The organism is Streptomyces sp. NBC_00038, assembly GCF_026343635.1.
Lineage (GTDB): Bacteria > Actinomycetota > Actinomycetes > Streptomycetales > Streptomycetaceae > Streptomyces.
This window is the reverse complement of the sequence record NZ_JAPELQ010000001.1, coordinates 2,176,465-2,234,135: the sequence shown is the minus strand read 5'-3', so window position 1 is coordinate 2,234,135 and position 57,671 is coordinate 2,176,465. Positions and strand designations below refer to the sequence as shown.

General features: G+C 69.5%; 50 protein-coding genes (2 of these 50 only partly in view). 26 read left to right on the top strand and 24 right to left on the bottom strand.

The window, feature by feature from the left end:
- Both OG219_RS10360 and OG219_RS10355 read right to left on the bottom strand, forming a co-directional pair.
- Positions 1-260 carry the start of a helix-hairpin-helix domain-containing protein gene (locus OG219_RS10360; RefSeq protein WP_266825137.1) on the bottom strand. Its footprint begins 1,969 nt before the window's first position, so only the first 260 of its 2,229 coding nucleotides appear in the window; the start codon lies at positions 258-260; the stop codon falls past the left edge of the window.
- Positions 257-1,240: an aldo/keto reductase gene (locus OG219_RS10355; protein WP_266825135.1), complete on the bottom strand. Its 984-nt coding sequence runs from the start codon at positions 1,238-1,240 to the stop codon at positions 257-259. Before OG219_RS10355 ends, OG219_RS10360 begins: the two co-directional genes overlap by 4 nt.
- A gap of 330 nt (positions 1,241-1,570) precedes the next feature.
- On the opposite strand from OG219_RS10355, the gene OG219_RS10350 reads away from it, so the two are divergent.
- Positions 1,571-2,626 carry an LLM class F420-dependent oxidoreductase gene (locus OG219_RS10350; RefSeq protein WP_266825133.1) on the top strand — a complete coding sequence of 352 codons (1,056 nt, stop codon included), beginning with the start codon at positions 1,571-1,573 and terminating at the stop codon, positions 2,624-2,626.
- A 226-nt stretch (positions 2,627-2,852) separates the two neighbouring features.
- Positions 2,853-3,641 (top strand): ferritin-like domain-containing protein, encoded by a 789-nt coding sequence (locus OG219_RS10345; protein ID WP_266825131.1) that lies wholly within the window; start codon positions 2,853-2,855, stop codon positions 3,639-3,641.
- A 28-nt stretch (positions 3,642-3,669) separates the two neighbouring features.
- Here OG219_RS10345 and corA read toward each other — a convergent pair whose 3' ends face one another.
- Positions 3,670-4,668, bottom strand: a complete 999-nt coding sequence (corA, locus tag OG219_RS10340) for a magnesium/cobalt transporter CorA (protein WP_266825129.1) — start codon at positions 4,666-4,668, stop codon at positions 3,670-3,672.
- A gap of 98 nt (positions 4,669-4,766) precedes the next feature.
- On the opposite strand from corA, the gene OG219_RS10335 reads away from it, so the two are divergent.
- From OG219_RS10335 to mshC, 4 genes are all read left to right on the top strand, one after another.
- The gene (locus OG219_RS10335) at positions 4,767-5,453 is read left to right on the top strand and encodes a histidine phosphatase family protein (RefSeq protein ID WP_266825127.1); all 687 of its coding nucleotides are present in this window, start codon (positions 4,767-4,769) and stop codon (positions 5,451-5,453) included.
- Between the two features lie 147 nt (positions 5,454-5,600).
- On the top strand, positions 5,601-6,191 hold the full coding sequence (locus OG219_RS10330; protein ID WP_266466919.1) for a DUF3090 domain-containing protein: 591 nt from the start codon (positions 5,601-5,603) through the stop codon (positions 6,189-6,191).
- On the top strand, positions 6,155-6,973 hold the full coding sequence (locus OG219_RS10325; RefSeq protein ID WP_266825125.1) for an SCO1664 family protein: 819 nt from the start codon (positions 6,155-6,157) through the stop codon (positions 6,971-6,973). Before OG219_RS10330 ends, OG219_RS10325 begins: the two co-directional genes overlap by 37 nt.
- Positions 6,974-7,197: 224 nt before the next feature.
- Positions 7,198-8,427, top strand: a complete 1,230-nt coding sequence (gene mshC, locus OG219_RS10320; RefSeq protein WP_266825123.1) for a cysteine--1-D-myo-inosityl 2-amino-2-deoxy-alpha-D-glucopyranoside ligase — start codon at positions 7,198-7,200, stop codon at positions 8,425-8,427.
- A gap of 109 nt (positions 8,428-8,536) precedes the next feature.
- Here the strand turns inward: mshC and OG219_RS10315 are convergent, their stop codons facing one another.
- The 10 genes from OG219_RS10315 to OG219_RS10270 form a co-directional block, all read right to left on the bottom strand.
- Positions 8,537-9,181 carry a hypothetical protein gene (locus OG219_RS10315; RefSeq protein WP_266825121.1) on the bottom strand — a complete coding sequence of 215 codons (645 nt, stop codon included), beginning with the start codon at positions 9,179-9,181 and terminating at the stop codon, positions 8,537-8,539.
- 60 nt (positions 9,182-9,241) lie between these two features.
- Positions 9,242-10,981 (bottom strand): S8 family peptidase, encoded by a 1,740-nt coding sequence (locus OG219_RS10310; RefSeq protein WP_266825119.1) that lies wholly within the window; start codon positions 10,979-10,981, stop codon positions 9,242-9,244.
- Between the two features lie 373 nt (positions 10,982-11,354).
- Entirely contained in the window at positions 11,355-12,440 is a 1,086-nt protein-coding gene (locus OG219_RS10305; RefSeq protein ID WP_266825117.1) for a PAC2 family protein, read from the bottom strand.
- 241 nt (positions 12,441-12,681) lie between these two features.
- Positions 12,682-13,353 carry a FadR/GntR family transcriptional regulator gene (locus OG219_RS10300; protein ID WP_266825115.1) on the bottom strand — a complete coding sequence of 224 codons (672 nt, stop codon included), beginning with the start codon at positions 13,351-13,353 and terminating at the stop codon, positions 12,682-12,684.
- Positions 13,354-13,476: 123 nt separating this feature from the next.
- Entirely contained in the window at positions 13,477-14,793 is a 1,317-nt protein-coding gene (locus OG219_RS10295; RefSeq protein ID WP_266825113.1) for an amidohydrolase, read from the bottom strand.
- Positions 14,790-15,560 (bottom strand): purine-nucleoside phosphorylase, encoded by a 771-nt coding sequence (locus tag OG219_RS10290; RefSeq protein ID WP_266825111.1) that lies wholly within the window; start codon positions 15,558-15,560, stop codon positions 14,790-14,792. Before OG219_RS10290 ends, OG219_RS10295 begins: the two co-directional genes overlap by 4 nt.
- Entirely contained in the window at positions 15,557-16,423 is an 867-nt protein-coding gene (locus tag OG219_RS10285) for an ABC transporter permease (protein ID WP_266825109.1), read from the bottom strand. The genes OG219_RS10290 and OG219_RS10285 overlap by 4 nt, the downstream gene beginning before the upstream one ends.
- Positions 16,423-17,484 carry an ABC transporter permease gene (locus tag OG219_RS10280; RefSeq protein ID WP_266825107.1) on the bottom strand — a complete coding sequence of 354 codons (1,062 nt, stop codon included), beginning with the start codon at positions 17,482-17,484 and terminating at the stop codon, positions 16,423-16,425. Before OG219_RS10280 ends, OG219_RS10285 begins: the two co-directional genes overlap by 1 nt.
- Before the next feature lies 1 nt (position 17,485).
- Positions 17,486-19,039 carry an ABC transporter ATP-binding protein gene (locus tag OG219_RS10275; protein WP_266825105.1) on the bottom strand — a complete coding sequence of 518 codons (1,554 nt, stop codon included), beginning with the start codon at positions 19,037-19,039 and terminating at the stop codon, positions 17,486-17,488.
- Complete coding sequence (locus OG219_RS10270) at positions 19,020-20,069, bottom strand: BMP family ABC transporter substrate-binding protein (protein ID WP_266825103.1); 1,050 nt, start codon at positions 20,067-20,069, stop codon at positions 19,020-19,022. Before OG219_RS10270 ends, OG219_RS10275 begins: the two co-directional genes overlap by 20 nt.
- A 318-nt stretch (positions 20,070-20,387) precedes the next feature.
- On the opposite strand from OG219_RS10270, the gene mtnA reads away from it, so the two are divergent.
- Entirely contained in the window at positions 20,388-21,419 is a 1,032-nt protein-coding gene (mtnA, locus tag OG219_RS10265; RefSeq protein ID WP_266825101.1) for an S-methyl-5-thioribose-1-phosphate isomerase, read from the top strand.
- 142 nt (positions 21,420-21,561) lie between these two features.
- Here mtnA and mtnB read toward each other — a convergent pair whose 3' ends face one another.
- The 3 genes from mtnB to OG219_RS10250 are packed head-to-tail and all read right to left on the bottom strand — an operon-like array spanning position 21,562 to position 23,482.
- Positions 21,562-22,170 (bottom strand): methylthioribulose 1-phosphate dehydratase, encoded by a 609-nt coding sequence (gene mtnB, locus OG219_RS10260; protein WP_266825099.1) that lies wholly within the window; start codon positions 22,168-22,170, stop codon positions 21,562-21,564.
- Positions 22,167-22,886, bottom strand: a complete 720-nt coding sequence (gene mtnC / locus OG219_RS10255; RefSeq protein ID WP_266825097.1) for an acireductone synthase — start codon at positions 22,884-22,886, stop codon at positions 22,167-22,169. The genes mtnB and mtnC overlap by 4 nt, the downstream gene beginning before the upstream one ends.
- Positions 22,883-23,482 (bottom strand): acireductone dioxygenase, encoded by a 600-nt coding sequence (locus tag OG219_RS10250; protein ID WP_266825095.1) that lies wholly within the window; start codon positions 23,480-23,482, stop codon positions 22,883-22,885. The genes mtnC and OG219_RS10250 overlap by 4 nt, the downstream gene beginning before the upstream one ends.
- 539 nt (positions 23,483-24,021) lie before the next feature.
- On the opposite strand from OG219_RS10250, the gene OG219_RS10245 reads away from it, so the two are divergent.
- The 4 genes from OG219_RS10245 (at position 24,022) to mtnK (ending at position 28,981) form a co-directional block, all read left to right on the top strand.
- Positions 24,022-25,119, top strand: coding sequence for a substrate-binding domain-containing protein (locus tag OG219_RS10245; protein ID WP_266825093.1), 1,098 nt, complete (start codon positions 24,022-24,024; stop codon positions 25,117-25,119).
- Entirely contained in the window at positions 25,106-26,653 is a 1,548-nt protein-coding gene (locus OG219_RS10240; protein WP_266825091.1) for a sugar ABC transporter ATP-binding protein, read from the top strand. Before OG219_RS10245 ends, OG219_RS10240 begins: the two co-directional genes overlap by 14 nt.
- Positions 26,654-26,759: 106 nt before the next feature.
- Entirely contained in the window at positions 26,760-27,800 is a 1,041-nt protein-coding gene (locus OG219_RS10235) for an ABC transporter permease (protein WP_266825089.1), read from the top strand.
- Positions 27,801-27,811: 11 nt separating this feature from the next.
- Positions 27,812-28,981, top strand: a complete 1,170-nt coding sequence (gene mtnK, locus OG219_RS10230) for an S-methyl-5-thioribose kinase (protein ID WP_266825087.1) — start codon at positions 27,812-27,814, stop codon at positions 28,979-28,981.
- 304 nt (positions 28,982-29,285) lie between these two features.
- On the opposite strand, the gene OG219_RS10225 is transcribed toward mtnK, so the two are convergent.
- The 4 genes from OG219_RS10225 to OG219_RS10210 all read right to left on the bottom strand — a co-directional run bounded on the left by OG219_RS10225 (position 29,286) and on the right by OG219_RS10210 (position 34,465).
- Positions 29,286-30,917, bottom strand: a complete 1,632-nt coding sequence (locus tag OG219_RS10225) for a glycerol-3-phosphate dehydrogenase/oxidase (RefSeq protein ID WP_266825085.1) — start codon at positions 30,915-30,917, stop codon at positions 29,286-29,288.
- A gap of 8 nt (positions 30,918-30,925) precedes the next feature.
- Positions 30,926-32,494 carry a glycerol kinase GlpK gene (gene glpK / locus OG219_RS10220; protein WP_266825083.1) on the bottom strand — a complete coding sequence of 523 codons (1,569 nt, stop codon included), beginning with the start codon at positions 32,492-32,494 and terminating at the stop codon, positions 30,926-30,928.
- Positions 32,495-32,598: 104 nt separating this feature from the next.
- Positions 32,599-33,384 (bottom strand): MIP/aquaporin family protein, encoded by a 786-nt coding sequence (locus tag OG219_RS10215; protein WP_266825081.1) that lies wholly within the window; start codon positions 33,382-33,384, stop codon positions 32,599-32,601.
- A 316-nt stretch (positions 33,385-33,700) separates the two neighbouring features.
- The gene (locus OG219_RS10210) at positions 33,701-34,465 is read right to left on the bottom strand and encodes an IclR family transcriptional regulator (RefSeq protein ID WP_266825079.1); all 765 of its coding nucleotides are present in this window, start codon (positions 34,463-34,465) and stop codon (positions 33,701-33,703) included.
- A 269-nt stretch (positions 34,466-34,734) separates the two neighbouring features.
- Between OG219_RS10210 and metH the strand changes: the two genes are divergently transcribed.
- The 4 genes from metH to OG219_RS10190 all read left to right on the top strand — a co-directional run bounded on the left by metH (position 34,735) and on the right by OG219_RS10190 (position 42,825).
- Positions 34,735-38,265 (top strand): methionine synthase, encoded by a 3,531-nt coding sequence (metH, locus tag OG219_RS10205; protein WP_266825077.1) that lies wholly within the window; start codon positions 34,735-34,737, stop codon positions 38,263-38,265.
- A 98-nt stretch (positions 38,266-38,363) separates the two neighbouring features.
- Positions 38,364-39,065, top strand: coding sequence for an HAD family phosphatase (locus OG219_RS10200; protein ID WP_266825075.1), 702 nt, complete (start codon positions 38,364-38,366; stop codon positions 39,063-39,065).
- 455 nt (positions 39,066-39,520) lie between these two features.
- Positions 39,521-41,125, top strand: a complete 1,605-nt coding sequence (locus OG219_RS10195; protein ID WP_266825073.1) for an ABC transporter substrate-binding protein — start codon at positions 39,521-39,523, stop codon at positions 41,123-41,125.
- 116 nt (positions 41,126-41,241) lie between these two features.
- A complete protein-coding gene (locus OG219_RS10190; protein WP_266825071.1) occupies positions 41,242-42,825 on the top strand; it encodes an ABC transporter substrate-binding protein in 1,584 nt (527 codons plus the stop codon).
- A 75-nt stretch (positions 42,826-42,900) separates the two neighbouring features.
- On the opposite strand, the gene OG219_RS10185 is transcribed toward OG219_RS10190, so the two are convergent.
- On the bottom strand, positions 42,901-43,572 hold the full coding sequence (locus tag OG219_RS10185; protein ID WP_266825069.1) for a response regulator transcription factor: 672 nt from the start codon (positions 43,570-43,572) through the stop codon (positions 42,901-42,903).
- 14 nt (positions 43,573-43,586) lie between these two features.
- Positions 43,587-44,537: a PD-(D/E)XK nuclease family protein gene (locus OG219_RS10180; RefSeq protein ID WP_266825067.1), complete on the bottom strand. Its 951-nt coding sequence runs from the start codon at positions 44,535-44,537 to the stop codon at positions 43,587-43,589.
- 175 nt (positions 44,538-44,712) lie between these two features.
- Between OG219_RS10180 and OG219_RS10175 the strand changes: the two genes are divergently transcribed.
- The 3 genes from OG219_RS10175 (at position 44,713) to OG219_RS10165 (ending at position 47,940) form a co-directional block, all read left to right on the top strand.
- Positions 44,713-46,230, top strand: coding sequence for a site-2 protease family protein (locus OG219_RS10175; protein ID WP_266836053.1), 1,518 nt, complete (start codon positions 44,713-44,715; stop codon positions 46,228-46,230).
- Positions 46,231-46,271: 41 nt separating this feature from the next.
- Positions 46,272-47,174 carry a tRNA (adenine-N1)-methyltransferase gene (locus OG219_RS10170; RefSeq protein ID WP_266825065.1) on the top strand — a complete coding sequence of 301 codons (903 nt, stop codon included), beginning with the start codon at positions 46,272-46,274 and terminating at the stop codon, positions 47,172-47,174.
- 187 nt (positions 47,175-47,361) lie between these two features.
- Positions 47,362-47,940, top strand: a complete 579-nt coding sequence (locus tag OG219_RS10165; RefSeq protein WP_266825063.1) for a hypothetical protein — start codon at positions 47,362-47,364, stop codon at positions 47,938-47,940.
- 92 nt (positions 47,941-48,032) lie between these two features.
- Here OG219_RS10165 and OG219_RS10160 read toward each other — a convergent pair whose 3' ends face one another.
- Positions 48,033-48,338 (bottom strand): ferredoxin, encoded by a 306-nt coding sequence (locus OG219_RS10160; protein ID WP_266825061.1) that lies wholly within the window; start codon positions 48,336-48,338, stop codon positions 48,033-48,035.
- A 254-nt stretch (positions 48,339-48,592) separates the two neighbouring features.
- On the opposite strand from OG219_RS10160, the gene arc reads away from it, so the two are divergent.
- The 6 genes from arc (at position 48,593) to prcA (ending at position 54,648) form a co-directional block, all read left to right on the top strand.
- A complete protein-coding gene (arc, locus tag OG219_RS10155) occupies positions 48,593-50,359 on the top strand; it encodes a proteasome ATPase (protein WP_266825059.1) in 1,767 nt (588 codons plus the stop codon).
- Positions 50,360-50,593: 234 nt separating this feature from the next.
- Positions 50,594-52,105 carry a depupylase/deamidase Dop gene (dop, locus tag OG219_RS10150; protein WP_353962405.1) on the top strand — a complete coding sequence of 504 codons (1,512 nt, stop codon included), beginning with the start codon at positions 50,594-50,596 and terminating at the stop codon, positions 52,103-52,105.
- A gap of 168 nt (positions 52,106-52,273) precedes the next feature.
- Positions 52,274-52,492: a ubiquitin-like protein Pup gene (locus tag OG219_RS10145; protein ID WP_266825057.1), complete on the top strand. Its 219-nt coding sequence runs from the start codon at positions 52,274-52,276 to the stop codon at positions 52,490-52,492.
- A gap of 315 nt (positions 52,493-52,807) precedes the next feature.
- A complete protein-coding gene (locus OG219_RS10140) occupies positions 52,808-53,014 on the top strand; it encodes an endonuclease VII domain-containing protein (RefSeq protein ID WP_323183271.1) in 207 nt (68 codons plus the stop codon).
- The gene (prcB, locus tag OG219_RS10135) at positions 52,966-53,811 is read left to right on the top strand and encodes a proteasome subunit beta (RefSeq protein WP_266825055.1); all 846 of its coding nucleotides are present in this window, start codon (positions 52,966-52,968) and stop codon (positions 53,809-53,811) included. Before OG219_RS10140 ends, prcB begins: the two co-directional genes overlap by 49 nt.
- A gap of 90 nt (positions 53,812-53,901) precedes the next feature.
- Complete coding sequence (gene prcA / locus OG219_RS10130) at positions 53,902-54,648, top strand: proteasome subunit alpha (protein WP_266825053.1); 747 nt, start codon at positions 53,902-53,904, stop codon at positions 54,646-54,648.
- Positions 54,649-54,901: 253 nt separating this feature from the next.
- On the opposite strand, the gene OG219_RS10125 is transcribed toward prcA, so the two are convergent.
- Complete coding sequence (locus tag OG219_RS10125) at positions 54,902-55,924, bottom strand: LacI family DNA-binding transcriptional regulator (RefSeq protein ID WP_266825051.1); 1,023 nt, start codon at positions 55,922-55,924, stop codon at positions 54,902-54,904.
- A 110-nt stretch (positions 55,925-56,034) separates the two neighbouring features.
- Here OG219_RS10125 and OG219_RS10120 point away from each other — a divergent pair, with 110 nt between their 5' ends.
- On the top strand, positions 56,035-57,294 hold the full coding sequence (locus tag OG219_RS10120) for an MFS transporter (protein ID WP_266825049.1): 1,260 nt from the start codon (positions 56,035-56,037) through the stop codon (positions 57,292-57,294).
- Positions 57,295-57,303: 9 nt separating this feature from the next.
- Positions 57,304-57,671 carry the start of a Pup--protein ligase gene (gene pafA, locus OG219_RS10115; protein ID WP_266467065.1) on the top strand. Its footprint extends 994 nt past the window's final position, so 368 of the gene's 1,362 nt are visible here — the first part of the coding sequence; its start codon is at positions 57,304-57,306; its stop codon lies off the right edge, out of view.

Below are 57,671 nucleotides of genomic sequence, written 5' to 3'. Positions count from 1 at the left end.
ACCGGCCCCTGCTTCTCCGCCTTCCGCCGTGCGATCCGCTCGCGCTCCAGACGCTGGGCCGCCAACTCGGCCGCGGCCTCGGACAGCTTGGCGGCGGCTTCGGAACCCTCGGCCGGGGTGGCCTCGGTCCCTTCCGCGGCTTCCGCTCCCGCGTCACCGCCCTGGGGTGCGGTCCCGTCCGCGGTCTGCGGACCGTCGGCCGCACCCGCGCCCGGCGCCCCCGGCTCGGCGTCCTCCGTGGTCTCGGGCTCCGTGCTCACAGCGTGCTCCAGTCGTGATCGGGATAGTGGTGCACCGGTGCTGACACGTCGTCGAGCGCCCGGCAGATCTCGTCAGGAAGACTAAGGGTCTCCACTGACAACGCTGCCGTGAGCTGCTGCGCGTTGCGCGCGCCGATGATCGGGGCGGCGACGCCCGGCCGGTCGCGGACCCAGGCGAGAGCCACCTGCAGGGGTGTCACCGCGAGGCCGTCCGCCGCGGTCGTCACGGCGTCCACGATGCTGCTCGCCGCGTCGTCCAGGTACGGCGCGACGAAGGGCGCGAGATGTTCGGAGCCGCCCCGGGAGTCGGCGGGCGTCCCCTGCCGGTACTTGCCCGTGAGCACGCCCCGCCCGAGCGGCGAGGAGGGCAGCAGGCCGACGCCCAGGTCGAGGGCGGCCGGCAGCACCTCCCGTTCGACGCCGCGCTGGAGCAGGGAGTACTCCATCTGCGTACTGGCCAGCCGGGTCCGCACCCCGGGCGCCGCCAGCTGCCAGGTCGCCGCCTTGGCGAGCTGCCAGCCGCAGAAGTTGGACACCCCCGCGTACCGCGCGCGGCCGCTGCTGACGGCCAGGTCGAGCGCCTGGAGGGTCTCGTCCAGGGGTGTCCCCGGGTCGAAGGCGTGGACGTGCCACAGGTCCACGTAGTCGGTGCCGAGGCGGGTGAGCGAGGCGTCGAGGGCCGACAGCAGATGTCCGCGCGAGCCGTCGAAGCGGCGGTCCGGGTCGGGCACGCTCCCCGCCTTCGTCGAGATGACCAGGTCCCGGCGCGGCACGAGCCCTTCTATGAGCTGTCCGAGCAGATACTCGGCCTCCCCGTCCCCGTACACGTCCGCGGTGTCGACGAGGGTCCCGCCCGCTTCCCAGAACGCCTTCAACAGGTGCGCCGCGTCATGCTCATCGGTGTCCCGGCCCCAAGTCAGGGTGCCGAGTCCGATCCGGGACACACGCAGGCCTGTACGGCCGAGATGCCTCTGCTCCATGGACGCCGAGATTACTGGCCACAACTCCCTGCGTGGGGCCCTGTGGACAACCTGAATCGCCGGAGGGCTTGTGGGTCCTGTCGCCAAACTCCCGCCTGCCCCGCGGCGGCTGGCACGCACGCTCGCTGCGTTGCCGAAAAATCCTAGTAGCTCCGCTACGAGGACATTCCGGCGCCTTGCGATCGCACGCACCAGACGCCGCGGGGCCCGCCCTCCGGGCGAACGACGGGAGTTTGGCGACAGGACCCAGCCCGTCCCTGCCGCAGCGCCCACCAGCGCGCTAGTGTCTCGGAGACAAGGGACGTTACTGATCGGTAAGGGGAATCGGCCATGCAGCTCGGGATCAACCTCGGCTACTGGGGCGCCGGAATGGACGCGGACAATCTCGCCGTCGCCCAGGAGGCCGACCGGCTCGGATACTCCGTCTGCTGGGCCGCGGAGGCCTACGGCTCGGACGCGGCGACCGTACTCAGCTGGGTCGCCGCCAAGACCGAGCGCATCGACGTCGGCTCGGCCATCTTCCAGATCCCGGCCCGGCAGCCCACGATGACCGCGATGACGGCCGCCACCCTGGACTCGCTGTCGGGCGGCCGCTTCCGCCTCGGCCTCGGCGTCTCCGGGCCGCAGGTCTCCGAGGGCTGGTACGGCGTCAAGTTCGACAAGCCGCTGGCCCGCACCCGCGAGTACGTGGAGATCGTACGGAAGGCCATGACGCGCGAGCGGCTCTCCTACGAGGGTCAGCACTGGACGCTGCCCCTGCCGGGTGGCCCGGGCAAGCCGCTCAAGCTGACCGTGCACCCGGAGCGCGAGCACATCCCGCTCTACATCGCCGCGATCGGCCCGAAGAACCTGGAGCAGACCGGTGAGATCGCCGACGGCGCCCTGCTGATCTTCCCCTCGGCCGAGCACCTGGAGGACACCGCGATCACGTACCTGCGCGCGGGTCGCGAGAAGGCCGGCAAGACGCTGGACGGCTTCGACATCTGCCCGACGCTGCCGATCGCGCTCGGTGACGACAAGGACGTGACCACGCTGGCCGACATGTTCCGGCCGTACACCGCGCTGTACGTGGGCGGCATGGGCAGCCGCAAGCAGAACTTCTACAACCAGCTCGCCCAGCGCATGGGGTACGAGAAGGAGGCCGCCGAGGTCCAGGACAAGTACCTGTCCGGCGACAAGGAGGGCGCCGCGGCGGCCATTCCGCACTCGCTGATCGACCAGACCACGCTGCTCGGTTCGGTCGACCGCATCGCCGACCGGATGAAGGCCTACGCGGCCGCCGGGGTCACCACGCTCACGCTGGCCCCCGCGGGCCTCACTCTGGAGGACCGGATCGCCTCGCTCCGGGCCGGTTGCGACGCCCTGGAGCGCGCCGGTCTGGCGTAACGCGGCGGATGTCCCGGAGAAAAGTTCTGCGGCCGTGGTGGGGGCTCGGGGGTCTTCCCCGCCACGGCCGTCACCGGGAACAACGCGCCAGGGGCCCCTTGGGTTACGCCCCTGAGCGTCCCACTCCGTCCTTCGTTTGGCGGAGTTGTCCGACATATCGGTTGCCGGGCTCCTGCCAACCCATTTGACTCGGTTTCTGCGGAAACCCTGCATGGAGGTGGCAGTGATGCTTTCGGCCAAGAGTCTGTTCCAGGAGATCCTCGACAACGACGAGTCGTTCCGTCTCTTCTGCTCCATCGCTGCCAGCGGCGAGTCGCAAGGGGGCTGGGAGAACGCGCGGATCGCCGCGCTCGTCCCGCCGAGTGAGCACGAACTCGTACCCAAGATCACCCGCCATGGCGCGGACGAGGACAAGCACGGGCGGATTTTCAACGCCCTCATGAAGAAGCGCGGCCTGACCCCCGTCGAGGTCCCTTCCGACACCGACTACACCATGCTCCTGGAGCGGCACGGGATCGGCCTCGCGCACGACAAGCTCAAGAGCGACGAGCCGCTGAGCGTCCAGGACATCGTCACGTATCTCGCCCACAGCAGGGTCACCGAACAGCGCGCCTCCGAGCAGATGGAGCTGCTGCGCAGGCACTTCGCCGACGACCCCGACATCGGCCGCGCGGTGAAGATGATCTCCAACGACGAGGACAACCACCTCGCGTACTGCCACGAGGAACTGCTGCGCTTCGCCTACGCAGGACACGGCCGCGACATCCAGCGGACGCTGCGCGAGTGCGCGCTCGCCGAGATCCGGATCTACCGGGACGTCAGCCTCGCCGTGATGGCCCACATGGGGCGCATTCTCGACTGGCCGAGGGCCAAGTCGGCGACGCTCGCCGCGGGCATCCACGCCGTCTACGCCTACGAGCGGGCCGGGGGGTGGCGCCGGATGGTCTCCCTCAGGACGCCCGAGCGGCGCGACGCGATGGGCGGTCCCGCGGCGGCGGCACCCGAGTTCGCGTGAACGCGTGGCCCACGCGCGCGTGGCCCGATCACAGCCATCCCCGCTGCTTGAAGAGCCGGTACAGGAGGATCTCCAGGGTCACCATCAGCAGGATCACCGCCGGGTACGACCACAGCCAGTGCAGCTCGGGCATGTGGTCGAAGTTCATGCCGTAGATGCCCGCGATCAGCGTGGGGACCGCGGCCATGGCCGCGAACGCGGAGATCTTCCGCATGTCGTCGTTCTGGCGCACGCTCATCTGCGCGAGATGGGCCGAGAGGATGTCCGAGACCAGCCGGTCCAGGCTCTCCACGGACTCGTTCACCCGCATCAGATGGTCGTTCACGTCACGGAAGAACGGCTGCGCCTTCTCGTCCACGAAGGGCACGGCAGTGCCGTAGGGGCCCGTGCCCGCCAGCCGGGTCACCGGCACCGCGAGCGGGACCGTGGCCCTGCGGAACTCCAGGATCTGCCGCTTGAAGGTGTAGATCCGCGACGCGGTGTGCCGCGAGCCGCCGTGAGTCGGCGAGAAGACCTCGGCCTCCAGCTCCTCCAGGTCGGTCCCCAGCTCCGTCGCCACCTCCAGATAGTGGTCGACGGTCGCGTCGGCGATCGAGTAGAGCACCGCGGTGGGCCCGAGCCGGAGCTTCCCGGGGTCCGCCTCCAGCTGGTGGCGTACGGCCGCGAGGGGCGAGCCCTCGCCGTGCCGGACGGTCACCACGAAGGAGTCGCCGATGAAGATCATGACCTCGCCGGTGGAAACGGCGTCGCTGTCCGGCTCGTACACGACCGGCTTGAGGACCATGAACAGCGAATCGTCGTACACCTCCAGCTTGGGCCGCTGGTGCGCCTTGAGGGCGTCCTCGACGGCCAGCGGGTGCAGTCCGAACTCCTCGGTGACGAGGTCGAACTCCCGCTCCGTCGGCTCGTGCAGCCCGATCCAGAGGAACGTGTTGCCCGCGGCACGGGCCTCGGCCAGGGCGTCGGAGAGGTCGTCGGGGCCCTCCGTCCGGCGCCCGTCGCGGTAGATGGCGGAGTCGACGATCACGGAGCGTATTCTTCCGCCGAACGGGAGGGGGCGCACTCCGGCCACTGCCTCCGGCGGCCCGGACCAGGTCGCATGGGCGTCCGTTTACGCTGGGCCGCATGCCCACCCTGATCCTCGTCCGGCACGGACGTTCCACCGCCAACACCGCGGGACTGCTCGCCGGCTGGACGCCCGGCGTCGCCCTCGACGAGCGCGGCGCCCAGCAGGCCGCCGCACTGCCCGGGCGACTCGCCGCGCTGCCGATCTCCGAGGTCGTCACGAGCCCCCTGCAACGCTGCCAGGAGACCGTTCGGCCACTGCTCGACGCACGGCCGGAACTGCGGGTGCACGCCGAGGAGCGCATCGGGGAGGCCCACTACGGCGACTGGACCGGCCGCAAACTCGCCGAGCTGATGGACGAGCCGCTGATGGAGGTCGTCCAGACGCATCCCTCCGCGGTGGCGTTCCCCGGCGGCGAATCGATGCGGGCCATGCAGACGCGGGCCGCCGAGGCGGTGCGCGAATGGAACGCGCGCGTGGAGCGCGATCACGGCGGTGACGCCGTGTACCTGATGTGCTCGCACGGCGACATCATCAAATCCCTTGTCGCGGACGCACTGGGACTTCATCTCGATCTCTTCCAGCGGATCTCTGTTGAACCGTGTTCCATCACCGCGATCCGCTACACACGGATGCGGCCGTTCCTCGTGCGCCTCGGGGACACCGGCGATTTCGCGTCCCTGGCGCCGCGCGAGGAACCCCCGAGCGGTGACGCCACCGTCGGGGGCGGTGCGGGCGCACCGTGATCGTCGGCCGCAGTAGGGTGAAGCGGTCGAAGCAGCGCAGCAGTTGTCATCCGTAGTTGCATTCGCAGTTGTCAGCAGACTTGTCAGCAGTCGATGCGGGCCGACGCCGTAAGCCGGTCCTCATGCCGAAATCAATGGAGACAGGACGTGTCCCGTCAGGTGTTCCTCTACGACCCCCCGGACCGTTTCGTGGCCGGTACGGTCGGGTTGCCCGGGCGCCGTACCTTCTTCCTGCAGGCCACCTCGGGCCCCCGGGTGACCAGCGTGGCTCTGGAGAAGACCCAGGTGGCCGCCCTCGCGGAGCGCATGGACGAACTCCTCGACGAGGTCGTACGGCGTACCGGGGGAAGCGCGCCCGTCCCGGCCGTGGCTCCCACCGAGGTGTCCGACACCGCGCCCCTCGACGCCCCCGTCGAGGAGGAGTTCCGGGTCGGCACCATGGCGCTGGCCTGGGACGGTGACGAGCAGCGCATGATCGTCGAGGCGCAGGCCCTCGTGGAGCTCGACGCCGACTCCGAGGAGGACCTCGCCGAGGCCGAGGAGCGGCTGCTCCAGGACGAGGAGAACGGTCCGCCGATGCTCCGGGTCCGGCTCACCGGCGCGCAGGCCCGGGCCTTCGCCAAGCGGGCGCTCGACGTCGTCAACGCAGGCCGGCCGCCCTGCCCGCTGTGCAGCCTCCCGCTCGACCCGGAAGGACACGTATGTCCGCGCCAGAACGGATACCGCCGCGGAGCGTGACCACGGCCGAGCTGCTCGCCAAGGGCGAGCTGAAGGTGCGCGGACGGATCCGCGAGGCCTCGAACGCGGTGCTGTACTGCTCCGTCTCGTACGAGGGCCGGGACGCGTTCTGCGTCTACAAGCCCGTCGCCGGGGAGCGCCCCTTGTGGGACTTCCCCGACGGGAACCTGGCGCAGCGCGAGGTCGCCGCGTACGAGGTGTCCGAGGCGACCGGGTGGGGGCTCGTGCCGACCACGGTGCTGCGGGACGGGCCGTACGGCGAGGGCATGGTCCAGCTCTGGATCGAGGCCGCCCCCGAAGCCGAGCTGCTGGCCCTGGTGGACGGTGAGGAGCCCGCGGAGGGCTGGAAGGCGATCGGCTTCGCCGAGGTCGGTGAGGGGAGGACGGCGTTGCTCGTGCACGCCGACGACGATCGGCTGCGGCGGCTGGCCGTGCTCGATGCCGTGATCAACAACGCGGACCGCAAGGGCGGGCATCTGCTGCCCGGGAGTGAGGGGCGGCTGTACGGCATCGACCACGGGGTCACCTTCAATGCCGAGAACAAGCTGCGGACGTTGTTGTGGGGGTGGGCGGGGGAGTCTCTGACCGCGGAGGCGGTCTCGGTGCTCTCCGCTCTGCGGGACGGGCTGGTGCCCGGCGGGCCGCTTGCCACCCGGCTGGCCGAACTTGTCACCTCCGCGGAAGTGGAGGCCACGCGGGGGCGGGTCTCGGCGATGCTGGCCTCGGGGAAGCATCCTGAGCCGAGCGGGGAGTGGCCTGCGATTCCCTGGCCGCCGGTGTGACGTCGCTCGCGTAGCTGCGGGCATGCGTGCCGCTAGGGGCGGCACGGGTGGGCGCAGCGGCGCCCTGCCAGCGCCGGTAAGCGTACCGACCCCAAGCCCAGCCCGGACGCCGGGCGGCGGCACACCGCCGGTGCACAGTGCAGCGCGTCGCGCAAGGACGGCTTCCCGGCCATCAGGCCTGGTCCGGTTCGTATACGTAACTTCCGGCCGGTTAGGCTCATGGCATGTATGCCTGGCCCGCTTCTGAGGTCCCCGCCCTGCCTGGTGAGGGCCGCGACCTCCGGATTCACGACACTGCGACCGGTGGGCTCGTCCGTCTTGACCCCGGTCCCGTCGCCCGTATCTACGTATGCGGCATCACGCCGTACGACGCGACCCATCTGGGACACGCGGCGACCTACAACGCGTTCGACCTCGTGCAGCGCGTGTGGCTCGACACCAAGCGGCAGGTTCACTACGTCCAGAACGTGACCGACGTCGACGACCCACTGCTGGTGCGCGCGGAGCGGGACGGCATCGACTGGGTGGCGCTCGCCGAGAAGGAGACCGCCCTCTTCCGCGAGGACATGACCGCCCTGCGGATGCTGCCCCCGAAGCACTACATCGGCGCCGTCGAGGCGATACCGGGGATCGTCCCGCTCGTCGAGCGGCTGCGGGACGCGGGAGCGGCGTACGAGCTCGAAGGGGATGTGTACTTCTCCGTCGAGTCGGACCCGAACTTCGGCAAGGTGTCCAACCTGGACGCCGCCGCCATGCGCCTGCTGTCCGCCGAGCGCGGTGGCGACCCGGAGCGTCCGGGCAAGAAGAACGCGCTCGACCCGATGCTGTGGATGGCCGCGCGCGAGGGTGAGCCCAGCTGGGACGGCGGCTCGCTCGGACGAGGCCGTCCCGGGTGGCACATCGAGTGCGTCGCCATCGCCCTCGACCACCTGGGGATGGGCTTCGACGTCCAGGGCGGCGGCTCCGACCTCGCCTTCCCGCACCACGAGATGGGCGCCTCGCACGCCCAGGTGCTGACCGGCGAGTTCCCGATGGCCAAGGCGTACGTCCACGCCGGCATGGTCGCGCTGCACGGCGAGAAGATGTCGAAGTCCAAGGGCAATCTCGTCTTCGTGTCCACGCTCCGGCGCGACGGCGTCGACCCGGCAGCCATACGGCTCGCCCTGCTCGCGCACCACTACCGGGCCGACTGGGAGTGGACGGACTCGGTTCTCGAAGAGGCCGTCGCGCGGCTGGAGAACTGGCGGGCCGCCGTTTCACGCCCCGACGGGCCGTCCGCCGACGCGCTCGTGGAGGAGATCCGCGAGGCCCTCGCCAACGACCTGGACGCGCCGTCCGCGCTCGCCGCGGTCGACCGCTGGGCCGCTCTCCAGCACGAGCGGGGCGGTACGGACGAGGGCGCCCCCGGCGTCGTATCGCGCTCCGTGGACGCTCTGTTGGGCGTGGCCCTGTAAGACGGACGCCCTGGTGGCCCTGAGAGAGGGGCGCTTCCTCCGGAAGGAGGAAGCGCCCCTTTTGGTTCACGCGAGAATCAGCGGGATCGAAGCCCGACTCGCGCGCCGGTCAGATCCGCTGGACCCGGACGCTGCGCAGGATCGCGGGAGAACCGGTGTCCCAGACGCCGATGACCTGGTGGCCGAAGGCGAAGGCTTCCTGGATCTCGTCGTGGGCCTGCGGGGTCGGGTTGTTGAGGACGCGGAACTGGTTGTTGATGCGCAGGAAGATCTGCCGCGGCTGCCCCGGAAGCGGGTGCACGATGTCGATGTAGCCGTTCGCCACACCGGCGACGAGAGCCTGCGTCGAGATCTGCTGGAGCGCGGACTGCGTGACCTGCTGCAGCTGCTGCTGCACCTGCTGCTCGATCTGCTGCTGTTGCTGCTCGCCCTGCTGCTGCCCGAACGGCTGCTGTTGCTGCTGTCCGTACGGCTGTTGCTGTTGCTGCTGCTGGCTCAGCTGCTGCAGCAGCTGCTGGTAGGGCTGCTGCTGGGCGAGCTGCTGGAGCTGCTCGAGCGATCCGCTCATGCCCTGGGGGCCGAACGGCTGCTGTTGCTGCTGCCCGAACGGCTGCTGTCCGTACGGCTGCTGCTGGCCGAAGGGCTGCTGCATCTGCTGTCCGAACGGCTGCTGCTGGCCCGGATTCTGCTGCTGGTACGGCGACGTGCTTGGGAACTGCTGCCCCTGTTGGCTCATTTGCGGGGTGATGCTCATGCGGGTGCCACCTTCCATCAATGGTTGGTTGCGGTTCGCTGGTACGTGGCGATCAGGTCCTCAGCCTGTGACCACCAGGCCGACGATCTCGTCGTCCGAGAACCAGACACGTACGTCGGGCCGTCCTCCCGCGAAGGCGGAGTGCACCGCCTGGCGGATCTCGGGGGACGGGTTGTTGAGGTTGCGCCAGTCGCCGGCCACGAACAGCCGGAGCCTCGGCGGGAGTTCACGCGGGTACGGCAGCAGCTCGTCCCAGTACCGCTCGGCCAGGCCCGAGCCGACCGCGTCCGGCAGCAGATGGGTCACCGCCGCCTTGATGTCCGGCCGGTTGCCGATCCGCTGGGAGGCGGGCCGGGCCGGCGCGTCCTGCTGCGGGGTGCCCGTGGCCCGCAGCACCGCGCGGGCACGCTCCGGGGACATCGGTACCTGCCCGGCCGCTTTCAGCATGCCCTGCAGTGCGGCCAGGGCGCCGACCACCACCGGAGAGGCGGAGGAGGTACCGGAGAACGTGTCCGTGTACCAGCCGATCTCCTCGGCACCGCCCTGCAGGTCACCGGGACGGTCCCAGGAGCCGCCGGTGGTCGTGACCTCGCGTCCCCAGCCCTGCGCGTCCACGCGGGCCCCGTAGTTGGAGAACGCGAGCCGCGAGCGGTCCGGGCCGTGGTCGCGGCCGTGTGTGCCGGGCGGCGGTGCGCCCGCACCGACCAGGACCGCGCCGGAGGACTGGTTGGAGGGGTTGAACGGGTTGCGCCACCACTCGGGGAACTCGGCGGGGCGGCGCTCGTACACCCCGTCGTCGAGCGACTCGGCGCCGTTGCCCGCGGCCGCCACGACGAGCACGCCCTTGGCGGTCGCGTACCGGACGGCCGCGAAGGTGTCCGGCCACCACTCGACCGGGATGTAGCCCTGCTGGTCGTCGCGCTCCTCGAAGTCGAACCGCGGGCCTGGAGCGTGCAGTTCGATCAGGATGATGTCGCCCGGGCTCAGCCGGTCGGCCGTCGCGTGGATCGCGGCCGCCGTGCCGATGCTCTGGAAGGACGCGGCCGCGGTCACGGTGTCCGGCACGATGCCGGTGATCCCGTGCTCGTTGCGGTCACCGCCGATCACTCCGATGACGGCGGTGCCGTGGTTGCGCCAGGCGAGGTCGGTCAGCGGGGTGCCGACGACGACGCCCGCGAGCTTCCCCGCCAGGTCCTGGTGGCCGAGCTGCCAGGCCCCCTCCACGTCGATTACGGTCACGCCCTGGCCCGTACCGCCCGGCCGCTGCCAGGCCCAGTACGCGTCGATCCCCTCGGGCGCCGGGCGCAGATATCCCTGGCGGCTGGTGAAGTCCGGGGTGACGGGCGCCCCTTCCTTCACTCGTTGACTGTTGTCGGCACTCTGCCCGACCGACCCCACGGAGGCCGGTACGGCGCCCGGCTTCACGTAAGCCGTGTCGATCTCAGGCAGTGCCGCGATCCGTGAGCGCAGTTCCTGGGCGCGGCTCTCGACGCCGCGCACCCGGTAGAAGAGTGCGAGGTCGGGGCCGCTCTCGGTGGCCGCCGCCGCGGACTGCTGCAGACGTTCCTCGCTGCCGAACAGCGGCTCCAGGGAGAGCTGTTCGTCGCTGAGGAACATGTTGAGGGCCGACACATCGGCGCCCACCGCCGAACGGACGCCCTCGGTCCGGGCACGAAGCCTGGCCTCAGGACGTGCGACGACGATCAGCTCCTGCTCGGCTCCTCGGTAGGTGAATCCCGCTCCGTCGGGCCCCGGCCCGGACGTTCCCGGGCCTTGCGCCGGCTGTACCTGGTCGGTCATCGCGTACCGCTCCCTTCGGTCCATGCGGGTGCTCTTGGCTCGGTCCATACGGGTGCTCTGTCGCGGGATGACGCGGTGCCATGTCCCGTCCCCGGGCCGCGCCTTCGGGGCACACCCTGCTCCTCGCACGGCGAGTCGTCCACCCCCGATGCCGTCAACTTGGTTTGAAAACAAGTTGAATTGGGCAACCTGTGCAATCCGTCCTGAAACAGTTGTCACGAGGCAAACCAGCCAAAGGCTGAGGAGACGGGTGTCATGCGACGGGGCGGGAGCGCTTGTCGACCGCTCGACCGGTCCCGCTACACAGCAGGGGCGGTGCGCGTCCTGCGCACCGCCCCTGGTGGTTCAGTTCGTCGAGGAAATCCGGAAGGTCCTAGGAGTCCTCGGAGGTGTCGTCGGGACCCTCGCCGTCCGTGCCGGTCCTGTCGTCCGTGCCGGTCTTGTCGTCCGTGTTGCTCTTGTCGTCCGCCCCGGTGCCGTGGTCCGTCCCGGACTCCGCGTCCGTCTCCGGCAGCTGCGGCTTCGGCGGCCGGGTGCGGCCTGCCGGGCCGTCCCGGAGGAACGACGCGGACTCGCCGCTCTCGGTGGCGTGGCCCCCGGCCTGCGTGGCCGGACCGCCGCCGTCCCGTCTGCGGAGATACCGCTCGAACTCACGGGCGATCGCCTCGCCCGAGGCCTCCGGCAGCTCAGCGGTGTCCCGGGCCTCCTCCAGCGACTGGACGTACTCGGCGACCTCGCTGTCCTCGGCGGCCAGCTGGTCGACGCCCAGCTGCCAGGCCCGCGCGTCCTCGGGCAGCTCGCCCAGCGGAATACGCAGGTCGATCAGGTCCTCCAGGCGGTTGAGGAGGGCCAGCGTCGCCTTCGGGTTCGGCGGCTGCGACACGTAGTGCGGTACGGCCGCCCACAGGGACACGGCCGGTACGCCCGCGTGTGTGCACGCCTCCTGGAGGATGCCGACGATGCCCGTGGGGCCCTCGTACTTGGTCTCCTCCAGGTCCATGGTGCGGGCCAGGTCCGCATCGGACGTCACCCCGCTGACCGGCACCGGACGCGTGTGCGGGGTGTCACCGAGCAGGGCGCCCAGGATCACCACCAGCTCCACGCCCAGCTCGTGCGCGAAGCCGAGCAGCTCGTTGCAGAACGAGCGCCACCGCATCGACGGCTCGATACCCCGGACCAGCACCAGGTCACGTGGCTTGTCGCCGCCGACCCGGACCACCGACAACCTTGTCGTCGGCCATGTGATCTTGCGGACACCGCCGTCCAGCCACACGGTGGGGCGGTTCACCTGGAAGTCGTAGTAGTCCTCGGCGTCCAGCGCCGCGAACACCTCGCCCTTCCATTCCTTGTCCAGATGCGCGACCGCGGTGGAGGCGGCGTCGCCGGCGTCGTTCCAGCCTTCGAACGCGGCCACCATGACCGGGTCGACCAGCTCGGGAACCCCCTCGAGCTCGATCACCCAGTGCCTCCTTCCGACGTGCCCTCACGTACGCCCCAACCTTACGGCGTGCGAAGGGGGCCTCCGCAGCCCCCTTGCACGGGGGAGTGAACGGATCACTGCCCCGCCGAGGGGCCGGAAACACGCGTGACCGTCACCCTGAAACACCCCCCAGTCATCCGAGGAGTCACCTCGCGCCCGCCGGGCCGGGTCGAAGCGGTCCGGGATGCCGAGCGGGTGAGAGGTGTCTTCGTGGCGCGGTTCACAGGGTCGAGCGCAGCCACTGTTCCACGCTCGCGATGTGCACCGTCGCCCATGAGCGGGCCGCCTCCGCGTCGCGGTCGCGCAGGGCCGTGAGGATCGCGCGGTGCTCGTGCAGGGTGCGGCTGACCGCGTCCTCCTGGGTCAGGCCGCGCCAGATCCGGGCCCTGGTCGTGGGCCCGGAGAGGCCGTCGAGGAGGGAGCAGAGCACCGAGTTCCCGGAGCTCTGCACGATGCCCCGGTGGAACTCCAGGTCGGCGGCGACGAGTTCCTCCACCGAGGGCTCGTCGCCCAGCAGGTCCAACTGGGCGGTCAGTGCGTTCAGTTGCTGTTCGCTGATGCGCGAGGCCGCCATCGCCGTGGCGGCCGGCTCCAGGATGCGGCGGACCGCCAGGAACTCGAGCACCGTGTCGTCGCGGTGGAAGTCGACGACGAAGCTCAGCGCCTCCAGGAGGAGTTGGGGATCCAGGCTGGTGACGTAGGTGCCGTCGCCCTGCCGGACGTCCAGGATGCGGATGAGCGACAGGGCGCGCACCGCCTCGCGCAGGGAGTTGCGGGACAGGCCGAGTTCGGCGGCGAGTTCGCTCTCCTTGGGGAGCCGGTCGCCGGGGCGCAGGGAGCCGGAGACGATCATTCCCTTGATCTTCTCGATCGCCTCGTCGGTGACTGCCATGGCGGGCCTCCCTGTCGTTCAGCGTGCCGTTCGGGATGTCGCCAAGGCATCCGCTCAGACGTCCGATGTCTCAGCCATTATGAGGGTCAGCGGGCTGAACGGGACACGGAATCCGACGTCAGGTCAGGCGAGGGCCTCCAGGTCGGCCAGTGCGGAGGGCTCGTCGAGGGTGGTGAGCGCGCGGTCCCGCATCAGGATCCGGCCGTCGACGACCGTGTCCCGTACGTCCGCCGAGTGCGCGGCGTACGCGAGCGTGGACCACGGATCGTGCAGCGGCCTCAGATGGGGCGCGTCGAGGTCGAGCACGACCAGGTCGGCGCGCTTGCCCGCCTCAAGGGAGCCCAGGTGGTCGCCGAGCCCCAGCGCGCGGGCGCCCTCGATGGTGGCCATGCGGACCGCCTGTTCGGCGCCGACCGCGGTGGGATCGCCGGCCGCCTTGTGGACGAGGGCCGCCTGCCTGACGGCTCCCAGCATGTCCAGGGTGTTGGAGCTGACGGCGCCGTCCGTGCCGAGCCCGACGGTCACGCCCGCGCTGAGCAGCCTCGGGACCGGGGCGATACCGCAGCCGAGCTTCAGGTTGGAGACCGGGCAGTGCGCGACCGACGTGCCGGTGCGGGCGAGGGCCGCGATCTCGGGACCCGTCAGATCCACGGCGTGCGCGAGCAGCAGGTCGGGGCCGAGCAGCCCGAGCGAGTCGAGCAGTTCCACCGGACGCTTGCCGTGGGCGACCTCGACGGTGGCGACCTCGGTCGCGTTCTCCGCCGCGTGGATGTGCAGCAGCGCTCCGAACTCCCTTGCCAGCGCGGCTATTTCGACGAGCTGCTCGGGGGAGAGGGTGTACGTCGAGTGGGCGAAGAGAACGGGACGGACGCCCGGCCGGGTCGTCGCGCGGTCGGTCAGATCGCGGCGCGCCCACTCCAGCCGGTCCTCGTACGCGATGCCGTCGGGGGCGTTCGGTACGTCCATGAAGGTCGGCCCGGTGTGCAGCCGCCAGTCCGCCTCGCGCGCCGCCTGCTCGGCCGCCTCGTGGAACCAGTACATGTCGAGCGCGGAGGTCACCCCCGCCCGTACGCTCTCGGCGATCGCGACCCGCACCGCCGCCGCGACGTTCTTAGGGGACAGCAACTCCGCTTCCCAGCGCAGCACCCGCTCCAGGAAACCCTGGAGCGTGACGTCGTCCGCGCGGCCGCGCAACAGCGTCATCGCCAGGTGGGTGTGGGTGTTGACAAGGCCGGGGAGGACGAGGCAGCCGCTCGCGTCGAGGGTGTCGGTGGCCGCGTACCGCGTACGGAGTTCCTCGGCGGGACCGACGGCCAGGATCTCGCCGTCGCGGACGGCGACGGCACCGTCGCGCACGAGGGTTCCGGCCTCGTCGACGGTCAGGACGTCCCCGCCCTCGACCAGCAGATCAGCGGAGACCACGTCAGCGCGCTCACTCATGCCGCGTGCTCCTCGGACTCCGCGTGCTCCTCGGCCAGCAGCCGTAGTGCCTCAAGAGACACAACGGCCCCTCGCTCCACGCCCTCCGCCACGACATCGCGGTGCGGGTTGTAGCCGCCGGTGTTCTCCTCGTCGACCAGCTCGTCCGCGTTCGCGCCGTCGACGACGAGCACGCCGCCCGCCACGAGGCCACGCAGTGAGGCGGTGACCAGCAGCGCGGACAGCTCCATCTCGATAGCGGCGAGACCCGCGTTGTCGTAGGTGTTGAGCGGGATCAGTCCGGGCTGGAAGGCCGCCCGGGTCCAGACGAGACCCCGGTGGTGCGGGGCGCCCGCCGCGCGGGCCGCGCGCTGGAGCGCGAGCACCGCCTCGGGGGAGGACACCGCCGGGTACTCGGGCGGCAGCAGCTGCTGGGTGACACCGTCGTCGCGTACGGCGGCCTCCGCGATGACGAGATCGCCGTCACCGATACCGGGGCGCATCGCGCCTGCCGTGCCGAAGCGCAGGAAGGTCGTGACGCCCGCGTCGGCCAGCTCCTGGAAGAGCAGGATCGCGCCGGGCGCGCCGACCCCGTGCGAGGCGACGGTGACCGGCAGGCCCTTCCAACTCCCGCTGAACACACGGTATTCGCGGTGGTACGAGACCTCCTCGGCGCCGTCGAGCAGCGCCGCGACGGCCGCGGCGCGCGCCGGGTCCCCGACGACCAGGGCCTGCGGAGGGAGGCCCGTGCGGGGTATGCGGGTGATGGGCAACAGGTCCTGGGTCATGAGACGGCTCCAGCGGGGCGGGTACGGCGACGGCGGCGGGCCGTCGTGAGGAAGAGGGCGCCGAGTGTGACCACGTACGGCGCGGCGTCGGTCGCCTGCTGCGGCAGGCCGAGGCCCTGAAGACGGAAGCCCGCGGCCTCCGCGAGTCCGAAGAGCAGCGCGGCGAGCAGTACACCGAGGGGCAGCGCACGGCCGAGCATCACCGCGACCACGGCGATCCAGCCGCGTCCGGCCGTCATGTTCTCGGAGAACAACGTGACGTTGCCGAGGGCGAGTTGGGCTCCGGCGAGGCCGCACAGCACTCCGGAGACGAGCACCGCCGCGTACTGGTACTTCGCCGGGCTCACCCCGAGCGTGGCCGCCGCCTCGGGCGCCTCGCCGACCCCGCGCAGCCTGAGGCCCCACACGTGCCGGGAGAGCATCAGCGCCGCGACACCGACCGAGGCCCATGCCACGTACGCGAGCGGTGAGAAGCCACCGACCAACGGCAGACCGGCAAGTGACGGATCGTCAAAAGTGCCCTGCACGCCGAAGACCGTACGCAGCAGGAAGCTGGTCAGGCCGACGGCGAGGAGGTTCATGGCGATGCCCAGGACCACGGCGTCGCCGCGCAGGGTCACCGTGCCGACGGCGAGGATCAGCGAGTACACGGCGGCGGCGAGTGCGGCCGCCAGGACGCCCAGCCAGGGGCTGCCGGTGAACCAGCTCGTGGTCACCGCGGTGAAGCAGCCCATCAGCATCATGCCTTCGAGGCCGATGTTGAAGACGCCCGCGCGTTCGCAGATCGCGCCGCCGAGCGCGGCCAGCAGGATGGGAGTGAGGGCGCGCAGCGCGGACATGAGGAGATCGGAGTCGAAGAACATCACACGGCTTCCTTCTGCCGAAGCCGCCGGGACTCCCGGGACCTTCCAAGCCACTTGTTCGGGAAGCGCAGCCGGGCCGCCAGGAACACGATGACGATGGCCTGCAGCACCTGCGTCAGTTCGCGCGGCACCTCGGTGGTGCGTTCCATGGAGAGCCCGCCGACCTCGAGTACGGCGAAGAAGAACGAGGCGAGGACCGTGCCCAGCGGGCCCGCCGCCGCGAGCAGCGCGGCCGTCAGACCCGTCCAGGTGTACCCGGGGGCGGTGAGCGCGCCGTCGAGGAAGCGGTACGGGAAGCTCAACACCCCGATGGCGCCGACGAGTCCGGCGAGTGCGCCCGACACCGCCATCAGTTTGAGCGTCAGTCCCTTGCGCTCGACGCCCGCGTAGGCGGCGAAGCGGGAGTTGAGGCCGGTCATCCGGATTTCGTAGCCGACCGCCGTACGGGAGTCCGCGAACCAGTACGCGGCCGCGGCGGCCACGATCAGCAGCAGGCCGACGGTCACCGTGGAGTCGCCGAAGGCGGGCAGGGCCACCCCGTCGGGCAGTTGACGCGTCTGGGGGAGGCTGGAGCCGGGCTCCTTGAGCGGATAGCGCACCAGGTACGAGGCGAGCGACGAGGCCGGATAGCTGAGCAGCAGGCTGCTCACCAGGAGCGGTACGCCGAGGTGGTTCTCGCAGAGCGCTGCCAGGGCCGCGTATCCGGCGCCCGCCGCCATGCCCGCGAGGATCGCGAGGACGACGGTGAGCGGCGCGGGCAGTGGTGAGTAGAGGCCGGTTACCGCCGCCGCGATGCCGCCGAGCACCAACTGCCCGTCGCCGCCGAGGTTGATGAGCCCGGCGCGCAGCGGGATCGCCAGCGCGAGCGCCATGCCGAGCACGCTGGTGGTGGTGGACAGGGTCGAGCCGATGCCGTCGGAGCCGAGGGAACCGCTGATGACGGCGCCGTACGCGGAGACCGGATCGGCGCCCGTGCCCACCAGGAACAGCGCGCCGATGACGACTCCGGCGAGGACGGAGAAGGTGACGGGGGAGCGCAGGGCCCCTGTTATTCGGGTCATGTCAGTCTCCGACCTCTACCGGGGGCTGCACCGGCGGCTGTTCGGGGGCCTTGCCGCCCGCCATCGCCAGGCCCAGCGTCCGTTCGTCCGCCTCGTCCTTCGTGTACGTCGCCGTCACGCGGCCCTCGTACATCACGAGCACCCGGTCCGCGAGCGCGCGGATCTCGCTGAGCTCGGCCGAGACGAGCAGGACGGCGTGGCCCGCGTCGCGGTAGGCGACCAGTTCGTCGTGGATGTTCTGGATGGCACCGATGTCGACGCCCCGCGTCGGCTGCTCGACGAGCAACAGCGGGGCGTCGTGGGCGAGTTCGCGGCCGATCAGCAGCTTCTGGAGGTTGCCGCCGGACAGTGCGGAGGCGGGCACCTCGGGCGAGGACGCCTTGATGCCGAAGCGTTCGACGAGACCTTGCGCGTGGGCCCGTACGGCCGAGGGCGTCAGCAGTCCGTGCCGTGAGGACAGCGACGTACGGTGATGGCCCATCGCGAGGTTGTCGGCGACGGACGCGGCGGGCGCGGTGCCGACCGCGTGCCGGTCCTCGGGCACGTACGCGAGGCCTTGGGCGCGCCGTTCGGTCGCCGAGGCGTGCGTGATGTCCCGGCCCCGCAGGGCGACTTGGCCGCCGGTGACGGGCCGCAGCCCGGCCAGCGCCTCGATCAACTCGCTCTGGCCGTTGCCGGCGACTCCCGCGATACCGACGATCTCGCCCGCCCGGACGGTCAGCCGGACCTCACGTACCGCGTCGGTGGCGAGGTCTTCCACGTCCAGCACCACGTCACCCGGGGTGCCCGTGGCGTGCACGCGGTCCAGGTCGACCGCGCGGCCCGTCATCGCGGCGGCGATCTCGTCGGCGCTCGTCTCCGCGGTGCGCAGCCGGGCGACGACGCGGCCGTCCCGCAGCACCGTCACGTTGTCGCTGCCTTCGAGGACCTCGCGCAGTTTGTGCGTGACAAGGATCACCGTACGGCCCTGCGCGGTGAGCGACTTGAGGACCGTGAACAGGGCGTCGGCCTCGGCGGGGGTCAGCACCGCGGTCGGCTCGTCGAGGATGAGCGTACGGGCGCCGCGGTGCAGCAGCTTCAGGATCTCCACGCGCTGCCGCAGGCCGACCGGGAGGTCACCGACCCGGGCGTCCGGGTCGACGGCGAGCCCGTGCTCCTCGGCCAGTTCGCGCACCCGGCGCCGCGCCGCCGCGCGGTCGAGGAGACCGAAGCGGCGCGGCTCGGCCGCGAAGACGACGTTCTCGGCGACCGTCAGCGAGTCGAACAGCTTGAAGCTCTGGTGCACCATGCCGAGCCCGGCGGCCATCGCGTCGCCGGGGTCGCCGAAGGACACCTCGCGCCCGTCGATCCGCACCGAACCGGCGTCAGGGCGTTCCATCCCGTAAAGGACGGACATCAGCGTGGACTTGCCCGCGCCGTTCTCGCCCATCAGGGCGTGGATCTCGCCGCGCCGGACGGTCAGATCGACGGCGTCGTTGGCGAGCGTGCCGGGGAACCGCTTGGTGATTCCCCGGAGCTCGACGACAACCTCGGTCTCAACTGGCTGCGGGGTCATCGACCTTCAGCTCTCCGGACACGATCTGATCGCGCAGCGCCTCGACCTTCGTCAGGACGTCCTTGTGGTCGGCGATGACGCACTTGGAGGTGTCGACGCCGGCCTCCAGGCCGGTGAGGCTGATGCCGCCCTCCTTGAGGCCGTACGAGATCGTCTTGCCCGTGTTGCCGTCGAGGACCTGCTTGATGCCCTCTTCCACCGCGACGTCGGTCTTCTTGATCACGTTGTCCACGACCGTGCCCGGCGCCGAGGTGCACTGGTTGACGTCGACGCCGTACGCGTAGGCGCCCTTGGCCTTCGCCGCCTCGAAGACGCCGTAGTTGCCGGCCGCGGCCGCCGCCATGATCTGGTCGGTGCCCTTGGCGAGGAGCGCGTTCGCCTGCTCCTTGGCGCGGGCCGAGTCGTCGAACGGGGACTGGCCGCCGACGAAGCGCGTGGAGGCGGTCGTCTTGGCGGCGACCGCCTTGGCGCCGGCCGCGAACGGGTCGCTGTAGCGCCGGAACTGGGGCGTGTCCAGGACGTCCACCGCGCCGACCTTGCCGCTCTCGCTGAGCAGCCCGGCCTCGGCGCCCGCCAGGTACACGCCCTCGTGCTCACGGAATGTCGCGCAACTCACGTTCTTGTACGTCTTCGTCGTGCACGCGTCGACCATCAGGAACTGCTGCTTGGGATGGGCCTCGGCCTGCTGTGCGACCAGGTCGGCGAACTCGAAGCCCATGAGCACGATCACATCGGGCGCGGCGTCCACCGCGGCCTGCACGTTCTGCTGCTCGGACGCGGTGTCCGAGGACTGATACACGGTCTGCGTCCCGTCGTGGGCCTTGGCCGCCGCCTTCACTCCGGTGACCGCGAGCTTCAGGAACTCGTTCTGCCCCACGGGGTCGGGAGTGACCAGCGTGAAGGACTTGCCACTGCTCGCGGAGCTGTCGGACGCGCTGTCCTTGGCGGCCGCGTTGCAGGCGGTGGCGAGCAGCGCGGTGCCTGCCGCGAGGGCGGCGAACTGGAGGGAACGGCGGTTTCTGCGGTACATCGGGATGACCTTCCGGAGGCTGCGGCAGGGCACGCTGTGCGGGGGCGCGAGGGGGCCGAGCGGTGAGGGTGGGGCGGTGACGGTTACGGCGGGAGCTGAACTGCGAGTCAGCTACGACAGCCGTCGGCGGCGCACCGGCCGAAGTCGAGGAAGCGACGCTTCGTGAGCAGCACAGGTCCCTCCTTCGTGTCGGTCTCGGGCCTGCGGGTGCTGGACTGTAACACCGGTTTTAGGACACCTGCCCGACTGTCTCGAACTGTGGTTCTTCGAGGTCATGTACGGTGTCGCGCACCTTCGGAACATCAGGAGTGCCCCGTTATGCCCCAGGAACTGCGCGCCGTCGACTGGACCGGAAGCAGTCTCGCGCTCATCGACCAGACCGTGCTTCCGCACCGCACCGAGACCCGCGAAATCCGCACCGTGGACGACCTGGTGGACGCGATACAGCGGCTCGTCGTCCGGGGCGCTCCGGCGATCGGGGCGGCGGGGGCGTACGGCGTGGCGCTCGCCCTGCTGCAGGGCGAGCGCGAGGGATGGGACCGCGCGCAGGTGCTCGCGGCGGTCGCCCGGATCCGCGAGGCGCGACCCACCGCCGTCAACCTCATGGTCTGCGTCGACCGCGTGCTGACCCGGTTCGACGAGGGACTGGAAGCGGTCCTCGCGGAGGCGGCCGCCGTCCAGCGCGAGGACGTCGAGGCGAACCGGGCGATGGGGGCGTTCGGGGCCGACTGGCTCCTGAAGCGCACCGACTTGGGCCGGCCGCTCCGCATCCTGACCCACTGCAACACCGGCGCGCTCGCCACCGCCGGCTGGGGCACCGCCCTCGGCGTCATACGTGAACTGCACACGCGCGGCCTTGTCGAGGTCGTGTACGCCGACGAAACTCGTCCCCTGCTCCAGGGATCACGCCTGACCGCCTGGGAGTTGGTCCAGGAGGGCATCCCGCACTACGTCCAGGCCGACGGCGCCGCCGCGGGCACCATCCTGCGCGGCGAGGTCGATGCGGCGATCGTCGGCGCGGACCGCATCGCTGCGAACGGGGACACGGCCAACAAGGTCGGCACGGTGGGCGTTGCACTGGCCTGTGCGGATGCGGGGGTGCCGTTCCTGGTGGCCGCGCCCACCACGACCGTGGACCTGTCGACGGCCTCGGGCGCCGACATTCACATCGAACTCCGGGGCGAGGACGAGGTGTTGGAGTGGGCGGGGGTGCGGACGGCTCCCGCGGGGTCGCGGGGGCACAATCCTGCGTTTGATGTGACACCGGGGCGGTTGGTGACCGGGCTGGTCACCGAGCGGGGGGTGCTGGAGGTGTCGGCGGGGGAGCTGCCGGGGGCACGGTTGCGATAACTCAGCGTCGGGGGCGGTGTTTTGAGTGCGGATGGTGGGGGCTGGTCGCGCAGTTCCCCGCGCCCCTGAGGGGCGCTGCTGTGGGGGTGCATTGAAGAGGGGCCCGAGTCACCGACTCGGGCCCCTCTTCAATCAGCGGGAATCAGCGCTGGGTCAGTTCCAACTCCAGGAGCCACTCGACCACTTCGGTGTGGTGGCGGGCCTGGCGGGGGTCGGTGCCCCAGACGTAGAGGCCGTGGCCGGCCACGACCACCGCCGGCATCTGCGGGTTGCGGGCCGCCTCCAGGCGGTCGCCCAGGACCTTCATGTCCTGGCTGTTGGCGATGACGGGGAGGGTGACCTCGACGTCGTGGGCGGGCCGGCCGACGCCCTTGAGCATCTCCACGTCCTTGAACACGATGCCGCCAGGCTCACGACGGCCCATGGCCACGGACGCGACGGTGTGCACGTGGACGACGGCACCGGCACCGGTCAGCGCGGCCACGCGCGCGTGCAGCTCGGCCTCGGCGGACGGCCTGCCGCCCGACACCGCCGCGCCCGCGCCGTCCACCAACACCACGTCGGCGGGGGTCAGTTCACCCTTGTCGTGCCCGCTCGCCGTGACCGCGAGGCGGAGCGGATCGCGGGACAGGACCACCGACAGGTTTCCCGAGGTGCCGCGCATCCAGCCGAAGGAGGCGAAGCGGGCCGACTCGGCGGCCAGGACCGCGCCCGCCTCCTCCAGGTCCAGGGCTGAGGTCACGACGGTCATGCGGTGCTCCTTGCGATGGTGATCTCGTCGAACGTCCCCGCCTGCGGGTGATCGCCGACGCCCTGCTCGTAATACGGCTCCCCGGGGCGGCGTACGCCCACGGCCTGCCAGCCCGCCGCACGCGCGGCGTCCAGCTCGCCCGGCCGGTCGGAGAGGAAGAGAATGCGGCCCGGGGCTTCGCCCAGCGCGGCCGCGATCGTCGCGTACGACCGGGGCTCCTGCTTCGGCCCGGCGTTCTCCGTGTCGTACAACCCCTCGACGAGCGGCAGCAGATCGCCCTCGGGGCTCGACCGGAACCACGCGCGCTGCGCGGCCACCGAGCCGGACGAGTACACGTGCAGACGTACGCCCGCCGCGTGCCAGCGGCGCAGCGCCGGGACCACGTCGTCATAGAAGTGCGAGACGAGGTCGCCGCGCGCGAAGCCCTCGGACCAGATGAGGCCCTGGAGGGTCTTGAGGGGGGTCGCCTTGCGGTCCTCGTCGAGCCACTCGTTGAGCGCCTTCTCGACGCGTACGGCATCAGCGTCCGGCTCGCCGATCAGCTCGCGCACCTGCGCGACCGCCCGCACCACGTCCGGATCGCCGCTCCGTTCCGAGAGCACCGCTCCGAAACGAGAGCGCGAGTACGGGTAGAGCACGTCCACGACGAACCCCGTGGCGCTCGTGGTGCCCTCGATGTCGAGCACCACGGAGTCGATGTCGAAGTGCTCGGTCACGCGGAGGCCTTGTCCTTCGCGTACCCGGCGTCGATCGTGTCGTAGTCCGGGAAGCGGGAGGCGATGGTGGAGCCGGTGAAGCTGCCGATCCAGCCGTCCTCCTCGTGGAAGAAGCGGATCGCGGTGAAGGCCGGCTTCGTGCCCATGTCGAACCAGTGCGTCGTGCCGCGCGGCACCCCGAGCAGGTCGCCCTTCTCGCAGTACACGGCGTGCACCTCGCCGTTCACGTGCAGATAGAAGATCCCGGATCCCGAGACGAAGAACCGGACCTCGTCATCGTCGTCGTGCGTGTGCTCCTGGAGGAACTTCGCGCGCGCAGCCTTCGCCTTCACCGGGTACTCGGGGTCCTCGCTCGGGTGCAGGCCGAGCACGTCGACCGTGGTGAAGCCCTCCTCGGCGTTGAGCTTCTCGATCTCCGGGCCGTACGCGGCGAACACGGTGTCGCTGTCGGCGTCCGCGGGAACGTCCTCGCGGATCGGCCACTGCTCGTAGCGCACGCCGATCGGGGCGAGCGCGGCGGCGATCTCGGTGGGGTCGGAGGAACGGCGCACGACGGTCTCCGAGCCGGTCTCGGGCCAGGTCGTCAGCAGGGTCATGGGAGCAACTCCAGGGGGCTGGAAGGGATGTCCGGATACCGAGACGAGTAGCCGGTGGGGGGAGGGACACGGGCGGCGGGGCCGCGGGACGCGCGAAAGGCTCGGGGCTGTGGTCGTCAGCCGCGACACGCCGCGCCGGTACAGCGTCGCTTCGCTGTCGCGCCTGGTGTCGTCATCGGAAAGCCTCACTGTCCCGGGTCGGGTGCCGGTCCCGAGATGGTAACTCCAGGCGGGCGGTCGGCCGGGTGTGACGAAGTTGTTGTCTCAACCACTGAGAATTCAGGTCACGGGTTTTGACGCCTGGCTGAAAACGTTCTCATGATCTCCTTATGAAGACGCTGCTGCTCGTGCGGCGGCTGTACGTGGACTTGCTCCGGTCGACCACAGCCCGCTGTCGCTGACCTCACCCGGAGCGCCAAGTCGCCCGAGCCCCCTGGGCTCCCGCCATGTCCGCGGTAGTGGCGCGTTCTCCTCCGATGCTCCGGGTCACGCACGCCCTCCCCCTTCACCCCCTCGCGCCGCCCTGCCCAGGAGCACCCATGTCCCGTACCCGTGTCCCCCTCGCCGCGCTGTCGCTGGCCTCCGCCTCCGCCCTCCTGCTCGCGGGCTGCTCCCAGTCCACGAACGCCTCGCAGAGCACCGGGGACAAGGCCGCCTCGGCCTCCGCGGCGACCGCCGCGAAGCCCGCGCCCTTCAGCAAGGGCAAGGTCAAGGTGGCCCTGGTCCGGCAGAGCGGCGCCGGGGACTACTTCGAGCAGTGGGGCAACGGCGCCAAGGCACAGGCCGAGGCCCTCGGCATCGACCTGACCGTGTACGACGCCCAGGCCGACAACGCCAAGCAGGCCACCGACCTCTCCTCGGCCATCAACTCCGGGGCACAGGCCATCATCGTCGACCACGGCTTCCCGGCCACGATCCAGCCGGAGATCGACAAGGCCGTCAAGAAGGGCATCAAAGTCGTCGTCTACGACGTCGAGCAGACCAACAAGTCGGTGGTCGCCACCAAGCAGGACGACGCCAGCATGGCCCAGGCCGTCCTCGACGTGATGACCGAGGAACTCGGCAAGGACGCCAAGGTCGGCTACGTCAACGTCGCCGGGTACGCCGCCCTCGACAAGCGCGACAGCGTCTGGAAGAAGACCGCCGACGCCAACGGCTGGAAGCAGGAGTTCAAGGTCGGCAAGGTGACCGACTCCACGGCCACCGACAACGTTCCCCTCGTCTCCGCCGCGCTCACCCAGCACTCCGACGTGACCGGCGTATTCGCCCCCTACGACGAGCTGGCCAAGGGCACCGTCCTCGCCGTCCAGAACAAGAAGCTCCAGGACAAGGTGAAGGTCTTCGGCGCGGACGTCTCCAACGCCGACATCCAGAACATGACCGCCACGGACAGCCCGTGGGTCGCCACCGCGGGCACCGACCCTTCCGCCGTCGGCGCCGCCGTGGTCCGCACCGCCGCCCTGGAACTGGCCGGTCAGCTGAACAAGACCTCGGTCGAGTTCCCTGCCGTCGCCATCACCCAGGACTTCCTGCGTGAGAAGAAGATCGAGAACATGGACCAGCTGCGTGCGGCGCTGCCCGAGCTGAACCTGTCCAAGGTGAGCACCGCGGACTGGATCCCCAATGTCGCCCACTGACACGCCTTTTGACGGGCCTTTTGACACCGGCGCCGCGGTTCGCCTCCGTGAGGTCAGCATGGCCTTCGGAGGCAGGACGGTCCTGGAGTCCGTCTCGCTGGACATCGCCCCGGGCAGCGTCGTCGCGCTGCTCGGCGCGAACGGCGCGGGCAAGTCCACGCTCATCAAGATCCTGTCCGGCGTGCACACCGACCACGGCGGGGAAGTGCGCGTGAACGGCGAGCCCGCCGCGCTCCACTCCCCTCTCGCCGCCCGCCAGTTGGGCATCCAGACCGTCCACCAGCGGATCGGCGAGGGCATCGTCCCCGGCCTCACGGTCGCCGAGAACCTGGTCTTCGAGGAGCTGGCCCAGAGCCGCGGGAACCCCTTCCTGAACGGCCGCCGCCTGCTGGCCCGCGCCCGCGAGATCCAGTCCGCCCTCGACCTCGGCTGGAGCGACGCCGTACTCAAGCGCGACGTCACCGAACTCGGCATCTCCGACCGGCAGTTGCTCATCCTCGCCCGCGCGTTGGCCACCCGCCCGCGCCTGCTGATCCTCGACGAGCCGACCTCCGCGCTCTCCGCCACCGAGGCGGAACGCCTCTTCGCGCTCGTCGAGCGGATGCGCGACGAGGGCATCGCGGTCCTGTACGTCTCCCACCGGCTCGGCGAGATCGACGCACTCGCCGACCGCCTGGTCGTTCTGCGAGACGGCCGTCTCACCGAGGACCAGACCAAGCCCTTCGACTGGGACAGCGCCCTGCGCGCCATGCTCGCCCAGGCACAGGAGGCGACCACTGCACGGCCCCAGAAGGCGGGGCACCAGGGCGAGATCGTCCTCTCGCTGCGCGGAGTACCGCTCCTCGAAGGCCACACTCCCCAGGACCTCGACATCCGGGCCGGCGAAGTCACCGGCGTCGTGGGCCTGTTGGGCGCGGGCAAGACGGAACTGGCCCGCGGTCTGTTCGGCGCCGACCGCTTCACCGGGGGAGCGGTCGGGCTGGACGGCAAACCGTACGAGCCGCGCCGCCCCGCCGACGCCATCGCCGCCGGCGTACACCTCGTACCGGAGGACCGGCACGCCGACGCCCTGGTGCCCGGCTGGTCGCTGGCGCAGAACATCTCGCTGCCGTTCCTCAAGTCCCTCTCCACGGCAGGGCTCGTGAGCCGCACCAGGGAGGACGCGCTCGGCCGCGCCACCATCGAGCAGCTCGGCGTCGTCGCCCGCGACGAGCACAGCACCGTCGAGGAACTCTCCGGCGGCAATCAGCAGAAGGTCGTCGTCGGCCGCTGGCTCGCCGAGAGCCCGCGCGTCCTCATCCTGGACGAGCCGTTCCGAGGCGTGGACATCGGCGCCCGCCGCGACATCGGCCGCCGCGCCCGCACCCTGGCCGCCGAGGGCGCCGCCGTCCTCGTCCTGTCAGCCGACGTCGACGAGATCCTGGAGGTCGCCGACCGCGTCGTCGTCCTCGCGGCGGGCGAGATCCGCCTCGACGCGTACGGCGAAGAAGCGGAACGCGACCGCGTGATCCAGTCCATCTCGGCGTCCCTCTGATGCCGGGCACAGCCGTCGGCGTCCGCCCGACACCGGACACAACCTTCGGCGTCCACCCGACACCGGTCACACTCCGCCCGACACCGGTCACACCAGGAAGTACGCCATGACCACCACGCAGAGCGCCCCCGCGAAGACGGCGACCCTGTCCCCGCTCGCCGCCGGCCCGCGCGTCCAGAACGCCGTCATCAAATACGGCTTCATCTTCGTCACCGTCACACTCTTCGCGTACTTCGCGATCAGCGAGCCGTCCTTCCGCGACTCGGCGACGCTGCTCGACACCCTCCGGTACGTCTCCGTCGCCGCGATCCTCGGCCTCGGCGTCACGCTCACCATGGCGGTGGGCGGAATGGACATGTCGGTCGGCGCGGTGGCCGGGCTCGGCGTGACGGTCGCCGCCAAGACGATGGTCTCCTACAACCAGGTCGGCGCGGTCGCGATCCTCGCGGTCATCGCGGCGGGCGCGCTGGCCGGTCTGCTGAACGCCCTGCTGATCGTCGTCCTCAAGATCCCCGACATGCTGGCCACACTCGGCACCATGTTCGTGATCCAGGGCACCAAACTCATCCTGGTCGACGGGCAGTCCATCACCCCCGGCATGACGCAGTCCGACGGCACCACGGCGCCCGGCAGATTCACCGAGGGCTTCCTGCGCATCGACCGGGGCACCCTCCTCGGCATCCCCGTCTCCGTCCTGATCTTCGGCGGACTGACGGTCATCGCCTGGGTGTTCCTGGCCCGCACCCGCTGGGGCCGCGTCCTGTACGCGATCGGCGCCAACCCCGAGGCAGCGCGCCTCGCCGGCATTCGCGTCGGCGCCTACCGGGCCCTGGCGTACGTCCTCTCCGGCGTCCTCGCCTCCATCGGCGGCCTGATCCTGGCCGCCCGCATCGGCCAGGGCGATGTCTCGGCCGGTACCTCCCAGCTCCTCGAGGCCGTCGCGGTGGCCCTGGTCGGCACGTCGGTCCTCGGCCGCGGACGCCCGAACGTCTGGGGCACGGCCCTGGGCGCCGTACTCATCGGGATCATCACCACCGGCCTGACCATCAAGGGACTGCCGTACTACACACAGGACGTCGTCGAGGGCGCGGTACTCATCCTCGCCCTGGTCTTCAGCTTCACCCTGTCCAAGCGCCGCACCGCATAAGGGAGTTCACGATGGGCTACCGCATCCTGGAGCCGGACGACGTCTCCGCGTACCTGCGCGAGCGCGGCCACTGGAGTGGGGGAGACCTCGACGTGCGCGAGGTCTCCGACGGAAACATGAACCGCGTCTTCCTCGCCACCTCCGCCGACGGCACCCGGGGCCTCGCCGTCAAGCAGGCCCTGCCCTGGGTCCGCGTGGCAGGCCCCTCCTGGCCGATGAGCCCCGAGCGCGCCGACGCGGAGGCCCGCGCCTACGAGCAGGTCGCCAAGGTCGCCCCGGACAAGATCCCAGCGATCCACGGCTACGACGCCGAGAACTACGCCCTCGTCATGGAGGACATGTCCGACCTGGAGGTCCTGCGCACGGTCCTCAACGAGGGCGGGTCGTACGGCCCGGACACCTCCGCCCGGATCGGCGAGTTCGTCGCCCAACTCTCCTTCGCCACCAGCGACTTCGGCATGTCCTCCGCCGACCGCAAGGCGCTGATCGCGGCCTCGGTGAGCCCCGAGCTGTGCAAGATCACCGAGGACGTGGTGCTCTCCGAGCCCTACATCGAGCACGAACACAACCACTGGCACCCGGAGTTGGCCGACCTGGCCGCCGAATTCCGTGCCGACGCCCGGCTGCGCACCGAGGTCGCGGACCTCCGCCATGTCTTCATGACGAGCGGTCAGGCCCTGCTCCACGGCGACCTGCACACCGGCAGCGTCATGGTCGGCGTACGCGAAGGCGCCCCGGTGGTACGGGTCTTCGACCCCGAGTTCTCCTTCGTCGGCCCGATCGGTTTCGACCTCGGTCTGTACTGGGCGAACACGCTCGTGTCTCAAGCGCGTGCGGCAGCCCTGGGTATCTACGGTGACCACGGGGACCAACTCCGGCTGTCCTGGGAGGCGTTCGAGTCCGAGTTCCGCCGTCTGTGGCCGACCCGCGTCGACACCTTCTTCGACGACGCCTACCTCGACCGCTTTCTGGCCCGACTCTGGACGGAGTCTCTCGGCTTCGCCGGCACGGAGATCATCCGCCGAATCATCGGCTTCGCCCACCTCACCGACCTGACGACCCTGACCGACCCGGTACCGGCCTCCCGCCGAGCCCTGCTTCTGGGACGTGAACTCATCCTCAGGCGAGCTGAGTTGACTGGCCCCGAGGACGTACGGGCCGTGATCGAGGCGCTCGGCTGAACACGGCGGGTATTCGCCCCCTCCGCCCCTTCCCGTCCCGTTCCTGGGGGCTGCGCCCCCAGACCCCCGCTATCGGCCTGAACGGCCTCGTCCTCAAACGCCGGACGGGCTAAAAGATCTCTAGCGCCGGCCGGGGAAAGATTCAGCCCCTCCGGCGTTTGAGGAGCGGGGTCTGGGGCGGAGCCCCAGGAGCAAGGGACGGGTAGGGGCGGAGGGGGCGAAAAAACACCGCCTCTCGCCCTTCGGCAGCACACACGTGAGGGGGCTCCCCCCCCGTGGGAGCCCCCTCACGTCACCGCAGGACCTACTTGTCGAGCAGGTCCTGAACCTTCCCCCGCACCTCGTCCGTCGCAAGCCCCCGAATCGTCAGCGTCGTACGCCGACGCAGCACGTCGTCCGCGGTCTCGGCCCACTCGTTGTCCCGGGCGTACACGACCTGCGCCCAGATCTCCGGGGCGTCGGGGTGAACCCGCTCGGCGAGCGACGCGTCGTCCTTCGCGAGCCGCGCGATGTCGAAGGCCAGCGAGCCGTAGTGGGTGGCGAGGTGCTTGGCGGTGTCGGCCCCCATGCGCGGCCCGGGCGCAGGCCCGTCGACGAGCAGGCGGTGCGCGACCGCGCGCGGATTGGCGACACCAGGCAGCGGCATCTTCTTCGGCAGCTCGGAGATCGGCTCGAAGTCCTCGCCCAGCGGGTGCCCGGGAAGCGACTCCAGCTTCTTCATGACGGTGCGGCCGATGTGCCGGAAGGTGGTCCACTTGCCGCCCGCGACGGACAGCATCCCGCCACGGCCCTCCGTGACGACCGTCTCGCGCTTGGCCTTCGAGGTGTCGCCGGGCCCGCCGGGCAGCACGCGCAGACCGGCGAAGGAGTACGTGATCAGGTCACGGGAGAGCTGCTGGTCGCGGATGGAGAACGCGGCCTCGTCCAGGATCTGGGATATGTCCTTCTCGTTGACCGCGACGTCCGCCGGGTCGCCCTCGTACTCCTCGTCGGTGGTGCCGAGCAGCAGCATGTCCTCCCAGGGGAGGGCGAAGGTGATGCGGTACTTGTCGATGGGGGTGGCGAGCGCGGCCTTCCAGGGGGCGGTGCGCTTCAGGACCAGGTGCGCGCCCTTCGACAGGCGGATGGACGGCGCCGCGTTCGGGTCCTCCAGCTTGCGCAGGTGGTCGACCCACGGGCCGGTCGCGTTCAGGACCAGGCGCGCGGAGACACCGAACTCGTCACCGGAGAGACGGTCCTTGAGCTCCGCGCCGGTCACCCGGCCATTGGTGAAGCGCAGCCCGGTGACCTCGGCGTGGTTGAGGACGACGGCACCGGACTCGACGGCCGCGCGGACCGTCATCAGGGCCATCCGGGAGTCGTTCATCTGGTCGTCGCCGTACACGGCCACGGCCTTGAGGTTGTCGGTGCGCAGCTCGGGCACGTCCTGCGCGGCCTTCGAGGGGCTCAGCAGGTGCCCGACGCCGTCCCCGAAGCCGGACAGCGCCGAGTACGCGAACACACCGGCACCGAGCTTCGCGGCGCCGTGCGGGCCGCCCTTGTACACGGGGAGGTAGAAGGTCAGCGGGTTCGCCAGGTGGGGGGCCACCTGGCGGGAGACCGCACGGCGCTCGAAGTGGTTCTCCGCCACCAGCTTCACCGCGCCGGTCTGCAGGTAGCGCAGACCGCCGTGGAGAAGCTTGGAGGAGGCGGACGAGGTGGCACCGGCGAAGTCGCCGGCGTCCACCAGTGCCACCCGCAGCCCGGACTGCGCGGCATGCCAGGCGGTGGAGATGCCCAGGATGCCGCCGCCGATGACGAGAAGGTCGTACGACGCCTTGGAGAGCTGCTCCCGGGTCTCGGCGCGACTCACCGCTTTGGAATCGGACACAGCCGAGCCGGAGGCCGGGCGCGTACCGAGGGCAGGTACGGACTGCTGGGTGGACTGAGTGGTCATGCGGGTTCTTACTCCTCGGCAGAGTCGTCATCGAGCCAGCCCATGGACCGCTCGACGGCCTTGAGCCAGCTCTTGTACTCACGGTCGCGAGTCTCCGCGGCCATGTTGGGGGTCCATTCCGCGGCCCGGCGCCAGTTGGCGCGCAGGTCTTCGGTGTTGGTCCAGAAGCCGACGGCGAGACCGGCGGCGTAGGCGGCGCCGAGGCAGGTGGTCTCGGCGACCATCGGGCGCACCACGGGGGCGTCCAGGACGTCGGCCAGGGTCTGCATCAGCAGGTTGTTGGAGGTCATGCCGCCGTCGACCTTGAGGGCCGTGAGCTCGACGCCCGAGTCCTTGGTCATGGCGTCGCTGACGTCACGGGTCTGCCAGGCGGTGGCCTCCAGGACGGCGCGCGCGATGTGCGCCTTGGTGACATAGCGGGTCAGACCGGTGATCACACCGCGGGCGTCGGGACGCCAGTACGGGGCGAAGAGACCGGAGAAGGCCGGCACGAAGTAGGCACCGCCGTTGTCCTCGACCGAGGACGCGAGCGTCTCGATCTCGGCGGCTGACTTGATCAGGCCCATCTGGTCGCGCATCCACTGCACCAGCGAACCGGTGACGGCGATGGAGCCCTCAAGGGCGTAGACCGGCTTCTGGTCGCCGATCTGGTAGCCCACGGTGGTCAGCAGCCCGCTGTAGGAGTTGATGACCTTGTGACCGGTGTTCATCAGCATGAAGGTGCCGGTGCCGTACGTGGACTTGGCCTCGCCCTCGGAGAAACAGGTCTGGCCGAACAGGGCCGCCTGCTGGTCGCCGAGCGCGGAGGCGACGGGGATGCCGCCGAGCAGCTCGCCGAGCCTGCCGCCGGTGATCTCGCCGTACACCTCGGCGGAGGACCGGATCTCGGGCAGCATGTTCAGCGGAACGCCGATGGACTCGGCGATCTTCGGGTCCCACTGCATGGTGTGCAGGTTCATCAGCATGGTGCGGGAGGCGTTGGTGACGTCGGTGACGTGCCGGCCGCCGTTGACACCGCCCGTCAGGTTCCAGATGACCCAGCTGTCCATGGTGCCGAAGAGGATGTCGCCGGCCTCGGCGCGCTCGCGCAGGCCCTCGACGTTGTCGAGGAGCCAGCGGGCCTTGGGACCGGCGAAGTACGAGGCGAGCGGCAGGCCCGTCTCGCGGCGGAAGCGGTCCTGGCCGACGTTGCGGCCGAGCTCCTTGCAGAGCGCGTCCGTGCGGGTGTCCTGCCAGACGAGCGCGTTGTGGACGGGCTCACCGGTGTTCTTGTCCCACAGCAGCGTGGTCTCACGCTGGTTGGTGATGCCGATGGCCTTGATGTCGTCGCGGGTGATGCCGGCCTTCTCGATGGCCGAGGCGACGACCTCCTGGACGTTGGTCCAGATCTCGGTGGCGTTGTGCTCGACCCAGCCCGGCTTCGGGAAGATCTGCTCGTGCTCCTTCTGGTCGACGGAGACGATGCGGCCGTCCCGGTCGAAGACGATGCAACGGCTGGACGTGGTGCCCTGGTCGATCGCCGCAATGAACGGCCCTGTGCCGTGGGAGGAAGTGCCTGCGGTGTGTGCGTCGGTCACGGTGTGCTCCTGAAGTTCCGTGTGAAGGGGCCTGAAGGGGGCTGTATCTACGGCGCGCTGCTGTTCAGAGTTGCTGTGGGGAAAGCGGCTCTCAAGCGATGCTCTTAAGCAAAGGCGACGTTGTATATGCCCGCAGCGATCGCGCCGCCGATCAGTGGACCGACGACCGGGATCCAGGCGTAGCTCCAGTCGGAACCGCCCTTGTTGGGCAGGGGGAGCAGGGCGTGCACGATACGCGGGCCGAGGTCACGGGCCGGGTTGATCGCGTAGCCGGTCGGGCCACCGAGGGAGAGGCCGATGCTCACCACGACGAGCGCGGTGATCAGGGCGCCCAGGGTGCCGAGGCCGTCGCCGTTGCCGTTCAGGCCCTGCGTGAGGATCGCGAGGATGAGCACGAAGGTGCCGATGATCTCGGTGGCGAGGTTCTGCACCACGTTCCGGATCTCCGGGCCGGTGGAGAAGATGCCGAGCACGGGGCCCGCGCCCTTCTCCTCCGCCTCGACGGCCTTGGTCTTCGCGCCGGGTTCGCCGACGATCTCGGGGTCCGTGAGGTGCGCGTGGAACTGGCCGTAGTAGGCGACCCAGACCAGTGCGGCACCGATCATGGCGCCGAGCAGCTGACCTGCCCAGTAGATGGGGACGTCGTCCCATCCGCCGTCCTTGATCGCGAGCGCGAGTGTCACGGCCGGGTTGAGGTGGGCGCCGGAAAGGGGCGCCGAGATGTACACCGCGGTCAGTACCGCGAAACCCCACCCGAAGGCGATGGCGAGCCACCCGGCGTTGCGTGCCTTGGAGGCCTTCAGAGTGACGGCGGCGCACACGCCACCGCCGAGCAGGATGAGAACGGCGGTACCGATGGTCTCGCCGATGAAGATGTCGGAGCTGGACACCCGCGACTCCTTTGTCCTTCGTCCAGGGGAAGCCGAACCCCGGGTCCCACCGGTGGTTCGTTGCTCTCAGGGAGAGAGAGCGATGCGGCCCTTGGCGTTGTCACACTCTAGCGCGTATTGCCGTTAGGTGTTCGACAATGCCGACCGATGGACGCGAGTCTTGCTCTCGTGTTACCGGCACGTCAAGAGCTCTGTTCTCGAAAACGCGATCGTTACGGATTGCCGTGAGCTGTCGATCTTGTGAGCGAACGACGAAGGCCGGGACGCCCTTGGCATCCCGGCCTTCTCTTGTACGAACCTCAGAAAACTGTGAGTTTCAGAACCGTCCGGCGCCCAGGTCCCGCGACACCGCGCGGGCGCAGTCCCGTACCGCCGCGATCAGCTCGGGGCGCAGCTCGCCGTCCTTGCAGACCCGCTCCACGGCCCCGGTGATGCCCACCGCGCCGACCGGCATGCGCCGCCGGTTGTAGATGGGGGCGGCGACCGAGGCCACGCCCGTCCAGGTCTCCTCGACGTCGTCGGCGTACCCGCGCGCGCGGGTCAGGTCGAGCACGACCTCGAACTCGTCCAGCTCGCTCGTCGTACGCGCCGTGAACACCTTGCGCTCGGCCTCCAGGACCTCGCTGTGGGCGACCGGATCGTATGCGGACAGGACCTTGCCCAGCGCCGTGGAGTGCAGCGGCTGCATGGCCCCGACCTCCAGCACCTGACGGCTGTCGTCCGGTCGGAACACGTGGTGCACGATCAGTACGCCCTGCTGGTGGAGCACGCCCAGATAGACGCTCTCGCCGCTGGAGCGGGCCAGATCGTCCGTCCAGACCAGGGCGCGCGCCCGCAGCTCGTGCACGTCGAGATAGGTGGTCCCGAGCCGCAGCAGTTCGGCTCCCAGCTGATAGCGCCCGGATGCGCCGTCCTGCTCGACGAAGCCCTCCTGCTGAAGGGTCCGCAATATGCCGTGCGCAGTACCCTTGGCCAGACCGAGCGAGGAGGCGATGTCCGACAGGCCGAGCTGCCGCTCGCCGCCCGCGAGGAGCCGCAGCATCGCTGCCGCCCGTTCGAGCGACTGGATGTTCCGTGCCATCGCCGTGCTGCCTCCGTCCCCTTCGACCGACGGCGCGCGATTCACTGCCGCCGTTCGGCAATGTCGAACACTACCGGTCCATGGCTACCTCCCGCTAATGGATGGTCGCCACATATTTCGTCCGTCTGAGCTCCGCCGTCGCGTGCGCCACGCGGGTCCGTCCCGTGGACGCCCCTGACCCTACGGCCGCGCTCCGGGCTACCCTGACGGCGTGCGCCTTCCATGGGAAGCGCAAAGCCGACAGCCGTCGCACTCCAGGGAGCACCTTCATGGCCTCGTTGCCGAACCCGTCCCTTCCGTCCGAGCTTTCCGAGAGCCGGGCGCGCACCGACGCACTCCGCCAGGCCCTCGCCACCCGTGTCGTGGTGGCCGACGGCGCGATGGGCACGATGCTTCAGGCGCAGGATCCGACGCTGGAGGACTTCCAGAATCTCGAGGGCTGCAACGAGATTCTGAACGTCACCCGCCCCGACATCGTCCGGTCCGTCCACGAGGAGTACTTCTCCGTGGGCGTGGACTGCGTCGAGACCAACACCTTCGGATCGAACCACTCGGCGGCCGGCGAGTACGACATCGCCGACCGCATCTTCGAACTGTCCGAGTCGGGCGCCCGGATCGCCCGCGAGGTCGCCGACGAGTTCGGCGCCAAGGACGGCCGCCAGCGCTGGGTGCTGGGCTCGATCGGTCCGGGCACCAAGCTGCCGTCGCTCGGCCACATCGCGTACGACGTACTGCGCGACGGCTACCAGCAGAACGCCGAGGGCCTGCTCGCCGGTGGCGCGGACGCCCTGATCGTGGAGACCACGCAGGACCTGCTGCAGACCAAGTCGAGTCTGGTCGGCGCGCGCCGTGCGATGGACGCCCTGGGCCTGGAAGTGCCGCTGATCTGCTCGCTCGCCTTTGAGACCACCGGCGTCATGCTGCTCGGCTCGGAGATCGGTGCGGCGCTCACGGCGCTGGAGCCGCTCGGCATCGACCTCATCGGCCTGAACTGCTCGACGGGCCCGGCCGAGATGAGCGAGCACCTGCGCTATCTGGCCCGCCACTCGCGTACGCCGCTGATGTGCATGCCGAACGCGGGCCTGCCCATCCTCACCAAGGACGGCGCGTACTTCCCGCTCACCCCGCCCGAGATGGCCGACGCGCAGGAGAACTTCGTCCGCGACTACGGCCTCCAGCTGGTCGGCGGCTGCTGCGGCTCGACGCCGGAGCACCTGCGCCAGGTCGTCGAGCGGGTGCGCGGCACGGCCCCGGGGGCACGTGACCCGCGCCCCGAGCCGGGCGCCGCTTCGCTCTATCAGACGGTGCCGTTCCGCCAGGACACCGCGTACATGGCGATCGGTGAGCGGACGAACGCCAACGGGTCGAAGAAGTTCCGCGAGGCCATGCTGGAGGCCCGCTGGGACGACTGTGTGGAGATGGCGCGGGACCAGATCCGTGAGGGAGCGCACATGCTCGACCTGTGCGTGGACTACGTGGGCCGGGACGGCGTCGCGGACATGAAGGAGCTGGCAGGCCGCTTCGCGACCGCCTCCACCCTTCCCCTCGTGCTGGACTCCACCGAGGTCGACGTGCTGCGCGCCGGGCTGGAGAAGCTCGGCGGCCGTGCGGTGATCAACTCGGTCAACTACGAGGACGGCGACGGCCCGGAGTCGCGCTTCGCGAAGGTCACCCGGCTCGCGCAGGAGCACGGTGCGGCGCTGATCGCGCTGACCATCGACGAGGAGGGCCAGGCCCGCACCGTCGAGCACAAGGTCGCCATCGCCGAGCGCCTGATCGAGGATCTGACCGGGAACTGGGGCATCCACGAGTCGGACATCCTCATCGACACCCTGACCTTCACCATCTGCACAGGCCAGGAGGAGTCCCGCAAGGACGGCATCGCGACGATCGGGGCGATCCGCGAACTGAAGCGGCGTCACCCGGACGTCCAGACCACCCTCGGACTGTCGAACATCTCCTTCGGCCTCAACCCGGCCGCCCGGATCCTCCTCAACTCGGTGTTCCTGGACGAGTGCGTGAAGGCCGGCCTGGACTCCGCGATCGTGCACGCGAGCAAGATCCTGCCGATCGCCCGGTTCACCGAGGAAGAGGTGCAGACCGCCCTCGACCTCATTCACGACCGCCGCGCCGAGGGTTATGACCCGCTGCAGAAGCTGATGGCCCTGTTCGAGGGCGCCACCACCAAGTCCCTGAAGGCGGGCCGGGCGGAGGAACTGGCCGCACTGCCGCTGGACGAGCGGCTCAAGCGGCGCATCATCGAGGGCGAGAAGAACGGCCTCGAAGCCGACCTCGCCGAAGCCCTGCAGACCCGCCCCGCCCTCGACATCGTCAACGACACGCTGCTGGACGGCATGAAGGTGGTCGGCGAGCTGTTCGGCTCGGGCCAGATGCAGCTGCCGTTCGTGCTGCAGTCCGCCGAGGTCATGAAGACCGCGGTCGCCTATCTCGAACCGCACATGGAGAAGTCGGACGCGGAGGGCAAGGGCACCATCGTGCTGGCCACGGTGCGCGGCGACGTCCATGACATCGGCAAGAACCTGGTCGACATCATCCTGTCGAACAACGGCTACAACGTGGTCAACCTGGGCATCAAGCAGCCGGTGTCGGCGATCCTGGACGCGGCCCAGGAGCACCGGGCCGATGTGATCGGGATGTCGGGGCTGCTGGTCAAGTCGACGGTGATCATGAAGGAGAACCTTCAGGAGCTCAACCAGCGCAAGATGGCCGCCGACTACCCGGTCATCCTCGGCGGCGCCGCTCTCACCCGCGCCTACGTCGAGCAGGACCTGTACGAGATCTACGAGGGCGAAGTCCGCTACGCCCGCGACGCCTTCGAGGGCCTGCGTCTCATGGACGCGCTGATCGGGGTCAAGCGGGGCGTGCCCGGAGCCGTGCTGCCCGAGCTGAAGCAGCGCCGGGTGCGTCCGGCGGTCGCTGCCGCCGAGGTCGAGGAGCACCCCGAAGAAGGACACGTCCGCTCCGACGTCGCCGTCGACAACCCCGTGCCCACCCCGCCCTTCGCGGGCACCCGCGTGATCAAGGGCATCCAGCTCAAGGAGTACGCCTCCTGGCTCGACGAGGGGGCGCTCTTCAAGGGCCAGTGGGGCCTGAAGCAGGCCCGCGCGGGCGATGGACCGACGTACGAGGAACTGGTCGAGACGGAGGGGCGGCCCCGGCTGCGCGGTCTGCTGGACAAGCTGCAGACCGACAACCTGCTGGAAGCGGCCGTGGTCTACGGCTACTTCCCGTGCGTGTCCAAGGACGACGACCTGATCATCCTGGACGACGCCGGGAACGAGCGGACCCGCTTCACCTTCCCGCGCCAGCGCCGCGGCCGCCGACTGTGCCTGGCCGACTTCTTCCGCCCGGAGGAGTCCGGCGAGATCGACGTCGTCGGCCTCCAGGTCGTCACCATGGGTTCCCGGATCGGCGAGGAGACCGCCAAGCTCTTCGAGTCCAACTCCTACCGGGACTACCTCGAACTGCACGGTCTGTCCGTCCAGTTGGCCGAGGCGCTCGCCGAGTACTGGCACGCCCGGGTCCGCTCCGAACTCGGCTTCGCCGGCGAGGACCCGGACGCGATGGAGGACATGTTCGCCCTGAAGTACCGGGGCGCCCGCTTCTCCCTCGGCTACGGCGCCTGCCCCAACCTGGAGGACCGCGCCAAGATCGCCCAGCTCCTCGAGCCGGAGCGCATCGGCGTCGTGCTCTCCGAGGAGTTCCAGCTGCACCCCGAGCAGTCCACCGACGCGATCATGATCCACCACCCGGAGGCGAAGTACTTCAACGCGCGCTGATCGGACACGACGTACACTGGTCGGTCCACTGCAGGCCGGTTGCCCCTTTGGCAAAAAAGGGCGACCGGCCTGATCGTCCCTCAAGGAGGTGCGCCCGGATGACCAGTACGGTCCCCGCGCTCGGTACCCGTACGGCCGAAGGCTCTGCCCTGGAGGCCGTGCTCCTCGACATGGACGGCACTCTGGTGGACACCGAGGGCTTCTGGTGGGAGGTGGAGGCCGAGGTCTTCGCGTCCCTCGGTCATGTGCTCGACGAGTCCTGGCGCCATGTGGTGGTCGGCGGCCCGATGACCCGCAGCGCCGGCTTCCTCATCGAGGCCACCGGCGCCGACATCACCGTCGCCGAGCTGACGGTGCTGCTGAACGACGGGTTCGAGGCCCGGATCGGCCACTCGCTGCCGCTGATGCCGGGGGCGGCCAGACTGCTCGCCGAACTGGCGGCGCACGAGATCCCCACCGCCCTGGTCTCCGCCTCGCACCGGCGCATCATCGACCGCATCCTGACCTCGCTCGGCCCCCAGCACTTCGCGCTGACCGTGGCGGGCGACGAGGTGGAGCGGACCAAGCCGTTCCCCGACCCGTATCTGCTGGCCGCCGCGGGGCTCGGCGCGGCACCGGCCCGGTGCGCTGTCATCGAGGACACCGCGACGGGCGTGGCAGCCGCCGAGGCCGCCGGCTGCCACGTGGTCGCCGTGCCCTCGATCGCCCCCATCGCGCCAGCCGCCCGGCGCACCGTCGTGACCTCCCTGGAAGAGGTCGACCTGCCTTTTCTCCGCGGCCTGATGACGGAAATGCGCTAGACGTTCACCCAGCGTGCGGAACCGAATGCGCGAATAGGCCCCGAGCGACTCCCGGAGAACCGCCGGTGGATCTGCGACGGAACCCCCTGAGGGAATTCAATCCCGGCGGGATGGCTGAATTCCGGTGCTCCCCGGCTGAGTTGATGCTGTGAGGTTCGCCACTCGCCGAGGGGTCGACATCGGGTCTGGCATATGCCATCGACACCCTTTGGGGGGTGGGTGACGTGCCCTTGTGTCCCGATTGGTGAAAGCCTGCACGAATCCTTCCACTGCCGCGTTATCGGTGTGTCCACGCCCGGTCTCGCAGCGTGATGGGAGCTCAACTCCAGTCACTGGGGGCCTCAGTGGCCGTGCGGACTAATGTCATCGCGAGAACATCGCCGTATCCCTGTGACCCCGCAACACCACCCCTGTATGCCGGGCCGCGGAATCTACAGCTCTGGAGAAACTCGAGCATGAACCGCAAGACTTTGGTGCTGCCGGCCGTGATCGGCCTGCTCGCCCCGGTGCTCGCCGCTTGTGGGGGGTCCGGCAGTGGGGGCGACAGCGGCGACCCCATCGTCGTCGGTACCACCGACCGGTTCATCGCCTCGAAGGATGCCCCGGCTCCCCTCGACCCGGCGTACGCCTACGACGTCGGCAGCTGGAACATTCTCCGTCAGACCGTGCAGACGCTGATGATCATCCCGCGCGGTGACGGAGAGCCCCAGCCCGAGGCCGCCGAGGAGTGCGGCTTCACCGACACGGGCAACGAGCGCTACGCCTGCACCCTGCGCAAGGACCTGAAGTTCGCGAACGGCGACCCCGTCACCGCGAAGGACGTCAAGTACTCGATCGACCGCGCCATGGCGATCCAGGCCGACAGTGGTGTGTTCGCGCTGCTGTCCACGGTCGACACCGTCGAGACCCAGGGCGACCGCGAGGTGATCTTCCACCTCAAGACCGCGGACGCCACCTTCCCGTTCAAGCTGTCGACCCCGGTCGCCGGCATCGTCAACCCCGACGACTACGAGAAGGACAAGCTGCGCGACGGCTTCAGCATCGACGGCTCCGGCCCGTACACGTTCAAGGCCGAGGTGAAGGACGACGAGCTCGTCAACGGCGTCTTCACCAAGAACCCCAACTACAAGGGTGTTCTGACGGTCAAGAACAGCCAGGTCGAGATGCGCTCCTTCTCGGACGCCGACACCATGGGCACCGCGCTCAACAAGGGCGACATCGATCTGATGACCCGCTCGATGTCGCCGGAGCAGATCAAGAAGCTCGGCGCGGCCACGGACAGCGACATCGACCTGATCGAGATGCCCGGCCTCGAGATCCGCTACCTGGCCTTCAACACCGACGACCCGGCGGTCAAGTCCACGGCCGTCCGCCAGGCCATGGCCCAGGTCATCAACCGCAGTGAGCTCGTCTCCAAGGTGTACGGCACGGGCGCCGACCCGCTCTACTCGCTGGTCCCCGCCACCATCACCGGTCACTCCAACTCGTTCTTCAACAAGTACGGGGACCCGAGCGTCACCAAGGCCGAGGCGATGCTGACCGCGGCCGACATCACCACCCCGGTGAAGCTCACCCTGAACTACACGACCGACCACTACGGCTCGGTCACCGCGGACGAGTTCGAGCAGCTGAAGCAGCAGCTCAACGCCACCGGCCTGTTCGACGTCGACATCAAGGGCACGCCCTGGGACACCTTCGTCCCGGCCGAGCGCAAGGGCGAGTACGAGGTCTACGGCATGGGCTGGTTCCCGGACTTCCCGGACGCCGACAACTACCTCGCGCCGTTCCTCGACAAGGACAACTTCCTCAAGTCGCCGTACGCGAACAGCACGATCATCGACAGCCTGATCCCGGAGTCCCGGCGCGAGGCCGACCGCCTCACCGCCTCGAAGAGCATCACCGAGATCCAGGACATCGTGGCCAAGGACGTACCGGTGCTGCCGCTGTGGCAGGGCAAGCAGTACATCGCCGCGCGGGACGACATCACCGGTGCCGAGTGGGCGCTCAACTCCTCCTCGACCCTCCAGCTGTGGGAGCTCGGCCGCGGAGTGAGCGGCTGACCCGGCTTGCCGTCGCCGGGCCTGCCCGCAGGCCCGGCGCCCGCTCGATCCGGTGCTCCGCGATCCGGTGCCCCGAGATCCGGCACTCTTGAGAACCAACGACAAGGCACACGCACGTGAACATGCGCAACCAGTGGCCAGTCCTGTCCGTCGCGACGGGGCTGGCCGTCGGCCTGCTCGCCGGCTGCGGCTCGCAGTCGGGCGGCTCCGGGGGCAGCGGCTCCTCCATCGTGATGGGGATGTCCGACGACGTCCTGGCCACCGACCCGGCGTCCGGTTACGACCCGGGCTCCTGGCTGCTGTTCAACAACGTCTTCCAGTCGCTGCTGAGCTTCCCCAAGGGCGGTACGGAGCCCGAGCCCGAGGCCGCCAAGGAGTGCTCGTTCACGGACACCGCCACGAAGGTTTACTCGTGCACCTTGCAGAGCGGGCTGAAGTTCAGCAACGGTGACGCGCTCACCTCTGAGGACGTCAAGTTCTCCTTCGACCGCATGCTGAAGATCAACGACGACGCCGGTCCCGCGATCATGTTCCCGATGCTCGACACGGTGGAGACACCGGACGCCAAGACCGTCGTCTTCAAGCTCAAGTACGCCGACGCCACCTTCCCGAGCAAGATCGCCTCCGGCGCCGGCTCGATCGTGGACCACCAGCAGTACGCGGACAACGGACTGCGCACGGACAACGAGGCGGTCGGCTCGGGCCCGTACAAGCTGGAATCGTTCGGCGAGAACGAGGCCGTCTTCTCCGTCAACGAGAGCTACAAGGGCACCGCCAAGGTGAAGAACTCCGGCGTGACGCTGAAGTTCTTCCACGGCGACCAGACCGCCCTGAAGACCGCGCTCGAGAACAACGAGATCGACATCGCCTACCGAGGCCTCGCCGCCGACGACATCGCGGACATCGAGAGCGACACCTCCACCGGCACGGGCGTCAACGTCGTCGAGGGCACCAGCGCCGAAGTGCAGCACCTCGTCTTCAACATGGACGACCCGGTGGCGGGCCAACTCTCGGTGCGCAAGGCCATCGCCTACCTCCTCGACCGCGAAGCCCTGGTCGACGAGGTCTACCAGGACACGGCGACGCCGCTCTACTCGATCATCCCGGCCGGTATCGCGGGCCACAACACGGCCTTCTTCGACACCTACGGCGCCAGCCCCTCCCGCTCCAAGGCCCAGGCCGCGCTGCGCGCCGACGGCATCACCGACAAGGTGCAGCTGACCCTCTGGTCGACGCCGTCCCGCTACGGACCGTCCACCGACCAGGAGTTCAAGGCGATCGCCAAGCAGCTCAACGCCAGCGGACTCTTCGACGCGACCGTCAAGTCCGTCGCCTTCGACGAGTACGAGAAGGACATCGCCGACGGCAAGTACGGCGTGTACGTGAAGGGCTGGGTGCCCGACTACCCGGACCCGGACAACTTCACGGCGCCCTTCTTCGGCGAGGGCAACGTGCTGAGCAACAACTACACCAACAGCACGATCACCGGCCGGCTCATCCCGGAGACCGCCGCCGAGAGCAACCGCGCCTCGACCGAGGCCGACTACGGCAAGCTCCAGGACATCGTGGCCGACGAACTGCCGATCATCCCGCTCTGGCAGGCCAAGCAGTACGCAGTCGTCCGCGACAACGTCTACGGCCTGGAGTACTGCCTCGACGCCTCGACCGTCTTCCGCTTCTGGGAGATCAGCAAGGACTGACCCCGGCTCCGCGCACACAGAGGGCGGTCCCTTCCTCCCGGAGGAAGGGACCGCCCTCTGCGCTGTCGTACGGGTCTACTGCGCGCCGGGGCGCACCAACCCGCTCTCGTACGCGTACACCGCCGCCTGCACCCGGTCGCGCAGCCCCAACTTGGTGAGGACGTGCCCGACATGCGTCTTGACGGTGGTCTCGCTGACGAACAGGTCGGCGGCGATCTCGGCGTTGGACAGCCCGCGCGCCACCAGCTTGAGCACCTCGACCTCGCGGTCGGTCAGCGTGTGCAGCGTGTCCGGCACCGGATCGTCACCGGACGGCAGATGGCTCGCGTACTTGTCGAGCAGCCGGCGCGTGATGCTCGGCGCGAGCATCGCCTCGCCCGAGGCGACCACCCGGATCGCCTGCACCAGCTCATTGGCCGGTGCGTCCTTGAGCAGAAAGCCACTGGCGCCCGCGCGCAGCGCCTCCACCACATATTCGTCGAGGTCGAAGGTCGTCAGCACCAGCACCTTCGCCGGACCGTCCCGGCCGGGGCCGGTGATCTGCCGGGTCGCCTCGACACCGTCCATCCGCGGCATGCGGATGTCCATCAGAACCACATCGGGCTGCAGGGCGCGGACTTGGTCGAGCGCCTGGAGACCGTCGCCGGCCTCGCCGACGACCGCAAGGTCCTGCTCCGCTTCCAGGATCATCCGGAAGCCGGTGCGCAGCAGCGGCTGGTCATCGACCAGTAGGACGCGGATGGCCACGTAAGTCTCCTTCGCTAGTCCGGCCCCATTCTGCCCTGCGAGTCACCACCCGACTCCGGCGCCCTGACCGGCAGCGGATAGGGCGGGGGAGTACCGCCGAATTCCGGACATACCGCTTGGTGATCGCACCAGCCGCACAGTTTGGTGGGCCGGGGCCGCCACTCGCCCGTCTCGGTGGCCTCCCGGATCGCCTCCCACAGCGCGTGCAGCTTGCGCTCGACGCGCTCCAGGTCCTCGATCACCGGGTCGTACGTCAGGACGTCACCGCTGCCGAGATAGACGAGCTGGAGCCGACGCGGGACCACCTGCTTCAGCCGCCACACCACCAGGGCGTAGAACTTCATCTGGAACAGGGCACCCTCGGCGTACTCGGGCCTGGGGGCCTTGCCCGTCTTGTAGTCGACGATCCGCACCTCGCCCGTCGGCGCCACGTCGACACGGTCGATGATGCCGCGCAGCTTGAGCCCGGAGTCCAGCCGCGCCTCGACGAACAGCTCCCGCTCGGCGGGTTCGAGCCGCGTCGGGTCCTCCAGCGTGAACCAGCGCTCCACCAGCCGCTCGGCCTCGCCGAGCCAGCGCGCAAGACGCTCACCCTCGGGATCGTCCGCGAACAGCTCCACGACCTCGGGGCGGGTCTCGCGCAGCCGGTCCCACTGGCCGGGGATCAAGGACGTGGCACGCGGCGCCGTACGCTCCGTCGCAGGGGCGTCGAAGAGCCGCTCCAGCACCGCGTGCACCAGCGTGCCGCGGGTGGCCGCCTCGCTCGGCTTCTCGGGGAGCTTGTCGATCACCCGGAACCGGTAGAGCAGTGGACACTGCATGAAGTCGCTCGCGCGCGAGGGCGAGAGCGACGCCGGCGCCACGGCCGCCCGGGCCGCCACGGCTTCGCCGGGCTCGGCGCCGGTACCGGCCTCGACCACGCCCTCGGCACTGGTCTCCACGACGCCCTCGGTGCTGGTTTCCATGACGACAGACCTTACGGCTCACCACTGACAGTGACCCACCCACGGCTCGTGCGACGGCGCGGAAAACAGAGGGGGTGCCGGGGCGGAACGCATCGCGACAGCCGCATACCATCGACCACAGACCCTCCTGCTCCGCATGATCGGGAGCGGGGGACGCTTCGAACGAGGGGACATCGTGGACGAGAGCGGCGGGAGCGGGCAGCCGCGGTCCGGTACCGACGAAGCGACCGAGCGCCACGAGGGGCCCCAGGCCTCCACGGGTCCGGCCGCGGACGCCACGCGCCCCGGACGGGAGGAGCCTCAGGACCCCACCGGGCCCGAGCCCACGGAACCGGGCGGCAGCACCGAGAACCCCGACGCACCCCGCCCGGCCGAGGCAGCCGAGCCCGGCACCGACGCCTCCGACCAGCCCCAGGCCCACCCCGACCCCACGGACGACGCCCACCCGCACACCGGTGCGCCGGGTGACCCCGGGACCAAGGGAGCCCGGACCCTCGCCAAGTCCGGCACCGGCAAGGGACGGCCACCGCGGCGCGAGAAGGGACCCGGCGGCGGACTGCTCATGGGACGCCCCTTCGGCGTACCCGTGTACGTGGCGCCCAGCTGGTTCCTCGTCGCCGCCCTGATCACCTGGGTGTTCGGCGGCCAGCTCGACCGCGTGCTGCCCGAACTCGGCGCCCTGCGCTACCTCGTCTCCCTCTTCTTCGCGGTCGCCTTCTACGCCTCCGTACTCGTCCACGAACTCGCCCACACAGTCGCCGCCCTGCGCTTCAAGCTGCCGGTGCGCCGGATCCAGCTGCAGTTCTTCGGCGGGGTGTCGGAGATCGAGAAGGAGTCCGAGACCCCCGGCCGGGAGTTCGTCCTTGCCTTCGTCGGCCCGCTGCTCTCCCTCGTCCTCTCCGGCGTCTTCTACCTCGCCATGCAGACCGTCGAGCCCGGCACCGTGCCGGGCGTCCTCCTGGGCGGCCTGATGATCTCCAACCTGATCGTGGCCGTCTTCAACCTGCTGCCCGGGCTGCCCCTCGACGGCGGCCGCATGCTCCGCGCCGTCGTCTGGAAGATCACCGGCAAGCCGATGAGCGGCACGATCGCCGCCGCCTGGGTGGGCCGCGCCCTCGCCGTCTCGGTACTGATCGGGCTGCCCCTGCTCACCCAGTCCGGAGCACTCGGCGACGCCTCCGAGGACATCGGCGGCATGGACACCGTCATGGACGCGCTGCTCGCCGCGATCCTCGCCGCGATCATCTGGACCGGCGCCGGCAACAGCCTCCGCATGGCCCGCCTGCGCGAACACCTCCCGGAACTTCGTGCCCGCGCACTCACCCGGCGCGCGGTACCCGTCGAGACCAGCACCCCGCTCTCGGAAGCCCTGCGCCGCGCCAACGACGCGGGCGCCCGCGCCCTCGTCGTGGTCGACGCCGACGGCCAGCCGCTGTCCCTCGTCCGCGAGGCCGCCATCGTCGGCGTACCCGAGCACCGCCGCCCCTGGGTCGCGGTCAGCGGCCTCGCCCAGGACCTCACCGACGGCATGCGGGTCTCCGCCGAGCTCGCCGGCGAGGACCTCCTCGACACCCTGCGCGCGAACCCCGCCACCGAGTACCTGGTGGTCGAGGAGTCCGGCGAGATCTACGGCGTCCTGTCCGCGGCCGACGTGGAACGCGCCTTCGTGAAGGCCATGGCCCGGCCGTCCTGACAGTGGTCCGCCACCGCTCCCAGGACCGGTAGGCTGGTCACATGTCCGAACCGACCGGTGCCGCCCGCAGGCGCGGGCCCTTCAAGGTCGGGGACCAGGTTCAGCTGACCGACCCCAAGGGCCGCCACTACACGTTCACGCTCGAAGCCGGAAAGAACTTTCACACCCACAAGGGTTCCTTCCCGCACGACGAGCTGATCGGTGCTCCCGAGGGCAGCGTCGTCCGCACCACGGGGAACGTCGCCTATCTCGCGCTGCGCCCCCTGCTCCCCGACTACGTCCTGTCCATGCCCCGCGGCGCCGCCGTGGTCTACCCCAAGGACGCGGGGCAGATCCTGGCCTTCGCCGACATCTTCCCCGGCGCCCGCGTCGTGGAGGCCGGCGTCGGCTCCGGCTCCCTCAGCGCCTTCCTGCTGCGCGCCATCGGCGACCAGGGAATGCTGCACTCCTACGAGCGCCGCGAGGACTTCGCCGAGATCGCCCAGCAGAACGTGGAGCGCTACTTCGGCGACAAGCACCCCGCCTGGCAGCTCACCGTCGGCGACCTCCAGGACAACCTGTCGGACACCGACGTCGACCGCGTCGTCCTCGACATGCTGGCCCCGTGGGAGTGCCTGGAGGCCGTCTCCAAGGCGCTCGTCCCCGGCGGCATCCTCTGCTGCTACGTCGCCACCACCACCCAACTCGCGCGGACCGTCGAGTCCATCCGCGAGATCGGCTCCTTCAACGAGCCGACCGCCTGGGAGTCGATGGTCCGCAACTGGCACGTCGAAGGCCTGGCCGTCCGCCCGGACCACCGGATGATCGGCCACACCGGCTTCCTGCTCACCGCCCGCCGCCTCGCGGACGGAGTCGAGCCGCCCATGCGCCGCCGCCGCCCCTCCAAGGGCTCCTACGGCGACGACTACACCGGTCCGAACGCCGACGGCGGCATGGGCCGCTGACGTAACCAACGCACCACAACTGTGGCCGAGTTCCCGGGACAGCCGGGGAACTCGGCCACAGTGCTTTCCTGTTGACGCGCCGCCAGAAGTCCGTCAGAAGTCCTGACCCCGCCGTTCCACCGCACTGTGACGTGTGGCACCATGCGGGACACCCCCACCGGCACAGCCCTCACAGGAGACACTCCTAGTGCAGCAATCCGCCGTCCCGGAACTGGCACACACGCACACCAGCCCCATCCAGTGGGTCGCCACGGCCACCGCCATCGCCGGAGTCGTCGCGCTCTCCTCCGTACTGCAGCCCGACCCGGCGACAGCGGCCCAGGCCGCCGGTCCCGACGCGAAGCCGGCCCAAGCCTCCGCAGCGGCTCCCGATCCGTCCGGCGTCGACTTCCCGATCGAGTGCGGGCCCACCAAAGTCCTCGTCCAGAAGAAGGCCTCCGGAGACCTCGACGGCGACGGGCGGCCGGAAACCGTAGCCGTGGTCCGCTGCGACGCGGGCTCGGGCACCCCGCCCAACGGCGTCTACGTCCTCACCCAGGCCGCGGACGAGACCAAGCCCCGAGTCGTGGCCACCCTGGTCGACCCCAAGGACCGCCTGAGCGTCACCGACTTCGCGCTGAGTGACGGCGCCGTCACCGCCACACTCCTCGGCTACTCCTCGCCCGACGTACCGAGTTGCTGCCCCGACGTGAAGGATCTCGCCAAGTGGCAGTGGACGAACGGCGCGTTCGTCCGCTCGACGCCCTCCGGAGCCCAGGGCGTGTGAACGCCCCCCGAAGCTCCAGGCATATGAGAACACCCTCCGCGCCGCGGAGGGTGTGAGAAAGCAGACTACGGTGACGCGGAGTGCGTCATGCGTCACTCCGCGTCAGGCCCGTACACCTCGACCTTGTCCGAAACCCGACGTACATGGATGCAGTCGCCCGGACACTCCTTCGCGGAGTCGGTCACATCGCGCAGAAGCGGCAGCGGTACGGGCGTTGTGGCGCCCGGGACCTGCAGCAGCTCGTCGCCGGAGCCCTTCACGTACGCCAGGCCGTCAATGTCCAGCTCAAAGACCTCGGGCGCGTACTGGACGCAGATCCCGTCCCCGGTACAGAGATCCTGGTCGATCCAGACCTCAAGCGCCTCGCCGCCGACTCCGGCCTCCTGCTGCACGGTCACTTCTCCTGCCGTTTCCTGCGCCGAGCCACCCGAAATCCCTGCAAGTCGGGCCAGCTCTGACGGGTGTTGAACACTTCGACCCTACCTCCGTCCGCTTCCCAATCATGTTGGGTGGGTATTCCCCTGGCGTGAGGGAGAGCGCAAGGGTGAAGATCGGACACACCCCGACAGTCTTTGTGATCTAGGGGTTTCAATCGACACCCACCCAGGTAGGGTCTGGAAGCGTCCAGCTCCCCTTGGAGGAGGTGAGGACCGTGGCAGCCCACGACGACGACATGAACCGCGGCATCCGCCCGGGAAGAGGGTCCGATGACCCCGCCGGGCAGATTGCCTACCTTGAGCAGGAGATCGCCGTCCTGCGACGCAAGCTCGCCGACTCTCCGCGGCACACGAGGATTCTCGAAGAGCGGATCGTCGAGTTGCAGACGAACCTGGCCGGCGTGTCCGCTCAGAACGAGCGGCTCGCCAACACGCTCCGTGAGGCCCGCGACCAGATCGTGGCCCTCAAGGAAGAAGTCGACCGGCTCGCACAGCCGCCGGCAGGCTTCGGTGTCTTCCTCGTGGCCAACGAGGACGGCACGGCCGACATCTTCACCGGGGGCCGCAAGCTCCGGGTGAACGTCAGCCCCAGCGTGGAGCTCGAAGAGCTCAGGCGCGGCCAGGAAGTGATGCTCAACGAAGCCCTCAACGTGGTCGAGGCCATGGAGTACGAGAGCGTCGGCGAGATCGTCACCCTCAAGGAGATCCTCGAGGACGGCGAACGCGCACTCGTGCAGGGGCACACAGACGAGGAACGGGTGGTACGGCTCGCCGAGCCGCTCCTGGACGTCGTCATCCGCCCCGGCGACGCCCTGCTTCTCGAACCCCGTTCCGGCTATGTCTACGAAGTCGTTCCCAAGAGCGAGGTCGAGGAACTCGTCCTCGAAGAGGTCCCGGACATCGGCTACGAGCAGATCGGCGGCCTGGGCAACCAGATCGAACTGATCCGCGACGCGGTCGAGCTCCCGTACCTCTACCCCGACCTCTTCAAGGAGCACGAACTGCGGCCGCCCAAGGGCGTCCTGCTGTACGGGCCTCCTGGATGCGGCAAGACGCTCATTGCCAAGGCCGTCGCCAATTCGCTGGCCAAGAAGGTCGCCGAGGTGACCGGACAGGCCACGGGCAAGAGCTTCTTCCTCAACATCAAGGGCCCCGAGCTCCTGAACAAGTACGTCGGTGAGACCGAGCGGCAGATCCGCCTCGTCTTCCAGCGTGCACGTGAGAAGGCCAGCGAGGGCACCCCCGTCATCGTCTTCTTCGACGAGATGGAGTCCCTCTTCCGCACCCGTGGATCAGGCGTCAGCTCGGACGTGGAGAACACCATCGTCCCCCAGCTGCTCGCCGAGATCGACGGCGTGGAGGGCCTGGAGAACGTGGTCGTGATCGGCGCCTCGAACCGCGAGGACATGATCGACCCCGCCATCCTCCGCCCCGGCCGACTCGACGTGAAGATCAAGATCGAGCGCCCGGACGCCGAGGCCGCGAAGGACATCTTCGCGAAATACCTCACCGAGCGCCTTCCGCTGCACTCCGACGACCTCGGTGAGCACGGCGGTGACCGAGCGGCCACGGTCAACAACATGATCCAGACCGCCGTGGAGCACATGTACGACGAGTCCGAGGAGAACCGCTTCCTCGAGGTCACGTACGCCAACGGCGACAAGGAAGTCCTGTACTTCAAGGACTTCAACTCCGGCGCCATGATCGAGAACATCGTCGGCCGCGCCAAGAAGGCGGCCATCAAGGCCTTCCTCGACCAGAACCAGAAGGGCATTCGGGTCTCCCACCTCCTCCAGGCATGCGTGGACGAGTTCAAGGAGAACGAAGACCTGCCGAACACCACCAACCCGGACGACTGGGCCCGAATCTCCGGCAAGAAGGGCGAACGGATCGTTTACATCCGTACCCTGGTCACCGGAAAGCAGGGCGCGGACACCGGACGCTCCATCGACACGGTGGCCAACACCGGTCAGTACCTGTAAAAGACAGGGCGGCTGCGGGTGCCCTTCGCGGGTACCCGCAGCCGACTGTTTTTCGGGTCAAGGCTGGAGCGAGGCAATGACGCAAATGATCTCCCCACCAGCGCAAAGGCGCTCTAGGCTCTTTCGTACCGCCGAGTCGCGCGTTGCGGGGTCGGGCACCGCACACGCACCGGAGCACCAGCGGTACTTGAGCAGCGTCCCCGACCGAGGGCGCTGCCGGGCAAGGAGGGCCGCATGACCGTACGGCGAGTAATGGGCATCGAGACGGAGTACGGGATCTCCGTCCCCGGCCACCCCAACGCCAATGCCATGCTCACCTCGTCCCAGATCGTCAACGCGTACGCAGCGGCGATGCACCGGGCCCGGCGGGCCCGCTGGGACTTCGAGGAGGAGAACCCGCTGCGGGACGCGCGGGGCTTCGACCTCGCCCGCGAGGCCGCCGACTCCAGCCAACTCACGGACGAGGACATCGGCCTGGCCAATGTCATCCTCACCAACGGGGCGCGGCTGTACGTGGACCACGCTCACCCGGAGTACAGCTCGCCGGAGGTCACCAACCCGCTGGACGCCGTCCTGTGGGACAAGGCCGGCGAGCGCATCATGGCGGAGGCCGCGGAGCGCGCGGCCCAGCTCCCCGGCGCCCAGCCGATCCACCTCTACAAGAACAACACCGACAACAAGGGCGCCTCGTACGGCACGCACGAGAACTACCTGATGAAGCGGGAGACCCCCTTCTCGGACATCGTGCGCCACCTCACGCCGTTCTTCGTCTCACGCCAGGTCGTCACCGGAGCGGGCCGCGTCGGTATCGGTCAGGACGGACACGAGCACGGCTTCCAGCTCAGCCAGCGCTCCGACTACTTCGAGGTCGAGGTGGGCCTGGAGACGACCCTGAAGCGCCCGATCATCAACACCCGTGACGAGCCGCACGCGGACGCCGAGAAGTACCGCAGGCTGCACGTGATCATCGGCGACGCGAACCTCTCCGAGATCTCGACCTATCTCAAGCTGGGCACGACGGCCCTGGTCCTCTCCATGATCGAGGACGGCTTCATCGCCGTGGACCTGGCGGTCGACCAGCCCGTCCGCACCCTCCACCAGGTCTCCCACGACCCCACACTCAAGCGCCTGGTCACGCTCCGCAGCGGCCGGACACTCACCGCTGTCCAGCTCCAGATGGAGTACTTCGAGCTGTCCCGCAAGTACGTGGAGGAACGGTTCGGGTCCGACGCCGACGACCAGACTGTGGACGTCCTGCTGCGCTGGGAGGACACCCTGAACCGCCTGGAGAACGACCCGATGAGCCTCTCCGGAGAGCTCGACTGGGTCGCCAAGCGGGAGGTCATGGAGGGCTACCAGCGCCGTGACGGCCTCGACTGGGACGCCGCCCGGCTGCACCTGGTCGACCTCCAGTACGCCGACGTACGCGCCGAGAAGGGCATCTACAACCGCCTCGCGGCGCGCGGCAAGATGAAGCGACTCCTGGACGAGCAGGACGTCGAGCGGGCCCGTACGAAGCCGCCCGAGGACACCCGGGCGTACTTCCGCGGACGCTGCCTGGAGCAGTACGCGGACGACGTCGCGGCGGCCTCCTGGGACTCGGTGATCTTCGATCTGCCGGGCCGGGACTCGCTCCAGCGCGTCCCAACCCTGGAGCCGCTTCGCGGAACGCGTAATCACGTCAAGGAGCTCCTCGACCGCTGCCGCACGGCAGAAGACCTGGTCAAGGTCCTGTCGGGCGGCTGAGCGGCCGCGGCGGGGCCTGCGCGGCCGAAGTGGCGGATCGGGGTGGAAAGCAGCCGCGTCCGGGAATCATCGAGGTGGCTCCCGGACGTTGTAGCAACTGCGGGGCCGATGTCGGACCCTGCTTGTAGGGTCTGATCAAGAACGTCGAACCGAGCGGGGTGAGGGTTTATGGCGACCAAGGACACCGGCGGCGGACAGCAGAAGGCCACGCGTTCCACTGAAGAGGTCGAGGAGCAGGCGCAGGACGCGCAGACTACCGAGGACCTCAAGGAACGCCAGGAGAAGCTGAGCGACGATGTCGACTCGGTTCTGGACGAGATCGACGATGTGCTCGAGGAGAACGCAGAGGACTTCGTGCGCTCGTTTGTGCAAAAAGGTGGACAATAGCGGGCATGCCGGATTCGCTTGAGGTGAAGCGATGTACCGGGCGTGGTCGGGTGTTGCCGCTTGCTTCGTTCGCTGCCGGCAGGAACCGGCGTGACGGGCTGCAAGTGCGGTGCCGGGAGTGCGTGGCGGAATATTCGGCCGCGCACTACCGGCGGCGCAGGAAGGCGCTCGGCAAGAGGGTCGGCGTCGGACGGGCTGTCGACACGGGGTAAGGCCTGTAGAGCTGTCAGGGGTCGAGAGGATCACCTGAAGCGCCAGTACGGCATGACCGAAGCCGAGCGTGACGCGATGGTCGCCTCTCAAATGGGGCTCTGAGTGATCTGCCTGAAAGCTCCGGCCATTCATGTGGATCACTGCCACGAGACGGGTAGGGTCCGTGGCGTACTGTGCTTCAACTGCAATTCGGCCATCGGCAAGTTGGGAGACGATCCCGACGCAGTTCGTCGGGCTGCCGCCTACTTGGAGGGATCCTCGTGGAAGCCAACACTCGTAGCACCGGGCGTCTACCGGCTGCCTTCCTGACGCCCGGGTCGTCGTCCTTCATGGACTTCCTGTCGGACCACCAGCCGGAGATGCTCCCGGGCAAGCGGCAACTGCCGCCCACGCAGGGCGTGATCGAGGCGCCGCACGGCACCACGATCGTTGCCGTCACGTTCCCCGGTGGTGTGGTTCTCGCCGGTGACCGGCGGGCCACCATGGGGAATGTCATCGCGCAGCGTGACATCGAGAAGGTCTTCCCGGCCGACGAGTACTCGGCGGTGGGTATCGCCGGTACGGCCGGTCTGGCCGTGGAGATGGTGAAGCTGTTCCAGCTGGAGCTGGAGCACTTCGAGAAGGTGGAGGGTGCCACGCTCTCCCTGGAGGGCAAGGCCAACCGTCTGTCCACCATGATCCGTTCCAACCTCGGTATGGCCATGCAGGGCCTCGCCGTGGTTCCCCTCTTCGCGGGCTACGACGTGGACCGCCAGAGGGGGCGCATCTTCTCCTACGACGTCACCGGCGGCCGTTCCGAGGAGCACGGCTTCGCCGGCACCGGCTCCGGCTCGGTCTTCGCGCGCGGTGCCATGAAGAAGCTCTACCGCAAGGATTTGACCGAGGCGGAGGCCACGACCCTCGTCGTCCAGGCCCTGTACGACGCGGCCGACGACGACTCGGCGACCGGTGGTCCCGATGTCGCCCGCCGGATCTACCCGATCGTCACCGTGATCACCGAGGACGGATTCCGCCGTCTGGGAGACGAGGAGTCCTCCGAGATCGCCCGCTCGATCCTGGAGCGGCGCCTTGAGCAGCCCGACGGTCCGCGGGCCGCGCTGCTCTGACAGCGGCCGCTTGAACGCTGTTCTCGCAGCGGCTTCTTGGCAAGTGATCCAGTGACTTCGAAAGATTCGACAGGAAGGGACGGATAACCGGTGTCGACGCCGTTCTATGTCTCACCCCAGCAGGCGATGGCCGACCGGGCGGAATACGCCCGGAAGGGCATCGCCCGTGGCCGCAGCCTCGTCGTGCTGCAGTATGCCGACGGCATTGTGTTCGTCGGCGAGAACCCGTCCCGTGCGCTGCACAAGTTCAGCGAGATCTATGACCGGATCGGCTTCGCCGCGGCCGGCAAATACAACGAGTACGAGAATCTGCGGATCGGCGGGGTGCGTTATGCCGATCTGCGGGGTTACACCTATGACCGTGACGATGTGACCGCCCGCGGTCTTGCCAATGTGTACGCCCAGACGCTGGGCACGATCTTCTCCAGTGCGGCCGAGAAGCCGTACGAGGTGGAGCTCGTGGTCGCCGAGGTGGGGGAGACCCCCGAGGGCGATCAGATCTACCGGCTGCCGCACGACGGGTCGATCGTGGATGAGCACGGGTCGGTCGCTGTGGGTGGCAATGCCGAGCAGATCAGTACGTATCTGGATCAGCGCCATGAGGACGGCATGTCGCTTGCCGAGGCGTTGAAGCTGGCCGTGCAGTCGCTGTCCCGTGAGGCGAACGGGGGGGAGCGGGAGATTCCCGCGGAGCGGCTCGAGGTTGCGATTCTTGATCGGACGCGGCCGCAGCAGCGGAAGTTCAAGCGGATTGTTGGGCGGCAGTTGGCTCGGTTGCTTGAGGCGGATGGGGCGTCGACGGCTACCGAGGCGGAGGATCCCGAAGACGACGAGTGAGCGTTGGTTTTGCGGTTGCTCGGCGTGCCCCGGCCCTGGCGGTCGGGGCACGCGTCGTTTCTGGGCGCCTGCGGGTCGGGGGGTGGGTCGGGGCGGGGGGCCGGTACATCCGCCCGTCGCTTGATGGACACTTCTGTTGCTGTCATGGCGGGAGGCGTGGTGACCACGTATGCGACGGGCATTTGATGTACCGGCCCCCGGCCCCTTCCGTGCGTTCGCGGCTGCGGCTGCGGCTGCATGGGGGAGCAGGCCCTTAGGGGCCTGAGGGGCGTGGTGGGGCCGTGGAGCCTCGTACTACCAGTTCTACCGGGATGTCGCCCTGTGGGGGTGTCTTGCCCTCCAGGACTGCCAGGAGGGCTTGCATGCCTCGTTCGCCGAATAGTTCTGCGTTCAGGCGGACTGTGGTCAGTTCGGGGTCGATGGCTCTGGAGAGGGCCAGGTCGTCCAGGCCGGTGATCGAGAGGTCTTCTGGGATGTGGAGGCCCAGGCGGCGGGCTGCCTTGTAGGCGCCTGCCGCTAGTTTGTCGTCGTCGCAGACCAGGGCTGTCGGGCGGGGGCCGGGGGTCCTCAGGGCGGTCTCGGCGGCCTGTAGGGCGCCCTCTATGGAGATGGGGGCGCGGGCTGTGCGGAGTTCTGTGCCGGGGACCTCTGCCAGGCGTGCGGCCAGTTCCTGGGCTCGTACCTCGAAGGTCCAGGAGGGGATGTCGGCCGCCAGGTGCAGGAAGTGGCGGTGGCCCAGGGTGAGGAGGTGTTCGGCGACCTGTCGTACGCCGTCCCTGATGTCCAGGTTGACGGTCGCGGCGCCCAGGCTGCCTGCGGGGTCGCTGTCCAGCATGACCAGGGGGAGCTGGTCGCCGCGGATCGCGGTGAGGGCGTCGGCGGCCATGGAGGAGGCGATCACGCCGTCCAGGGCCGCGCGTGCCGAGCCGAAGGGGTCGCGGGCGGGGCCGATGCCCTCGGGGGAGGGGTAGAGGACGACTCCGAAGCCGTGCTCGGACGCCACGCGGGCGGCGCCGGTGTAGACGCCGGCGAAGAACTCGGTGGTCAGTGCGGGGACCACGAGGAGGACGGTGCGGGTGCGGCCGAGGCGGAGGTTGCGGGCGGCGAGGTTCGGGCGGTAGCCGAGCTCCTGGGCGGCTTCCCGGACCCGCTGCGCTGTCGCTTCGGAGACCCGGCCGCGCCATTTGTCGCCGAGCACCAGCGAGACGGCGGCCTGGGAGACCCCGGCGGCCTGGGCGACGTCCCGGCTCGTGGGGCGCGTGCTACCTCGTGCCACCGTCGACCTGCTCCCTCGTCTGGACTCGCGGACTGCGCACATGGTACGTATGGAAGAGGAAGTTATACGTAAAACTTCGGGCGCCACGGGATTACGAGAAGGGCACCGTCATGGCCGCGGGATATCTGGAGATCCTCCGGGCGAGGCATGCTGCCCGGCTGCTCACCGGGACGCTGATAGGGCGGCTGCCGAACGCGACCGCCGCCATCGCCGTCGTGCTCTTCATCCGCGCGGAGGGCGGCAGCTACAGCCTGGCGGGTGCGCTGGCCGCCGTGTACGGGGTGGGCAACGCCGTGGGGCAGCCGCTGCTCGGGCGGCTCGTGGATCTGTACGGGCAGCCGCGTGTGCAGTTGCCGGCCGCGCTCGTCTCGGCCCTTGGGATGGCTCTCTTCGCTTTCTCGGGCACCGACCCGCTGCCGGTCGCGTACGTCGCCATGGTGGTCGCCGGGCTCTTCACGCCGCCCCTGGAGGGCGGTCTTCGAGCGCTGTGGCCCTCCGTCCTCCGCAAGGAGGAGCAGGTGCACACCGCGTACGCGATGGACGCCGTGGCGCAGGAAATCATGTTCACCGTCGGGCCGTTGCTCGTGACGCTGTGCGTGGCGCTCTGGTCCGCCCCGGCCGCGCTGCTCGTCCTGAACGTCATCGGTGTCCTGGGTGCCCTCTCCGTGGTCGTGTCGCCCCCCTCGCGCGCGTGGCGCTCGGCTCCGCGCGAGGCGCACTGGCTCGGCGCGCTGCGCTCGGCGGGTCTGGTGGCCCTGCTCTGCGCGTTCCTGTTCGTCGGGATCGCGCTCGGCTCGATCACGGTCGCCTCGGTGTCGTACGCGGACGGGCATGGTGGGGACGCGGTGTACGGGTGGCTGATGGCGGGGATCGGCCTGGGGGCGCTCGTCGGGGGCACTGTGTACGGCGCGCGGCAGTGGACCGGTGCGCCGGAGCGGCGACTGCGGCTGCTCGTGGCGCTCCTGGCGGTGTGTTACGTGCCGCTGATGCTGGTGCCGGGGCCGGTCGCCATGACGGCGCTCACCGCGCTCGCCGGGGTGTTCCTGGCGCCCTGCATCGCCTGCGCGTTCGTCCTTGTCGACCGGCACGCTCCCAGGGGTACCGTCACCGAGGCGTTCTCCTGGCTTGTCACGACGTTCACCGTCGGCGCGTCCGTCGGAACGGGTCTCGCGGGCCCCGTCGTCGAGTGGGGCGGGGCGGTGTGGGGCTTCGCCGTACCGGGTGCCGCCGGCGCCGCCGCGCTGGTGGTTCTGCTGGCCACGGGGCGGGTTCTCGCAGCTACCGGGAACACGGAGGTGGTTGCAGTCTCATCGGAAAATGATCCAAACCGTGCCGTCGAACCCCGTTTGCGCTCAGGCGATCGGGCGTAATGTTCAGTCATGGACCGCCGCATTTTCGGGCTGGAGAACGAGTACGGCGTCACGTGTACGTTCAGGGGACAGCGTCGCCTGTCTCCCGACGAAGTGGCGCGGTACCTCTTCCGCCGTGTCGTGTCATGGGGCCGCAGCAGCAATGTCTTTCTGCGGAACGGTGCCCGCCTCTATCTCGACGTGGGATCACATCCGGAATACGCGACACCCGAATGTGACAACGTGACCGAACTGGTCACCCACGACAAGGCCGGCGAGCGCATTCTCGAAGGACTCCTGGTAGACGCCGAACGACGCCTGCACGAGGAAGGAATCGCGGGCGACGTCTATCTGTTCAAGAACAACACCGACTCGGCAGGCAACTCCTACGGGTGCCA

Coding starts and splice junctions, on each gene's coding strand:
- OG219_RS10345 (WP_266825131.1), top strand. CDS start 2,853: ATGCTTTCGGCCAAGAGTCTGTTCCAGGAGATCCTCGACAACGACGAG.
- OG219_RS10355 (WP_266825135.1), bottom strand. CDS start 1,240: ATGGAGCAGAGGCATCTCGGCCGTACAGGCCTGCGTGTGTCCCGGATC.
- OG219_RS10315 (WP_266825121.1), bottom strand. CDS start 9,181: ATGAGCATCACCCCGCAAATGAGCCAACAGGGGCAGCAGTTCCCAAGC.
- OG219_RS10310 (WP_266825119.1), bottom strand. CDS start 10,981: ATGACCGACCAGGTACAGCCGGCGCAAGGCCCGGGAACGTCCGGGCCG.
- OG219_RS10295 (WP_266825113.1), bottom strand. CDS start 14,793: ATGAGTGAGCGCGCTGACGTGGTCTCCGCTGATCTGCTGGTCGAGGGC.
- OG219_RS10195 (WP_266825073.1), top strand. CDS start 39,521: ATGAACCGCAAGACTTTGGTGCTGCCGGCCGTGATCGGCCTGCTCGCC.
- OG219_RS10145 (WP_266825057.1), top strand. CDS start 52,274: ATGGCGACCAAGGACACCGGCGGCGGACAGCAGAAGGCCACGCGTTCC.
- mtnK (WP_266825087.1), top strand. CDS start 27,812: ATGGGCTACCGCATCCTGGAGCCGGACGACGTCTCCGCGTACCTGCGC.
- OG219_RS10270 (WP_266825103.1), bottom strand. CDS start 20,069: ATGTACCGCAGAAACCGCCGTTCCCTCCAGTTCGCCGCCCTCGCGGCA.
- OG219_RS10180 (WP_266825067.1), bottom strand. CDS start 44,537: ATGGAAACCAGCACCGAGGGCGTCGTGGAGACCAGTGCCGAGGGCGTG.
- OG219_RS10235 (WP_266825089.1), top strand. CDS start 26,760: ATGACCACCACGCAGAGCGCCCCCGCGAAGACGGCGACCCTGTCCCCG.
- OG219_RS10120 (WP_266825049.1), top strand. CDS start 56,035: ATGGCCGCGGGATATCTGGAGATCCTCCGGGCGAGGCATGCTGCCCGG.
- OG219_RS10200 (WP_266825075.1), top strand. CDS start 38,364: ATGACCAGTACGGTCCCCGCGCTCGGTACCCGTACGGCCGAAGGCTCT.
- OG219_RS10290 (WP_266825111.1), bottom strand. CDS start 15,560: ATGACCCAGGACCTGTTGCCCATCACCCGCATACCCCGCACGGGCCTC.
- dop (WP_353962405.1), top strand. CDS start 50,594: ATGACCGTACGGCGAGTAATGGGCATCGAGACGGAGTACGGGATCTCC.
- OG219_RS10280 (WP_266825107.1), bottom strand. CDS start 17,484: ATGACCCGAATAACAGGGGCCCTGCGCTCCCCCGTCACCTTCTCCGTC.
- mtnA (WP_266825101.1), top strand. CDS start 20,388: ATGCCCCAGGAACTGCGCGCCGTCGACTGGACCGGAAGCAGTCTCGCG.
- OG219_RS10225 (WP_266825085.1), bottom strand. CDS start 30,917: ATGACCACTCAGTCCACCCAGCAGTCCGTACCTGCCCTCGGTACGCGC.
- OG219_RS10245 (WP_266825093.1), top strand. CDS start 24,022: ATGTCCCGTACCCGTGTCCCCCTCGCCGCGCTGTCGCTGGCCTCCGCC.
- mshC (WP_266825123.1), top strand. CDS start 7,198: ATGTATGCCTGGCCCGCTTCTGAGGTCCCCGCCCTGCCTGGTGAGGGC.
- OG219_RS10300 (WP_266825115.1), bottom strand. CDS start 13,353: ATGGCAGTCACCGACGAGGCGATCGAGAAGATCAAGGGAATGATCGTC.
- OG219_RS10285 (WP_266825109.1), bottom strand. CDS start 16,423: ATGTTCTTCGACTCCGATCTCCTCATGTCCGCGCTGCGCGCCCTCACT.
- OG219_RS10350 (WP_266825133.1), top strand. CDS start 1,571: ATGCAGCTCGGGATCAACCTCGGCTACTGGGGCGCCGGAATGGACGCG.
- OG219_RS10210 (WP_266825079.1), bottom strand. CDS start 34,465: ATGGCACGGAACATCCAGTCGCTCGAACGGGCGGCAGCGATGCTGCGG.
- OG219_RS10250 (WP_266825095.1), bottom strand. CDS start 23,482: ATGACCCTGCTGACGACCTGGCCCGAGACCGGCTCGGAGACCGTCGTG.
- OG219_RS10325 (WP_266825125.1), top strand. CDS start 6,155: ATGTCCGCGCCAGAACGGATACCGCCGCGGAGCGTGACCACGGCCGAG.
- OG219_RS10335 (WP_266825127.1), top strand. CDS start 4,767: ATGCCCACCCTGATCCTCGTCCGGCACGGACGTTCCACCGCCAACACC.
- mtnB (WP_266825099.1), bottom strand. CDS start 22,170: ATGACCGTCGTGACCTCAGCCCTGGACCTGGAGGAGGCGGGCGCGGTC.
- metH (WP_266825077.1), top strand. CDS start 34,735: ATGGCCTCGTTGCCGAACCCGTCCCTTCCGTCCGAGCTTTCCGAGAGC.
- OG219_RS10275 (WP_266825105.1), bottom strand. CDS start 19,039: ATGACCCCGCAGCCAGTTGAGACCGAGGTTGTCGTCGAGCTCCGGGGA.
- OG219_RS10240 (WP_266825091.1), top strand. CDS start 25,106: ATGTCGCCCACTGACACGCCTTTTGACGGGCCTTTTGACACCGGCGCC.
- OG219_RS10170 (WP_266825065.1), top strand. CDS start 46,272: ATGTCCGAACCGACCGGTGCCGCCCGCAGGCGCGGGCCCTTCAAGGTC.